The 47,286-nt window shown below is 71.4% G+C and carries 42 protein-coding genes and 1 pseudogene; 23 read left to right on the forward strand and 20 right to left on the reverse strand.

Going from position 1 to position 47,286, the window contains the following annotated elements; translation table 11 throughout:
* Positions 1–395 precede the first annotated feature (395 nt).
* Positions 396–2,066, forward strand: a complete 1,671-nt coding sequence (locus WD341_RS18615; RefSeq protein ID WP_368426991.1) for a Na/Pi cotransporter family protein — start codon at positions 396–398, stop codon at positions 2,064–2,066.
* Positions 2,067–2,130: 64 nt separating this feature from the next.
* Here WD341_RS18615 and WD341_RS18620 read toward each other — a convergent pair whose 3' ends face one another.
* From WD341_RS18620 to WD341_RS18660, 9 genes are all read right to left on the reverse strand, one after another.
* A complete protein-coding gene (locus WD341_RS18620; protein WP_368426992.1) occupies positions 2,131–3,450 on the reverse strand; it encodes an amidase family protein in 1,320 nt (439 codons plus the stop codon).
* A gap of 21 nt (positions 3,451–3,471) precedes the next feature.
* Complete coding sequence (locus WD341_RS18625; RefSeq protein ID WP_368426993.1) at positions 3,472–4,170, reverse strand: DUF2848 domain-containing protein; 699 nt, start codon at positions 4,168–4,170, stop codon at positions 3,472–3,474.
* Between the two features lie 28 nt (positions 4,171–4,198).
* Positions 4,199–5,476: a TRAP transporter large permease gene (locus WD341_RS18630; protein ID WP_368426994.1), complete on the reverse strand. Its 1,278-nt coding sequence runs from the start codon at positions 5,474–5,476 to the stop codon at positions 4,199–4,201.
* A complete protein-coding gene (locus WD341_RS18635) occupies positions 5,473–6,045 on the reverse strand; it encodes a TRAP transporter small permease subunit (RefSeq protein WP_368426995.1) in 573 nt (190 codons plus the stop codon). The genes WD341_RS18630 and WD341_RS18635 overlap by 4 nt, the downstream gene beginning before the upstream one ends.
* A gap of 38 nt (positions 6,046–6,083) precedes the next feature.
* Complete coding sequence (locus WD341_RS18640; RefSeq protein ID WP_368426996.1) at positions 6,084–7,142, reverse strand: TRAP transporter substrate-binding protein; 1,059 nt, start codon at positions 7,140–7,142, stop codon at positions 6,084–6,086.
* 49 nt (positions 7,143–7,191) lie between these two features.
* The gene (locus WD341_RS18645) at positions 7,192–8,037 is read right to left on the reverse strand and encodes a putative hydro-lyase (RefSeq protein WP_368426997.1); all 846 of its coding nucleotides are present in this window, start codon (positions 8,035–8,037) and stop codon (positions 7,192–7,194) included.
* A gap of 137 nt (positions 8,038–8,174) precedes the next feature.
* On the reverse strand, positions 8,175–9,068 hold the full coding sequence (locus WD341_RS18650; protein WP_368426998.1) for a LysR family transcriptional regulator: 894 nt from the start codon (positions 9,066–9,068) through the stop codon (positions 8,175–8,177).
* Between the two features lie 94 nt (positions 9,069–9,162).
* On the reverse strand, positions 9,163–9,819 hold the full coding sequence (locus WD341_RS18655) for an endonuclease (RefSeq protein ID WP_368426999.1): 657 nt from the start codon (positions 9,817–9,819) through the stop codon (positions 9,163–9,165).
* Between the two features lie 237 nt (positions 9,820–10,056).
* Positions 10,057–11,217 carry an acyl-CoA dehydrogenase family protein gene (locus WD341_RS18660; protein ID WP_368427000.1) on the reverse strand — a complete coding sequence of 387 codons (1,161 nt, stop codon included), beginning with the start codon at positions 11,215–11,217 and terminating at the stop codon, positions 10,057–10,059.
* A gap of 155 nt (positions 11,218–11,372) precedes the next feature.
* Between WD341_RS18660 and WD341_RS18665 the strand changes: the two genes are divergently transcribed.
* The gene (locus WD341_RS18665; protein WP_368427001.1) at positions 11,373–12,539 is read left to right on the forward strand and encodes a fumarylacetoacetate hydrolase family protein; all 1,167 of its coding nucleotides are present in this window, start codon (positions 11,373–11,375) and stop codon (positions 12,537–12,539) included.
* A gap of 174 nt (positions 12,540–12,713) precedes the next feature.
* On the opposite strand, the gene WD341_RS18670 is transcribed toward WD341_RS18665, so the two are convergent.
* Positions 12,714–12,851 carry a hypothetical protein gene (locus tag WD341_RS18670; RefSeq protein WP_368427002.1) on the reverse strand — a complete coding sequence of 46 codons (138 nt, stop codon included), beginning with the start codon at positions 12,849–12,851 and terminating at the stop codon, positions 12,714–12,716.
* Between the two features lie 193 nt (positions 12,852–13,044).
* Here WD341_RS18670 and WD341_RS18675 point away from each other — a divergent pair, with 193 nt between their 5' ends.
* The 4 genes from WD341_RS18675 to WD341_RS18690 all read left to right on the forward strand — a co-directional run bounded on the left by WD341_RS18675 (position 13,045) and on the right by WD341_RS18690 (position 18,412).
* Positions 13,045–15,477 (forward strand): Lon protease family protein, encoded by a 2,433-nt coding sequence (locus WD341_RS18675; RefSeq protein WP_368427003.1) that lies wholly within the window; start codon positions 13,045–13,047, stop codon positions 15,475–15,477.
* Complete coding sequence (locus WD341_RS18680) at positions 15,474–16,316, forward strand: hypothetical protein (protein ID WP_368427004.1); 843 nt, start codon at positions 15,474–15,476, stop codon at positions 16,314–16,316. Before WD341_RS18675 ends, WD341_RS18680 begins: the two co-directional genes overlap by 4 nt.
* 88 nt (positions 16,317–16,404) lie before the next feature.
* The gene (pncA, locus tag WD341_RS18685; RefSeq protein ID WP_368427005.1) at positions 16,405–17,043 is read left to right on the forward strand and encodes a bifunctional nicotinamidase/pyrazinamidase; all 639 of its coding nucleotides are present in this window, start codon (positions 16,405–16,407) and stop codon (positions 17,041–17,043) included.
* Positions 17,044–17,050: 7 nt separating this feature from the next.
* Positions 17,051–18,412, forward strand: a complete 1,362-nt coding sequence (locus tag WD341_RS18690; RefSeq protein ID WP_368427006.1) for a nicotinate phosphoribosyltransferase — start codon at positions 17,051–17,053, stop codon at positions 18,410–18,412.
* A 25-nt stretch (positions 18,413–18,437) separates the two neighbouring features.
* Here WD341_RS18690 and WD341_RS18695 read toward each other — a convergent pair whose 3' ends face one another.
* Positions 18,438–19,112: a dienelactone hydrolase family protein gene (locus WD341_RS18695; protein ID WP_368427007.1), complete on the reverse strand. Its 675-nt coding sequence runs from the start codon at positions 19,110–19,112 to the stop codon at positions 18,438–18,440.
* A gap of 36 nt (positions 19,113–19,148) precedes the next feature.
* On the opposite strand from WD341_RS18695, the gene WD341_RS18700 reads away from it, so the two are divergent.
* The gene (locus WD341_RS18700) at positions 19,149–20,249 is read left to right on the forward strand and encodes a hypothetical protein (protein ID WP_368427008.1); all 1,101 of its coding nucleotides are present in this window, start codon (positions 19,149–19,151) and stop codon (positions 20,247–20,249) included.
* Here WD341_RS18700 and WD341_RS18705 read toward each other — a convergent pair.
* Both WD341_RS18705 and WD341_RS18710 read right to left on the reverse strand, forming a co-directional pair.
* Positions 20,218–21,198 carry a ribose-phosphate diphosphokinase gene (locus WD341_RS18705; protein ID WP_368427009.1) on the reverse strand — a complete coding sequence of 327 codons (981 nt, stop codon included), beginning with the start codon at positions 21,196–21,198 and terminating at the stop codon, positions 20,218–20,220. The two genes, WD341_RS18700 and WD341_RS18705, sit on opposite strands and share 32 nt — an antisense overlap.
* The gene (locus WD341_RS18710; RefSeq protein WP_368427010.1) at positions 21,195–21,899 is read right to left on the reverse strand and encodes a phosphoribosyltransferase; all 705 of its coding nucleotides are present in this window, start codon (positions 21,897–21,899) and stop codon (positions 21,195–21,197) included. Before WD341_RS18710 ends, WD341_RS18705 begins: the two co-directional genes overlap by 4 nt.
* 188 nt (positions 21,900–22,087) lie before the next feature.
* Here WD341_RS18710 and WD341_RS18715 point away from each other — a divergent pair, with 188 nt between their 5' ends.
* The 3 genes from WD341_RS18715 (at position 22,088) to groL (ending at position 24,794) form a co-directional block, all read left to right on the forward strand.
* Complete coding sequence (locus WD341_RS18715) at positions 22,088–22,639, forward strand: Hsp20/alpha crystallin family protein (RefSeq protein WP_368427011.1); 552 nt, start codon at positions 22,088–22,090, stop codon at positions 22,637–22,639.
* Positions 22,640–22,791: 152 nt separating this feature from the next.
* Positions 22,792–23,121 (forward strand): hypothetical protein, encoded by a 330-nt coding sequence (locus WD341_RS18720; protein ID WP_368427012.1) that lies wholly within the window; start codon positions 22,792–22,794, stop codon positions 23,119–23,121.
* A gap of 50 nt (positions 23,122–23,171) precedes the next feature.
* The gene (gene groL / locus WD341_RS18725) at positions 23,172–24,794 is read left to right on the forward strand and encodes a chaperonin GroEL (RefSeq protein WP_368427013.1); all 1,623 of its coding nucleotides are present in this window, start codon (positions 23,172–23,174) and stop codon (positions 24,792–24,794) included.
* Between the two features lie 7 nt (positions 24,795–24,801).
* Here groL and WD341_RS18730 read toward each other — a convergent pair whose 3' ends face one another.
* Positions 24,802–26,031: an aminotransferase class V-fold PLP-dependent enzyme gene (locus WD341_RS18730; RefSeq protein ID WP_368427014.1), complete on the reverse strand. Its 1,230-nt coding sequence runs from the start codon at positions 26,029–26,031 to the stop codon at positions 24,802–24,804.
* A gap of 234 nt (positions 26,032–26,265) precedes the next feature.
* On the opposite strand from WD341_RS18730, the gene WD341_RS18735 reads away from it, so the two are divergent.
* The 8 genes from WD341_RS18735 (at position 26,266) to WD341_RS18770 (ending at position 35,863) form a co-directional block, all read left to right on the forward strand.
* Positions 26,266–26,925, forward strand: a complete 660-nt coding sequence (locus WD341_RS18735; protein WP_368427033.1) for an ABC transporter ATP-binding protein — start codon at positions 26,266–26,268, stop codon at positions 26,923–26,925.
* Positions 26,922–29,294 carry an ABC transporter permease gene (locus WD341_RS18740; protein WP_368427015.1) on the forward strand — a complete coding sequence of 791 codons (2,373 nt, stop codon included), beginning with the start codon at positions 26,922–26,924 and terminating at the stop codon, positions 29,292–29,294. Before WD341_RS18735 ends, WD341_RS18740 begins: the two co-directional genes overlap by 4 nt.
* A gap of 5 nt (positions 29,295–29,299) precedes the next feature.
* Positions 29,300–30,499 (forward strand): efflux RND transporter periplasmic adaptor subunit, encoded by a 1,200-nt coding sequence (locus WD341_RS18745; protein ID WP_368427016.1) that lies wholly within the window; start codon positions 29,300–29,302, stop codon positions 30,497–30,499.
* A gap of 121 nt (positions 30,500–30,620) precedes the next feature.
* On the forward strand, positions 30,621–32,381 hold the full coding sequence (gene acsA / locus WD341_RS18750) for an acetate--CoA ligase (RefSeq protein ID WP_368427017.1): 1,761 nt from the start codon (positions 30,621–30,623) through the stop codon (positions 32,379–32,381).
* On the forward strand, positions 32,378–33,373 hold the full coding sequence (pdhA, locus tag WD341_RS18755; protein ID WP_368427018.1) for a pyruvate dehydrogenase (acetyl-transferring) E1 component subunit alpha: 996 nt from the start codon (positions 32,378–32,380) through the stop codon (positions 33,371–33,373). Before acsA ends, pdhA begins: the two co-directional genes overlap by 4 nt.
* Positions 33,370–34,374 carry an alpha-ketoacid dehydrogenase subunit beta gene (locus tag WD341_RS18760; RefSeq protein ID WP_368427019.1) on the forward strand — a complete coding sequence of 335 codons (1,005 nt, stop codon included), beginning with the start codon at positions 33,370–33,372 and terminating at the stop codon, positions 34,372–34,374. Before pdhA ends, WD341_RS18760 begins: the two co-directional genes overlap by 4 nt.
* Positions 34,374–35,618: a dihydrolipoamide acetyltransferase family protein gene (locus tag WD341_RS18765; protein WP_368427020.1), complete on the forward strand. Its 1,245-nt coding sequence runs from the start codon at positions 34,374–34,376 to the stop codon at positions 35,616–35,618. Before WD341_RS18760 ends, WD341_RS18765 begins: the two co-directional genes overlap by 1 nt.
* Positions 35,615–35,863, forward strand: a complete 249-nt coding sequence (locus WD341_RS18770) for an acyl carrier protein (RefSeq protein WP_368427021.1) — start codon at positions 35,615–35,617, stop codon at positions 35,861–35,863. The genes WD341_RS18765 and WD341_RS18770 overlap by 4 nt, the downstream gene beginning before the upstream one ends.
* 33 nt (positions 35,864–35,896) lie before the next feature.
* On the opposite strand, the gene WD341_RS18775 is transcribed toward WD341_RS18770, so the two are convergent.
* Positions 35,897–36,346 (reverse strand): host attachment protein, encoded by a 450-nt coding sequence (locus WD341_RS18775; RefSeq protein WP_368427022.1) that lies wholly within the window; start codon positions 36,344–36,346, stop codon positions 35,897–35,899.
* Positions 36,347–36,372: 26 nt separating this feature from the next.
* Positions 36,373–38,283: an ATP-dependent zinc metalloprotease FtsH gene (gene ftsH / locus WD341_RS18780; RefSeq protein WP_368427023.1), complete on the reverse strand. Its 1,911-nt coding sequence runs from the start codon at positions 38,281–38,283 to the stop codon at positions 36,373–36,375.
* A gap of 284 nt (positions 38,284–38,567) precedes the next feature.
* On the opposite strand from ftsH, the gene WD341_RS18785 reads away from it, so the two are divergent.
* Together WD341_RS18785 and WD341_RS18790 are read left to right on the forward strand one after the other, a co-directional pair.
* The gene (locus WD341_RS18785) at positions 38,568–39,131 is read left to right on the forward strand and encodes an HPF/RaiA family ribosome-associated protein (protein ID WP_368427024.1); all 564 of its coding nucleotides are present in this window, start codon (positions 38,568–38,570) and stop codon (positions 39,129–39,131) included.
* Between the two features lie 488 nt (positions 39,132–39,619).
* Entirely contained in the window at positions 39,620–42,184 is a 2,565-nt protein-coding gene (locus WD341_RS18790) for an AMP-binding protein (protein ID WP_368427025.1), read from the forward strand.
* 79 nt (positions 42,185–42,263) lie between these two features.
* On the opposite strand, the gene WD341_RS18795 is transcribed toward WD341_RS18790, so the two are convergent.
* From WD341_RS18795 to WD341_RS18810, 4 genes are all read right to left on the reverse strand, one after another.
* Positions 42,264–42,431: a DUF3775 domain-containing protein gene (locus WD341_RS18795; protein WP_368427034.1), complete on the reverse strand. Its 168-nt coding sequence runs from the start codon at positions 42,429–42,431 to the stop codon at positions 42,264–42,266.
* 167 nt (positions 42,432–42,598) lie between these two features.
* Positions 42,599–43,027 carry a DUF2267 domain-containing protein gene (locus WD341_RS18800; protein ID WP_368427026.1) on the reverse strand — a complete coding sequence of 143 codons (429 nt, stop codon included), beginning with the start codon at positions 43,025–43,027 and terminating at the stop codon, positions 42,599–42,601.
* 217 nt (positions 43,028–43,244) lie between these two features.
* Positions 43,245–43,466: a hypothetical protein gene (locus WD341_RS18805; protein WP_368427027.1), complete on the reverse strand. Its 222-nt coding sequence runs from the start codon at positions 43,464–43,466 to the stop codon at positions 43,245–43,247.
* Positions 43,467–43,516: 50 nt separating this feature from the next.
* Positions 43,517–45,598: a glycogen-debranching protein gene (locus WD341_RS18810; protein ID WP_368427028.1), complete on the reverse strand. Its 2,082-nt coding sequence runs from the start codon at positions 45,596–45,598 to the stop codon at positions 43,517–43,519.
* 249 nt (positions 45,599–45,847) lie between these two features.
* On the opposite strand from WD341_RS18810, the gene WD341_RS18815 reads away from it, so the two are divergent.
* From WD341_RS18815 to WD341_RS18825, 3 genes and pseudogenes are all read left to right on the forward strand, one after another.
* Complete coding sequence (locus WD341_RS18815) at positions 45,848–46,447, forward strand: hypothetical protein (RefSeq protein ID WP_368427029.1); 600 nt, start codon at positions 45,848–45,850, stop codon at positions 46,445–46,447.
* A gap of 138 nt (positions 46,448–46,585) precedes the next feature.
* A pseudogene (locus WD341_RS18820) lies at positions 46,586–46,687 on the forward strand (IS5/IS1182 family transposase); the annotation flags it as partial.
* A 193-nt stretch (positions 46,688–46,880) separates the two neighbouring features.
* Positions 46,881–47,286, forward strand: a 406-nt coding sequence (locus WD341_RS18825) for a MarR family winged helix-turn-helix transcriptional regulator (protein ID WP_368427030.1), incomplete at its 3' end; no start/stop codon positions are given.

A 47,286-nucleotide genomic window follows, 5' to 3' on the forward strand; every position in this document is an offset into this window, starting at 1 on the left:
CCGCCAGGCGCGTCCACGCTTGCATGGTTCGACAGGCTCACCATGAAGCGACGGCAGGGGTGGGTGCGGGTGTCGACCCTGTCTCCCGAACGCCTCCCCCGCGCGTTTCCAGGCCGCAGCGACCCGCCAGGCGCGTCCACGCTTGCATGGTTCGACAGGCTCACCATGAAGCGACGGCGGGGATGGGCGCGGGTGTCGACCCTGTCTCCGAACGCTTCCCCCGCGCGTTTCCAAGCCGCCGACCCGCCAGGCGCTTCCGTCGCTTCATGGTGAGCTTGTCGAACCATGCAAGCGCGAAGGACGCCGCCGCAGGGAACCCGGCCAGCCTTGGTGCGCTGTCTCATTGGGGAGTATTGTCTTCCCGAGTCGCTTCACAAGGAACAGCGCGCCCCCTCATGGACTTCTCGATCGCCCTCGTGCATCTGGCCGGCACCGTGGCGCTGCTGCTCTGGGGCACGCACATGGTGCGCACCGGCGTGCAGCGCGCCTTCGGCGCCAGGCTGCGCTCGCTGCTCGGCAGCGCCCTGCGCAGCCGCTTCACGGCCGTGCTCGCCGGCACCGGCGTGACCGCCGCGCTGCAGAGCAGCACCGCCACCGGCCTGATGACCACCGGCTTCACCGCGAGCGGCCTGGTCCGCCTGACGCCGGCCCTGGCGGTCATGCTGGGCGCCGGGGTCGGCTCCACGCTGATCGTGCAGCTGCTGTCCTTCGACGTCGCGGTCTTCGCGCCGGCGCTGATCCTGCTCGGCGTCGTCCTGTTCCGGCGCGACAACGGCTCCCACGTCCACGATCTCGGCCGGGTCTTCATCGGCCTTGGCCTGATGCTGATGGCGCTGCACCAGCTGCTGGCGCTGATGGAGCCCTACGAGCGGGCGCCGGAGCTGCGCATGCTGCTCGGCGCCCTGGCCGCCGTGCCGATGCTGAACCTGATCCTCGGTGCGGCCGCGGCCTGGATCGCCCACTCCAGCGTCGCGGTCGTGCTGCTGGTCATGTCGCTGGCGCTCAACGGCGTGATCGAGCCGCTCGCCGCCTTCGCCTTCGTCATCGGCGCCAACCTCGGCACGGCGGTCAACCCGCTGCTCGAGGGCGGCGCCGGCGACGACCCCAAGGCCCGGCGCCTGCCGGTCGGCAACCTGCTGATGCGCGCGCTCGGCGCGGTGCTGGCCATGGCCGCCCTGCAGCCGCTGACCGAGCTGGTCCTGGCGCTCGACCCGCAGCGCGCCGTCGCCAATTTCCACACGCTGTTCAACCTGGCGCTGGTGCTGCTGTTCCTGCCGCTGCTCGACCCCTTCGCGCGGCTGCTGGAGCGGCTGCTGCCGGACCGCAGCGCGGCCAGCGACCCCTCGCGCCCGCTCTACCTCGACAAGGCGGCGAAGCGGACCCCGGTGGTGGCGCTCGGCGGCGCCGCGCGCGAGGCGCTGCGGCTCGCCGATGTCCTGGAGGAGATGCTGCACGGCGCGCGCGAGGCGCTGGCCACGGGCGACCGCCGGCTGATCGCCGAGACCAAGCGCCTCGACGACGTGCTCGACGGCCTGAACAACGCGATCAAGTCCTACCTGACCTCGATCGACCCCGAGGGCCTCAGCGAGGCCGACCACCGCCGGCTCACCGAGATCCTGACCTTCGCCATGAACCTCGAGCAGGCCGGCGACGTCGTCGAGCGCAACCTGCTGCCGCACGCCGCCAAGCGGCTGAAGCGCGGCCTCGCCTTCTCCAAGGACGGCCTGGCGGAGCTGACCGGCATGATGGACCAGCTGATCGCCAACCTGCGCACCGCCGCCTCGCTGCTGATGACCGGCGACCGGCGCGCCGCGCGGCTGCTGGCCGACGAGAAGGTCGCCTTCCGCAGCGCCGAGTCGGCGGCGACCGAGGCGCACTTCACGCGGCTGCGCGCCGGGCGGCTCGACACCGCCCAGACCAGCGCCCTGCACCTCGACCTGCTGCGCGACGTCAAGCTGGTCAACTCGCACATCGTCGCCGCCGCCGCCTACCCCGTGCTGGAGCGCACCGGCGAGCTGCTGCCCAGCCGCATCGCCGCCGGCGGCCGGAGCGGACGCCCGGGCTGAGCGGACGCCCGGGCTGAGCGGACGCCCCGGCTGAGCGGACGCGCAGGCAGAGTCCGGGCCGGCCTCAGGCCGGCGGCGAGACCAGCAGGGCGATGCGCGCGGCGACGTCGAGGCAGGCCCAGTCGGCGCCCTTGGCCGCGGCGACCATCAGGCCGGTCGGCAGGGCTCCCGGCGCCTGCATCGGCAGCGTCGCGGCGCAGCCGTCGGCGAAGTTGATCGCCGAGGGATTGCGCAGCATCAGCGCGTTCAGCCGGTCGAAGTCCTGGGCCACGTCGTGGATCAACGGCGCCACGGTCGGCACGGTCGGCAGCAGCAGCGCGTCGACCTCGGCGGCCAGGGCGGCCCAGCCGGCCTGCGCCTGCTCGCGCAGGCGGTAGGCCTCGGCGCGGTCCTCGGCGCTCACCGTCTCGGCGAAGCGGATGCGGCCGAGCACCCGCGGGTCGCCGCTCGTCTCCAGCGCCGAGAGCCGCCCGGCGTGGACGGCATGGGCCTCGGTCGCGACGACGATGCGGTTGCACCAGCCGGCCTTCTCCAGGAAGGGCGCGGCGACCGGCTGCAGCACCGCGCCGGCGCGGGCCAGGATGCCGAGCGCGCGCTCGAAGTCGGCGGCGACCTGGCCGTCGAGCTCGCCCTGCAGCGGGCCGCCGAGCACGCCCAGGCGCAGGCCGCGCACGCCGGCCTCGCGGTCGAGCCGGCCGGGGGTGCCGGACAGCACGGCGTGGACCTCGGCGCAGGTCTCCACGCTGCGCGCCAGGGGGCCGATCGAGTCGTAGCTGCCGGCCAGGGGAAAGGCGCCCTCCAGCGGCACCGCGGCCTGGGAGGGCTTGAAGCCGGCGAGGCCGTTGAGCGCAGCCGGAATGCGCACCGAGCCGCCGGTGTCGGAGCCGAGCGCGACGTCGCTCAGGCCCAGGCCGACACCTACGGCCCCGCCGGAGGTCGAGCCGCCGGGGATGCGCCGGGGGTCGCGGCTGTTGCCGCAGGTGCCGTAGTGCGGGTTGAGGCCGACGCCGGAATAGGCGAACTCGGTCATGGCGGTGCGCCCGAAGGGCACCGCCCCGGCCTGGCGGAGCCGGCGCACGGCCTCGGCGTCGGCCTCGGCCGGCGGACTCGACAGCAGCTCGAGCGAGCCGGCGCCGGTGACCTGCCCGGCCTCGTCGAAGAGGTCCTTGATCGAGACCGTCAGGCCGTGCAGCGGCAGCGTCTCGCCGGCGGCGCGGCGGGCGTCGGCGGCCTCGGCCGCCTCCAGGATGCGCTCCGCGTCGAAGCTCGCGAAGAGGCGGCCCAGGGTCAGGGGCTCGAGGGCCGCGGCCTGCTCCAGGGCCGTCTCGGCCCGGCGGCGGGCGCTGAGGCGCAGGCGCTGCGCGCGGGGTGGCGGAAGCGGCATGGCGGGGACCTTCTCGTGGTGTCAGGAGACGTTCGGCAGGACCTCGACCCTATAGCTGCAGGCGATGCTGCGGTCGAGCCGCGGGTCGCGCAGCTCCATGTGGAAGGCGAGCGCCGGGCGCACGCCGCCGGAGATGACCGGGAAGGTGCCGCAGAGCATCATCGCGCCCGCCGCCATCCGGCCGCCGCCGGCCGCCACCGGCGTCCCGGCCAGCAGCTCGGCGAAGGGCCGGATGCCGGCGATCGTGCCCTCCTGGTAGAGGACGCGCGCTGCGCCCTCGGCCTCCTCGATCCAGGAGCGCAGCTCGAGCTGCTCCAGGTGCCCCGCGACCTCCTCGAAGCGCCAGGCCTGGCGCGCCACCGGCTTGGCGCAGATCTGCTTGGACAGCGCCACGGAGTAGGTTTCCAGGCTGCGGTCGGTGTGGTCGGAGCCGAGGCCGAGGTAGAGCGCCTCGCCGCTGTCGAAGAGCAGCGGCTCGACCTCGCCGGAGCTGCCGTCGCCGACGACCTGGATCGCCGGCGCCTGGGTGAAGGCCTGGGCCGAGACCCGGTAGTAGAGCGGCACGCTCGAGGGCCGCGGCACGCCGATCGCCGCCAGCTCCTCGATGTGGTGCTCGATGGCCGCGGGATCGCGCCCGGTCCAGCCGGCGATCACGCCCTGGCGCCGCTCCAGGCGCAGCCTCCCCTCCCCCTCGACCTCGAACTGAAGCTCGTCCGCCATCTTCGCGTTTCTCCCGTGGTTTGTTCGATCAGCCGCCGCCCAGCCAGAGCGCGATGCCCGGGAAGACGATCAGCAGGGCCGCCATGACCAGCATGACGGCGACGTAGGGGATCGCGCCGACCATGACCTCGGCGAGGTTGCCGCCCTTGCGCGCGCCCTGGACGACGTAGAGGTTGAGCCCGACCGGCGGCGTGATCAGCGCCATCTCGATCAGCAGGATCAGCAGGATGCCGAACCAGACCGGATCGTAGCCGAGCGCCAGCACGATCGGCACGACGATCGGGATGGTCGCGACCATCAGCGACAGCGTCTCGATGAAGAAGCCGAGCACGAGATAGAGCAGCACGATCGCCAGCAGCGTCCCGGTCGGCCCAAGCCCCAGGCCGGCCATCAGCTCGCGCAGGGCCTGGCCCAGGCCGGCCGAGGCCAGGGTGTAGTTGAGGAAGTAGGCGCCGACGATCACGAACATGATCATCGCCGTGACCCGGATCGTGCCGAGCAGCGCCTCGCGCAGCGCCGCGACGCTGAGGCCGCGCCGGGCGGCGGCGATCAGCATCGCCATGGCCACGCCCAGCGCCGCCGATTCGGTCGGCGTCGCCCAGCCCAGGTAGATCGAGCCGATGACGACGGTGAAGAGCAGCAGGATCGGCAGCAGGTCGGCGAGGCTCGCGATCCGGGCGCGCCAGCCGTAGCGCTCGCCGCCGCCGCCGAGCGCCGGCCAGAGCCAGCACAGGACGGCCGAGACGGCCATGAAGCCGAGCGCCAGCAGGAGGCCCGGCACCAGGCCGGCCAGGAACAGCTGCGGGATCGAGGTCTCGGTCAGGAAGCCGTAGACGATCAGGTTGATCGAGGGCGGGATCATGATGCCGAGCGTGCCGCCGGCCGCGATCGCGCCGGAGAAGAGCCGCGGGTCGTAGCCGAGGCGCCGGGCCTGGGGCATGGCGACCGTGGCGACCGTCGCCGCGGTCGCCACCGAGGAGCCCGAGGTCGCCGAGAACAGCGTCGCCGTCGCGATGTTGGCGTGGATCAGGCCGCCGGGCAGCCAGGAGAACCAGGTATCGAGCGCCCGGTAGGTACGCTCGGCGATGCCGGCGCGAACCAGCACCTCGCCGAGCAGCACGAAGAAGGGGATCGCGATCAGCAGCGAGGAGTCGGTCGCCGACCAGACGACCTGGCCGAGACCTCGGATCAGCGGGAAGGGCGAGAAGAAGCTGTCGACGCCGAGGCCGAGGGCGAAGAGCACGACGCCGACCGGAAGCGACAGGCCCATCAGCACCAGCAGCCCGACCGAGAGGCCGCCGATCATGGCTCCGCCTCCTCCTGCTGCTGCGCGCCGCCGATCTCCTCGGCCAGCGCGAAACGGCCGCCGAGCAGGGCGACCAGCAGGCAGCCGGCGAGCAGCCAGGCGGTGACGGCGAACCAGGCCCAGCCGCCGAGCCAGATCGCCTGGGGGATCCACAGCGGCGTCTCGAGCGGCGTGTTGGCCAGGGAGCCGCGCGCCAGGCTGGTCGCCAGCACCGACCAGGCATGCAGCGTGACCAGCGCCGCCACGGCCGCGACGCCGAGCAGCGCCAGGGCGTCGAGGGTCGCGCGGCCGGCCGGCGCCAGCCGGCGCTGGAGCAGGTCGATGCGCACGTGGGCGCGCTCGGCGAGCGCCCAGCTCAGGCCCCAGGTCGCGATCCCCGCCATGACGTAGCCGGAGATCTCGTCGGTACCGCCGAGCACGCCGCCGAAGGTCCGGCGCAGCGCGATCTCGACCAGGATCAGCGCGCCGGTCGCCAGGAGGACCAGGCCGCAGGCGATGGCGATCCTCCTGTTGACCGCCCGCGTCGCGGCGGCGACGCGGGCGACCAGGTCGCTATGGCGATCCGGCACGCCTCAGGGCCTCTCGCGGCGGTCCTCGGCGACCGGCCTCAGTCGATCGTCACGCCGACGACCGCGCCGACGCTGTCGCTCCAGCGCTGCGCCCACTCGGCGCCGGCACGCTCCTTCCACTCGGGCAGCACGGTCTCGCGCAGCACCCGGTTGGCGGTCTCGGTGTCCGCCTCCGAGGGTTCGACCAGGGTCATGCCCGCGGACTCGCCGGCCGGGCACTCGCCCTTGCCGGTCAGGCAGGCGATGTCGACCTCCAGGTTGCCGGCGGCGGCGTCCCAGGCCGCGGCCTCGAAGTGCTCGGCGATCTGACTCTGGATCAGCTCCTGGGTCGCCGCGTTCAGCGACTCCCAGCGCTCCAGGTTCATCGCCGTGACGACGGCGTCCCAGCCGCCGAGCGGCAGGGTCATGAGGTAGTCAGCGCTCTCCCACCAGCCGGCCGAGTAGCCGGAGCCCGAGCCGGTGATCGCGCAGTCGATGACGCCGCGCTCCAGCGCCCCCGGCACCTCGGAGAAGTCGACGTTGACGCCCGAGGCGCCGAGCGCCTCCAGGAACTTCGTGGTCATCCGGCCGGAGCCGCGCACCTTCAGGCCCTCGAGGTCCTTCAGGCCGGCGATCTCGGGCTTGCAGAAGACGACCTGCGGCGGATAGGGCGCGATCGCCAGCAGCTTCGAGCCGAAGCGATCGCGCATGATGTCCTCGACCATCGGCCGCGCCGCCTCGACCATGGCGCGCGCGTCGGCCGGGTCGGTCGCGACCAGCGGCACGTCCAGCCCCTCGAGCTCCGGCGCGTCGGCGACGGTGTAGTCGGCGACGGTCATGCCGACGTCGAACACGCCCTCGTCGAGCAGCCGGTACACGTCGCCGCCCTTGACGCCCATCTGGTCGAAGGTCGTCAGATTGACCGTGATCTTGCCGCCGGAGGCCTGGGGCAAGGTCTCGGTCCAGAAGGGCCGCTCGAACTGCTTGTGCAGCGGCAGGCCGCTCCAGCTGCCGACGACCGACAGCTCGACCTCCTGGATGTCCTGGGCCGCGGCGGGCGCCGCCAGGCCGGCGGCGAGCAGGCTCGCGGCGGAGAGGGTGATGAGGGTCCTGTTCATGTCGCAGCTCCTTCTTCTTGGGAAACGCATCGTTCTGTCTAAAGCCGCCCTAGGCCTTGAGGTCGGCCGGCAGGTCGGTGATCAGCATGTGGCCGGGGTCGTGGGTGATGGCGAGCTCGGGGCGCGCCCGGCCGATCGCCATCTGCGGGGTCACGCCGCAGGCCCAGAACACCGGGATGTCGCCCTCTGCGACGACCGGCGGGTCGCCGAAGTCCGGGGCCGAGAGGTCGGCGATGCCGATCCGCGCCGGGTCGCCAATGTGTACCGGGGCGCCGTGGGCCAGGGGGTACTGGTCGGACAGCACGACGGCGCGGATCGCGTCGGCCGGCGCGAAGGAGCGCAGGGAGACCACGAGCGGGCCACCGAAGGGCCCCGCCGGCCGGGTCTCGATCGCGGTCACGTACATCGGCACGTTGCGGCCGGCGTCGATGTGGCGCACCGCGATGCCGGCGCGCTGCAGCGCGTCCTCGAAGGAGAAGGAGCAGCCGATGGCGAAGGCGACCAGGTCGTCGCGCCAAGCCGCGGAGACGTCCTGCGGCGTCTCGACATGCCGTCCGTCGCGGAACAGGCGGTAGCGCGAGAGGTCGCGGCGCACGTCGAGGTCGCGGCCGAGGCGCGGCAGCATCGGGTCGCCGGCGTCGCCGACGTCGAGCAGCGGACAGGGCTTCGGATTGCGCGTGCAGTAGAGCAGGAAGTCGCCGGCCAGCGCGGCCGGCAGGATCGCCAGGTTCGCCTGCAGGAAGCCGGCGGCCAGGCCGCTGGTCTGGCCGCTCAGCTCGCCGTCGCGGATCTGGCGCCGCAGCGCCTGGGCGATCTCGGGGCTGCGGGCCGCGAAGCCCGCCTCGACCGGCCCGCCTGCGCGCGCCGCGGCCGCTGCCCGAACTCCCGGAGCCATCGAGACAGGCCTCCCCGACCGGGTGAAGAAGCGGCAAGCGTCCCAGACATCTATGTTCCCGCCAAGCGATCGAATAAATAAGTGATTGATCTTTCAACGAGATCAATCATGCGGCTTTCGACGATCACCCGTCTCGGTCATGAATCGGCCGCGGCCGCCGCGCGCGCAGCCGACACCAGGACCTCGGCCAGCCGGTCGTTGCGCCCCGGCAGGTAGGCGGCGACGAAGTCGAGCGCCTCGAGCCGCGCCGCCTCGACGACCCGCAGCTCCCGCAGAGCGCCGCTGGCCAGGTCGGCCTGGACCATGCGGCGGGGCAGCGTGCCGATGCCGAAGCCGTCGCGCACCAGGTGCGCGATGGTCGACAGCGAGGCGCAGCCGTGCAGCAGCGGTACCGGCAGGCCGGGATCCGAGAGCAGCCGCTCGATTTCCCGGTAGGGCGGCGTGCTCTTCGGGAAGGTCACGATCGGCCGCTGCGCCAGGTCCGCCGGCGCGAGCGGGCCCTCGGGGAGCGCCAGGCCCGGCGCCGCCACCCAGCAGATCTCGATGCCGCCGATGTCGAACTGCCGGGCCTCGGCGGGGACCAGCGGCCGCATCAGGATCGCGAAGTCGAGCTCGTCGCCGGCGAGCTTGCGGCGCAGCTCCGCCGAGGTGTCGACCGCGAGCTCGAAGCGCATCCGCGGCAGCGCGTCCCGTAGCTGGGTCAGCATCGCCGGCAGCCAGGTATGGACGACGGTCTCGGCGACGCCGATACGCAGCGTGCCGACCAGATCGGCGGTCGCCGCCAGCTCGTCGACGATGCGGTCGCGCGCCGCGATCAGGCGCTCGGCCTGTTCCAGGAAACGGCGGCCGGCGGCGGTCAGGCGCACGCCGCGCCCGGCGCGCTCGAACAGCTTGATGCCGAGCCGCTTCTCCAGGGCCGCCAGACGCGCCGATATCGCGGACTGGGCGAGCCCGAGACGCCGTGCCGCCGCCCGGAAGCCGCCGGCGCGCACCACCTCCCCGACCATCTCGACGTCGCGTATGCCGAACATGCCCCCGCCTTCCTCCGCCGCTGCAGGTTACCTGCCAGAGCCGCAGGCGGAGGTCGAGCAGGCTTTGTCCCGCGGGGCGGCAGCCCTCCGCCGCTCAGGAGACCTCCTGCAGCACCGCCTCGGTCTCGCCGGCAAGGTCGAGGCGGACCAGCGCGGCGAGCAGGCGCGGCAGGTCCCGGCGGCCGCCGGCGAGCCGGGCGAGGGCTTCGGCGTTCGCCTCGAGGCCGAGCTTGCCGGCGGCCTCGAGCGCCCGGCGGTCGGCGAAGGGGTAGAGCTCGTCCCAGGCGACCTGGACCTCGCGGAAGAAGACGTCGGCGCCGACCTCGCCGATACCCTTGAAGGCCTTCAGCAGATCCCGCTCGCGCCGTGGATCGCGCTCGGCCGCCTCGCGCAGCCGACGCAGGTCGCCGCCGTAGCGCTCGCGCAGCAGGCCGGTGGTATCGCCGATGTAGCGGGCGGTGCTCTCGTCGTAGCGCGCATAGCCGGCTCGATTCAGCACCCGGACCCGCTGCTCCCAGCTGGTCGCGGCCATCCGCTCCGGCGTCCGCCAGCCCTGCTCGAACAGTGCGGCGGCCGCCGCCTGCGCCTGGGCGGCGCCGATCCGCGCGCTGAACAGCAGGGACGCCAAGAGCCATTGATAGAGCGGCGCCGGCGTGTTCCTGGCGACCTGGATCTTCAGCTCCTCGGCATGACTCCTCGGGTAGCGCTCCAGCGCCGCCCGCACGACGTCGCGACCGCTTGGCTTGGCCATAGGATAGGCCTCCGTCCGATGCCCTCTGCCCGCCAACGGACGGGGCGGGGCAATGGTTTCCCTCTTGCGGGCAACTCTTGAAGGCGTCCGAATCTGCGCTTCGTGCCGAGCCTGTCGAGGTGCGTGAAGGCACCGGCGGGGACGTGGCACCGACGGGGTTTCCACGTCCCTTGACCAAGCTCGGGACGAAGCAGGGGAAGGTGCCGGGGTCCCCCTCGTCGGCGCGCGGCCTGCGCCTCAGTAGGAGCGCGGCAGGCCCAGCACGTGTTCGGCGAGGTAGGAGAGGATCAGGTTGGTCGAGATCGGCGCCACCTGATAGAGCCGGGTTTCGCGGAACTTGCGCTCGACATCGTACTCCTCGGCGAAGCCGAAGCCGCCGTGGGTCTGCAGGCAGGCGTTGGCGGCCTCGAAGGAGGCGTCGGCGGCGAGCAGCTTGGCCATATTGGCCTCGGCGCCGGGATTGCCACCGGCCTCGTAGAGCCGCAAGGCCTCGCGCACCATCAGCTCGGCGGCCCGCATGTTGGCGTAGGCCCGCGCGATCGGGAACTGCACGCCCTGGTTCTGGCCGATCGGCCGGCCGAAGACCTCGCGCTCGCGGGCGTAGGCACCGGCCTTCTCGATGAACCACTTGGCGTCGCCGACACACTCGGCGGCGATCAGGATGCGCTCGGCGTTCATGCCCGAGAGGATGTAGCGGAACCCCCGCCCCTCCTCGCCGACCAGGTTCTCGGCCGGCACCTCCATGTCCTCGAAGAAGACCTCGCAGGTGTTGTGGTTCATCATCGTGCGGATCGGCCGGATCGTCAGGCCCTTGCCGAGCACGCTGCGCATGTCGACGATGAAGGTCGAGAGGCCCTCGGTCCGCTTCGCCGCCTGGTCGCGCGGCGTCGTGCGCGCCAGCAGCAGCATCAGGTCCGAGTGCTCGGCACGGCTGGTCCAGATCTTCTGGCCGTTGACGACGTAGCGGTCGCCCTCGCGCCGGGCCGTGGTGCGCAGCGCCGTGGTATCGGTGCCGCTGCCCGGCTCGGTGACGCCGAAGGCCTGCAGGCGCAGCTCGCCGCTGGCGATCTTCGGCAGGTAGGCCTGCTTCTGCGCCTCGCTGCCGTGCCGCAGAACCGTGCCCATGACGTACATCTGCGCGTGGCAGGCGGCGCCGTTGCAGCCCTGGCGCTGGATCTCCTCGAGGATCGCGGCGGCCGCCGAGAGCGGCAGGCCGGCGCCGCCGTAGCTCTCGGGGATCAGCGCGGCCAGCCAGCCGCCCTCGGTCAGGGCGCGCACGAACTCGGTCGGATAGGCCCGCTCCGCGTCGAGGCGGCGCCAGTAGTCGCCCGGGAAGTCCGCGCAGAGTCGGGCGACGGCTTCGCGGATCTCGGGGTAGGTCTCGGGCGAATCGGTCATCTCGGTACGCTTGCTCCTGATCGGTCCCGCTGGCGACGCAGCCCAGGCTCCAGGTCTTGCGGCCTGTCGCTCCGGCCCGCGCATTGCTAACGTCGCGGTGCGCGCCCGGCAACGCCCGCGGCCTCGATCACGACCTCAAGGGGGGACAGACGCCGATGCTCGAGATCACCAGCTTGCTCCCCGAGGACGCCGCCGAGGCGGCGCTCTGCGGCCGCGTCTGGCGACCCAGCCTGGATGGTCCCTCGCTGGTCGCGATCCGGCCCGAGGGCGTCTTCGACGTCACCGCGGCCTGGCCGACCGCCAGCGCCCTGGCGGCCGAGAGCGACCCGGCGGCGGCCCTGCGCGCCTGCGCCGGCGAGCGCATCGGCGAGCTGGCGCCGATCGCCGCCAACACGCCGCCGGACGGTCGGGATCCGCAGCGGGACTGGCTGCTGGCCCCGATCGACCTGCAGGCCATCAAGGCGAGCGGCGTCACCTTCGTCGTCTCGCTGCTCGAGCGGGTCATCGAGGAGCGGGCGCGCGGCAACCCCAAGGACGCCGCGGCGATCCGCGACCAGGTCGAGAGCCTGGTCGGCGGCGACTTGGCGAGGCTGGCGCCGGGCTCGCCCGAGGCCATGGCGCTCAAGGAGACGCTGGTCGCCCAGGGCCTGTGGAGCCAGTACCTGGAGGTCGGCATCGGTCCGGACGCCGAGATCTTCACCAAGGCGCAGCCGCTCTCGGCGGTCGGCAGCGGCATGGACGCCGGCCTGCACCCCGCCTCGACCTGGAACAACCCCGAACCGGAGGCGGTCCTGGTGATCGCGCCCGACGGCCGGCCGGTCGGCGCGACCCTGGGCAACGACGTCAACCTCCGCGACTTCGAGGGCCGCTCGGCGCTGCTGCTCGGCCTTGCCAAGGACAACAATGCCTCCTGCGCGATCGGCCCCTTCCTGCGCTTCTTCGACGCCGACTTCTCGCTCGACAGCGTACGCCGGATGGACGTCGCGCTCGAGGTCGAGGGCGAGGACGGCTTCCACCTGGAGGCCGTCTCCTCGCTGTCGAAGATCAGCCGCGACCCCGCCGACCTGGTGCGCCAGGCGATCGGCCCGAACCACCGCTACCCCGACGGCCTGGTGCTGTTCCTCGGCACCATGTTCGCCCCGGTCCAGGACCGCGACACGCCGGGCGGCGGCTTCACCCACAAGAGCGGCGACCGGGTGACGATCTCGGCGCCGCAGCTCGGCGCCCTGGTCAACCGCATGCGCCCGGCCCCCGAGTGCGAGCCCTGGCGCTTCGGCGCCGGCGCCCTGATGCGCAGCCTCGCTCGGCGCGGGGTGATCTGAGCGATCCGCGGGACCCGGGGGGTCCTGCGGGCGGCAACGCGCGCGACGGGCGAGGAGAGGCCTGTCTTCCGCGGAGACGAAAAAGCCGCCCTCACGGGAGGGACGGCTTGAAGCGGAGCGAGACGGACCGGAGGCCGCCGCGAGGAAAGGCGCCCTGGGATGCGAGCCGAAGGTTCAGAAGATCAGGGCGAAGAAGCCGATCACGACCAGAAGGCCGATCAGGAAGATGATTCCGATGGTGCCGCCGAGAAATTTCAGCATTCGTCGCTCCGTTTGCGGTTCGGCGGCCGTCTCCGGAAGGAAGCCGGCCACCCTGGAGAATCGGCCGCCCGCGGTTTCCGGTGGCTGCGGGCGCCCTATCGCCAGAACGCCGTCACCAAGACGGCCGTTCCCGCCCGCAGGCTATCTTGATCTGGCGCAAGGCCGCCGGCGTCCGCTTGGCTGAGACTTCAGTGGCGGCCTTTGGCCTCGAGACGACATAGCCAATTCGAATCAGGGAGAGAAGATGGCGAAGTCCGCCGCCGAGCCTGCGCTCGTCCCGCTGCCGGCCGCGCGCCTGCGACGACGCTGCGATCCTGCCGCGTTCGGTTTCGAGACGACGAACGAGCTCGAGCCGCTCGACGGCTTCCTGGGTCAGGAGCGAGCGCTCGAAGCCCTCGACTTCGGCACCTCGATAGAACGGGCCGGCTTCAACCTCTTCGTGCTCGGCCGGCCGGCGACGGGTCGGCACACCAGGGTCCGGCGCTACCTCGTCGAGCTTGCGGCCCGCCGGCCGGCACCGGCCGACTGGGTTTATGTCAACGACTTCGACTTGCCGCAGCGGCCCAAGGCGATGAGCCTGCCGAGCGGGCGCGCCGCGGCCCTTCGCGAGGGCATGGCGGAGGCCATCGAGGATCTTTCCACCGCCCTGCCGGCCGTCTTCGACAGTGACGAGTATCGCCGCCGGCGCCGGGGCATCGACGAGGAATCCGAGGAGGCGCAGGAACAGGCAGTCGAAGGCCTGCGGAAGGAGGCGGGGCGGCGCGGGGTTGCCCTGCTGCATACGCCTCTGGGCTTCGCCCTGGCACCGCTGCGCGACGGGCAGGTCGTCAAGCCGGAGGTCTTCAACGCCTGGCCGGAGGCGGAGCAGCGCGAGGTGCATCGCGTCATCACCGAGCTCCAGGAGACGCTGCGCGGCGTCCTGGAGCGAATGCCAAGACTGGACAAAGAGCGCCGGAAGAAGCTGCGCGAACTCGACCGGGAGTTCGCGGCGGTCGCCGTCGACCACGGTCTGGCCGATCTCGTGCAGGCCTTCGCCGACCTGCCGGCGGTCGGCCGACATCTTGAGGCCGTGCGCGAGGACCTTGTCGAGAATGCCGGGCTGTTCACCGCCCCGGGTGTCGAGGAGGCCCTGCAGGCCGGACATGCCGCGGAGCAGGGGGAGCTGCGTCGCTATGAGATCAACGTCCTGGTCAGCAACGGCCATGACGGCGGCGCACCGGTCGTGCAGGAAGACCACCCGACGCTGCCCAACCTGCTGGGTCGGATCGAGCACCTGCAGCAGATGGGCACCCTGGTCACCAACTTCACGCTGATCAAGGCCGGCGCCCTGCACCGGGCCAACGGCGGCTACCTGCTGCTCGATGCACACCGGCTGCTCGTCGAGCCCCTCGCCTGGCCCGCCTTGAAGCGGGCGCTTCGCAACGGCCGCATCGTCGTCGAGTCCCTCGGCGAGTATCTCAGCCTGGTCTCGACCGTCTCGCTCGAGCCGGAGCCGATCCCCTTCGCGGCCAAGGTCGTCCTGTTCGGCGAGCGGCTGGTCTATTATCTGCTCTCCGAGCTGGACCCCGACTTCCCGGAGATCTTCAAGGTCGCCGTCGACTTCGGCGACGAGGTCGCGCACAACGAAGACACCCTCACCGCCTACGCGCGCCTGATTGCGGCGATGGTCAAGCGCGAGCAGCTGCTGCCTTTCGACCGGACCGGCGTGGCCCGCCTGCTGGAGCACAGCGGCCGGCTCGCGGAAGATGCCGAGCGCCTGTCCGTGCGGCTCGGCCCGATCGCCGATCTGGCCCGCGAGGCCGACCACCTGGCCCGGCAGGAGGCGGCACCGGCGATCGCCGCAGCCCACGTCGCGCGCGCTGAGCGCGCTGCTCGCCGGCGCCTCGACCGGCTGCGCGAAAAGCACCAGGAGGCGATGGTGCGCGACATCCTGCTGATCGACAGCGACGGGGAGAAGGTCGGACAAGTCAACGGCTTGAGCGTCGTGTCGCTCGGCAGCAACGCCTTCGGCCAGCCCAGCCGGATCTCGGCCAGAGTTCGTCTCGGAGCCGGACGGGTGGTCGACATCGAGCGAGAGACCGAGCTCGGCGGGCCGCTGCACTCCAAGGGCGTGCTGATCCTCTCGGGGCTGCTGGCCGCGCGCTACGCCCTCGACTGGCCAGTCTCCCTCGCCGCCAGCCTGGTGTTTGAACAGTCCTACGGTGGCGTCGAGGGCGACAGCGCCTCGGCGGCGGAGGGCTGCGCGCTGCTCTCGGCGATCGCCGAGCTGCCGCTGCGCCAGGACCTGGCGATCACCGGCTCGATCAACCAGTTCGGCGAGATCCAGGCGATCGGCGGGGTCAACGAAAAGACCGAGGGCTTCTTCGAGCTCTGCACCGCACGCGGCCTGACCGGACGTCAGGGGGTGATCGTACCCGCGGCCAATGTCCAGCACCTGATGCTGCGCGACGAGGTGGTGGCGGCCTGCGCCGAAGGCCGCTTCGCGGTCTATGCGGTTGCCCATCTCGACCAGGCGGTGTCGCTGCTGACCGGGCGGGCGGCCGGAGAGCGCGGTGCCGACGGGCTGTTCCCACCGGAAACCGTCAACCGACTGGTCGAGGACCGTCTGATCGGCCTGGCGCAGCGGCGCCTGGAGCTTGCCCGACGGGCCGAGGAAGCGAAGGGTGCCGAGGAATGAACGGCAAGGCGGGCGGCTGGCAACCGAGGCGCGTCGTGATGAGCCTGCTGGCCGACGCAGACGGTCGCGCGGCCTTGGCGCAAGCGGCGCAGCTGGCGCGGTCGCTTGGCTCCGAGCTCGCCTGCGTCTTCGTCGAGGAGAGTGATCTCATGGCTTTGGCGGCCCTGCCGAACAGCGCCGAGATCGGCAGGGTCAGCGGCCGTCTGCGGCCGATCGACAGCCGCACGCTGAACGCCGAGCTGGCGCGCAACCTGGCCGCCGTCCGGCGGGACTTCTCGGCACTCGCCGGGACCCTCGTCGGGGCGGGCGAACGCGAGGTCGAGGTCCTGCGCGGCCACGCGCTCGACCCCTTCCGCCGGGCGCTGCCCGACGACCTGCTGTTTTATGCCGGATCCCTGCGGCGTCTGGCCGGGCGGGATCTGATGGAAACGTTGCAGGAGGCGGCGCTGCGCACCGCCGGCATCCTGCTGCCCCAGGCGCAGCCGACGGCGGCCGCCGGGCCCGTGGTGGCGGTCGTGGGCTCGGCGGCCGGCGCCGAGCGGATCCTGCCGGTGCTGCAGCGGCTCGCCGGAGGCCCGGGCAGTGCCATCGAGATCTTCCTGGCCGGGGCGCCGGCACGACTGCCGCCGGGGCTCGCGGCCGGTGCGCCGGGCGTTCGGCTGCGAGGGGTCGAAGGCTCGGCCGCGCTGCACAGCGTGGCGGCGATCGCAGCGCGCAGCGGGGCGCGCCTGCTGGTCAGCGAGACCGGCGCGGCACTCCTGAGCCAGGGCGCCGAGCTGCGTGCCGTCCTGCGCCAGCTTCGCTGCCCGCTGCTGCTGATGAACCAGGAGGGAGGATGACCGCCGAAGGGGAGTGGTCGCCCCTCAGGCGCTTGCCGGCTACCATCGCGGATCGGTCGAGCCAGACAACGGTCACGGGAGAGGCAGCATGACCAGGTTCCGACCGACGGCCGCCGACTGCCTGGTGGTCGTCGACCTCCAGAACGACTTCATGCCGCAAGGGGCGCTGGCCGTGCCCGAGGGCGACGCGGTGGTGCCGCTGGTCAACCACCTGATGGAGGGATTCGAGCACGTCGTCGCGACCCAGGACTGGCACCCGCGCGACCACTTCTCCTTCGCCTCCACCCGGCCGGGCCGTGCGCCCTTCGAGACCATCGAGGCGCCCTACGGTCGGCAGACGCTGTGGCCGGACCACTGCGTGCAGGGCACGCCCGGCGCCGCCTTTCACCCCGACTTCGCCGCCGACCGCGCCCAGCTGATCCTGCGCAAGGGCTTCCGGCGCGACATCGACTCCTATTCCGCCTTCTGCGAGAACGATCGCCGCACGCCCACCGGCCTGACCGGCTACCTCCGCGAACGCGGCTTCCGGCGCCTGTTCTTCGCCGGGCTGGCGACCGACTTCTGCGTGCGCTGGTCGGTCGAGGACGCAAGGCGCGAAGGCTTCGAGGCCGTCATCGTGGAAGACGCCTGCCGCGCCATCGACCTGGAGGGATCCCTGGCCGCCGCGCAGACGGCGATGCAGAGCGCCGGCGCCGTCCGCCTCCGTGCCGCCGATCTCGCCGGCTGATCGCCAGATGACCACTGCCCTGCCCGACATCGACTACGGCCGCAGCCTGCTGCTGACCGACCTCTATCAGCTCAACATGCTGGAGGCCTATGCCTCCGCCGGCATGCGGGGCACGGCGGTCTTCGAGTTCTTCGTGCGTCGCCTGCCGGCAAGCCGCGGCTTCCTGATGGCGGCCGGCCTGGAGCAGGTCGTCGGCTTCCTGCTCGAGGCACGGGTCAGCGAGCGGGAGATCGCCTGGCTGCGCGAGTCCGGCCGCTTCTCGGAGGAGCTGATCGCCTACCTCGCCGGCTTCCACTTCACCGGCGACCTGGAGGCCCTGCCCGAGGGCACGCTGGTGTTCGCCGACGAGCCGCTGATCAGGATCACCGCGCCGATCGCCGAGGCGCAGCTGGTCGAGACGCGCCTAGTCAACTTCCTGCAGTACCAGACGCTGGTCGCCTCCAAGGCGGCGCGCATGGTGTTGGCGGCACCGGGCAGGAGCCTGGTTGACTTCGGCCTGCGCCGCGCCCACAGCGGCGAGGCCGGCCTCCTCGCGGCCCGCGCCGCCTACCTCGCCGGTTTCGCCGGCACAGCGAGCGTGCCCGCCGGGCAGCACTTCGGCATCCCGCTCTACGGCACCATGGCCCACTCCTACATTCAGGCCTTCGAGAGCGAAGCCGAGGCCTTCCTGGCCTTCGCCCGGGCGCGCCCCGACCAGACGGTCTTCCTACTCGACACCTACGACACCGAGCGGGCGGCCGCGACGGTCGCCAGGATCGCGCCGACGCTTGCCGCCGAGGGCATCGTGACCCGCGGCGTGCGTCTAGACAGCGGCGACCTTGGGGCGCACGCCCGCAAGGTGCGCGCGATTCTCGACGGCGCCGGCCTGGGCGAGGTCCAGATCGTCGCCAGCGGCGGCCTGGACGAGGATGAGTTGGCCGCCCTGACGGCTCGGGACGCGCCGATCGACGTCTACGGCATCGGCACCAGCCTGGTCACCTCGGAAGACCTGCCGGGCCTCGATTGCGCCTACAAGCTCAAGGCCTATGACGGCAGCCCGCGCCGCAAGCGCTCCGAGAAGAAGGCCTACTGGCCCGGCCCGACCCAGGTTCATCGTCGTCTCGACGCCGCCGGCCGCCTGGCCGGGGACCGGCTGACCCGTGCCGAGGAGACCGCCGAGGGCGAGGCGCTGCTGCGGCCGGTGATGCGGGCCGGCAGCCTGATCGCGCCCTTGCCCAGCCTGGGCGAGGTTCGCGAGCACTCTGCCCAGGAGCTTAGCCGTCTGCCCGAGTCCCTGACCCGGCTCGAGGGCCCGTCGCGCTACGAGGCGGTGGTGTCGGAGGCGCTGCGCGACCTCGCCGCGGCCGTCGATCGGGCCGTCGGCAGGTGACTCTCGCTGCTCCTGGCTGCCGCCATCATTGCGGTTCGGGCGGCTCCTCGTCCCGCACGCCGCCCGTCGCCCTGCCGAGGTGCCGCCGGAACCAGTCGGTCGCCAGGGCGACGACCCGGTCGAGCGTGCCCGGCTCCTCGAAGAGGTGCGTGGCGCCCGGCACGATCTCCAGCCGCGTCTCGCAGACCAGCCGTTCCGCGGCGGCGCGATTGAGGTCGAGGACGGCCGGATCGGCACCGCCGACGATCAGCAGCGTCGGGCAGCGCACCCGCGGCAGGGCAGCACCGGCGAGATCCGGCCGACCACCGCGCGAAACCACCGCGGCGATCCGCTCTGGCAGGGCGGAGGCCGCCACCAGGGCCGCCGCGGCGCCGGTGCTGGCACCGAACACACCGACTGGCAGGCCGGCCACCGCCGGCTCGCCGGCCAGCCACTCGACCGCCTCGGAGACGCGCGTGCCGAGCAGGGCGATGTCGAAGACCCTGGCACGGTCGGCCGCCTCGGCCTCCGTCAGCAGGTCGAACAGCAGCGTCGCCAAGCCCGCCCGGTTCAGCCGCTCGGCGACATACCCGTTGCGCGGACTGAAGCGGCCCGAGCCGGAGCCGTGGGCGAAAACGACCAGGCCGCTGGCCGCCGCCGGCCTCGTCAGAAAACCCTCGAGCCGCCTGTCACCCACAAGGAGGGTCTGCGCTATGCTCATCGCCGCGCGATCCTGCAGCAGAAGCGAAGCGCCATTGTGACGCAGCCGACGGGCAAGTCCCTAATCCAGACCGATCCGAACGACCGGCTCCCTGCCGAGCGGCCGGGCGCGGCGGGGGCGACCGCCGAAAAGGTCGCCTTCCTGCGCCGGCTCGCGGCCTCGGAAGCGGGCGGCGAGCTGCGCGAGACCCACATGTCCTGGGTCTGCATCGGCAGCGAGCGCGTGCTCAAGCTCAAGAAGCCGGTGCGCTATCCCTATCTCGACTTCTCGACTCTGGCGGCGCGCGAGGCGAACTGCCGTGCCGAGCTGCGCCTGAACCGCCGGCTCGCTCCGGAGGTCTACCTCGGCGTGCGCCCCCTGGTTCGCGGCTCCGACGGCAGGCTCGCGCTCGGCGAGCCGGAGCGAGCCGCCGGCGAGGTGGTGGATTGGCTGGTCGAGATGCGCCGGCTGCCGGAGGCGGCGATGCTCGACGCCGCGCTCGCCGGCGGCCGGGTATCGCGGGCGCAGATCGAGGCGGTCGGAAACCGCCTCGCCGACTTCTATCAGCAGGCAGAACGTCCCGAGGTGGCGCCCGAGGCTCATCTCGCCGAGCTGCGTCGGCAGCAGGCCCTCAACCGGGCGATCATCACCGCGCGCGACTTCATGCTCGACCACGGCCGCGGGGAGCGCCTGCTCCAGGCTGTCGAGGCGGCGCTGGAAGAGCAGGCCGACGCCCTGCGCGCCCGCGCGGCAGGCGGGAGGATCGTCGAGGGGCATGGCGACCTGCGGCCGGAGCACGTCTGCCTGACCGACCCGCCGGTGATCATCGACTGCCTGGAGTTCAACCGGACGCTCCGCCTGGTCGACCCTTACGACGAGCTGGCCTTCCTGGACATGGAGTGCCGGCGGCTCGGCGCCGACTGGATCGGGCCGCTGCTGGTCGAGACGGTCGCCGCGCGAATCGGCGGACGGCCGTCGCCGGGCCTGTACGCCTTCTACCTCGCCTTCCGGGCGCTGGTGCGGGCGCGCCTCACCCTGGTCCACCTGCTCGAGCCCTCGCCGCGCGAGCCGGAGAAATGGCAGCCGCTGGCGCGGCGCTACCTCGACCTCGCAGAGGCCGCCCTGCTCAGGCCTCCGGAAGCGCCAGCAGGTCGCTGATCGAGCCGTTGTCGTGCAGGCGGCGCAGCGCCTCGGCGAAGAGCGGGGCCGCGCTCACCACCTCGACACGCCGCTCCAGCAGCTCGGGTGCGAGGCGGAAGGGCGGCACGCTGTCGCTGACGAAGCTGCGGTCGAGGGCGGGATCGGCCATGGCCTGCGAAGCCTCGCCGACGAACAGGCCGTGCGCCGCCAGGGCATGGACCCGCCGCGCACCGAGCGCACGACACGCCCGGGCCGCCCGCGCCATGGTGCCGCCGGTGCTGATCAGGTCATCGATCACCAGCACGGTGCGGCCCTCCACCTCGCCGACCACCCGCTCGCCGGTGACCACGCCGCCGGTGCGGCGCTTCTCCAGGAAGGCTCCCTCGAGCGGCCGGCCGAGATCGGCTTCGAGGTACTCGCGGAACAGCTGGGCGCGCTTGACCCCGCCCGGATCCGGCGAGGCGACGACCAGTTCCCCCTCGCCAGCCAGAGTCCGCGCGACCCGTGCGAAGATCGGCCGGGTGTCGAGGTGAACGGTCTCGCATCGGAAGGCGTTCTCGAAGGCCGCGATGTTGTGGACCTCGAGGGTGACGATGCGGTCGATGCCGGCCGCCTCGAACAGCTGGGCGACGTAACGCGTGGTGATCGGATCCCGCGCCTTGGTGCGGCGGTCCTTCCGGCCGTAGGCGAGATAGGGCACGACCGCGGTGAGCCGGCCGGCGCCCTGGTCGCGCAGCGCGGCCAGGAAGAACAGCAGGCGGACCAGCTTGTCGTGGACGCTTTGCTCGGGGCCGCCGTGCAGGCTCTGCACCACATAGACGTCGGCGCCGCGCACGCCTTCCAGTGGCCGCGCCTTGTGCTCGCCGTCCTCGAACTCCCGCTCCTCGTGGGCGGCGAGCGGCAGACCGAGCGCGTCGGCCACGGCCTCGCCGAAGGAGCGGCTGGCGTCGAGCGCGAAGAGTTTCATCGCGCCGCCCCCCCGTCGCTCTGCCGCGGCCCCCCCGCCGGACTCGTCGCCGGACCCGAGACCGGAAAGGCTGCCAGATAGCGCTGCACCTCCGCGTCGTCCAGCTGGCCGAAATCGCGGTAGAACTCGCCGATCGCATGGAAGGGATCCGGGGCCTCCAGGCAGACGATCTCGTCGGCCTCCGGCGCCAGGGCGGCCAGCGTGTCGGGCGGCGCAACCGGCACGGCCAGCACCAGCTTCGCCGGCCGCTGGCGGCGCAGCGCCTTGAGCGCCGCCCGCGCCGTGGCGCCGGTCGCCAAGCCGTCGTCGACGACGATCGCGGTTGCGCCGGCGATGCGAGCGCGTGGCCGGTCCTTCAGGTAGAGCCGCCGCCGCCGCTCGATCTCGCGCAGCTCTCGCGCCTCGATCCCGGCGAAGGTCTCCGGATGCGCTTCGACTAGGTTTCTCGTCGCCTCGTTGACGACGAACTCGGGCCGCTCGCCGTCGACGACGGCGCCGACAGCCAGTTCCGGCTGCCAGGGCAGACCGACCTTGCGCACCAGTACGAGGTCGAGCGGCGCCCCAAGCGCCCGGGCGACCTCCGCCGCGACCGGCAGGCCGCCGCGCGGCAGCGCCAGGACCACCGGATCGGCATAGCGCTTATCCAGCAAGCGCTGCGCCAGCGCCTGCCCCGCCGCCGTGCGATTCGCAAAGACCCGCATCGCTGGCTCCCCGAGTGCATGGGGCCGGCAGCCGGCCCACTCCCGCAAGGCTACCACGGCCGCCCTCGTTCGGACCCGATGGGCCGCTTCCAAATCCTGCGCCCGCTTTTGATCCTCATCAATGCCGGCCGTCGCGACCACGACCAGACTGCCCTGATCGGCACAGCATCGTCCAGGGAGAGTCTGCCATGAAAAAGGATGCCCCCGTTTCGAGTGGACCGGCCAAGCCCACGACGCGAGCCGCCGAACAGCCGTCGGCGCCGACCATCTGGCAGCCGCTCGAGAGCCTGCGGGAGGAGATCGACCAGCTGTTCGACGACGTCGGCCGGGGCGCTTGGCGGCTGCCGTTCGGACGATCCCTCGCCGCAGCCAGGCCGCTGGCGCAGCCGGTCGCCGGATGGTCGGCGACGGTGCCGGCCATCGACGTCGCGGAAACGGACGACCGCTACGAACTGACCGCCGAACTGCCGGGCATCGAGGAGAAGGACGTCGAGGTCAAGCTTACCAACGGCAGCCTGCTGATCCGCGGCGAGAAGCGGGAAGAAAAGGAAGAGAAGCGCAAGGACTATCACCTCTCGGAGCGGCGCTACGGCTCCTTCGAACGGCGTTTCCGCCTGCCCGACGGCGTCGAGGCGGACAAGATCGAGGCGCGGTTCAAGAGCGGTGTCCTGACCGTCATGCTGCCGAAGACGGCAGCGGCGAAGACGGCGGAAAAGAAGATCAAGGTCAGGTCCGCCTGAGACCTCTGGCCGCGCCGTCGGGTCCGAACCGCGGCCGGCCGCGCCGGCGGAGGGCGATCGAGGCCTCACAGGGAGATCGCCCCATGACGAAGAATGCAGCCAGGAACCAGTCGCCAGCAAACGACGCTGCGGCCTTCGCAGGGATTCCGACGGTGCCGCTCGAGCTCTCGATTGCCGAAGCGGTCGCGCGGTCTGGCGAGATCTGGGCGCAGGCCTGCCTGGCCTGGCAGGCGGAGCTGGGGCGCTTCGCCGCCGCGCGCCGGCAGGCGGACGCCGAGATCCAGGCATCGCTCGCCCAGTGCCGTGACGCCGCCGAGGTGATGAGGCTGCAGCGGGACTGGTTCGCCGCTGCGGTCCGGGACTACGCCTTGGAGGCGGACCAGTTGATGCGCATCGCGAGCCGCGCCGCCGGTGAGGGCATGACCTGCTGGCCGCCCGTCACGGGCCAGGAGGTCGTGGAAAGCGCCCAGTTGATCGACTAGAGGCCCCATCGTGCGGCCGCTTGGTCCGACCGCCGGAAAAGGAGCGTATCATGGCGCACAAGCAGGTGCTCTTCAGCTCGACCGCCCGCGAAAAGCTGCTGCGCGGTGCGACGCAGCTGGCCGACGCGATCCGCGTCACGCTGGGGCCGCGCTCCAAGTCGGTGCTGATCCAGAAGCGCTGGGGCGCGCCGATCGTCTGCAACGACGGCGTCACCATCGCCAAGGAGTTCGAGATCAAGGACGCCGAGGAGAACCTCGGCGCGCAGATGCTGCGGCAGGCGGCGGAGAAGACCGGCGAGCTCGTCGGCGACGGGACGAGCACAGCGACGATCCTCGCCCATGCCATCCTCGCCGAGGGCATCCGCAACGTCGTCGCGGGGGCCAGCGCGATCGATCTGAAGCGCGGCCTGGACCGCGCCGTGCGGACCACCACCGAGGCGCTGCAGGGGATGTCCCGGCCGGTTCGGACCGCCAAGGAGAAGGCCCAGGTCGCGACGATTTCCGCACACAACGACCCGACGATCGGCCAGCTGGTCGCCGAGGCGATGGAGAAGGTCGGCAGCGACGGTGTGATCACGGTCGAGGAATCCAGGACCACCGAGACGGCCCTGGAGGTGGTCGAGGGCATGCAGTTCGACCGCGGCTTCCTGTCGCCCTATTTCGTCACCGACCCCGAGAAGATGGAGGCGGTCCTGGAGGACCCCTACCTCCTGCTCTCGGGCCACAAGATCGGCCTGCTCACGGACCTGCTGCCGCTGCTGGACCAGGTGGCGAAGTCGGGCCGGCCGCTCCTGATCGTCGCCGAGGAGGTCGAGGGCGAGGCGCTCGCGACCCTGATCGTCAACCAGATCCGCGGCGTGCTGCGCAGCTGCGCGGTCAAGGCGCCGGGCTTTGGCGACAGGCGCAAGGCGATGCTGCAGGACATGGCGGTTCTGACCGGCGCCACGGTGGTATCGGAAGAGCTCGGCACGCGGCTGGAGAGCGTGACCCTGGCGCAGCTCGGCCGGGCGAAGCGCGTCGCCATCGACAAGGACAACACCACCATCATCGGCGGCGCCGGCGGCCGGCCGGAGATCGAGGGCCGCATCCAGCAGATCCGCCGGGAGATCGAGACCACGACCAGCGACTATGACCGGGAGAAGCTGCAGGAGCGGCTCGCCAAGCTTGCCGGCGGCGTCGCGGTGATCCGGGTCGGGGCACCGACCGAGGCCGAGATGAAGTCGAAGAAGGAGGCGCTGGACGATGCGATCGCCGCCACCAAGGCGGCCGTCGCCGAGGGCGTCGTGCCGGGCGGCGGCCTCGCGTTGCTGCGCTGCATCCCGGCCGTCGAGCAGGAAGAAGCCAGGTCCGAGGGCGACGAAAGGACCGGCGTGCAGATCCTGAAGCACGCGCTCGAGTCGCCGACGCGGCAGATCGCCGAGAACTCTTCGGTCGACGGCGGGGTCGTGGTCGCGCGCATGAAGGAGAGCAAGGGCAACCTCGGCTTCGACGCGGCGAGCAAGCGCTACCTGGACCTAGTCGAGGCCGGCATCATCGACCCGACCAAGGTCGTGCGCATCGCCTTGGAGAACGCCGTCTCGGTCGCCAGCGTGCTGCTGCTGACTGAGGCGACCATGACCGAGCTGCCGGAAGCCAGGAAGGAGGCTGGCGCGGAACCGGGGCTGTCCATGTAGCCTACGATCACGACCGCAGCTCGTGCAGGGCCCTGTCGACGCCGAGCAGCAAGGCGTCCACCTCGTCCTCGTCGTTGTAGAGCGCGAAGCTGGCCCGTGCGCTGCCGGCGACGCCCAGCGCGGCGTGCAGCGGCTGGGCGCAGTGATGTCCGGCGCGCAGCGCCAGTCCGTCCTCGTCAAGGCGCAGGCAGAGCGCCAAGCTGTCGACGCCCTCGGCGACGAAGCTGACCACCGGTCCGCGCCGCTCCAGGTCGTGCGGACCGAGCACGCGCACCCCCGGCAGCGCCTGTAACCCCGCGATGGCGTGGCCGGTCAGGCGGCGCTCGTGCGCCTGCACCGCGCTCCAATCGAGCTTCCCCAGCCAGCGCGCCGCTGCGCCCAGCCCGACGGCGCCGGCCAAGGGCGGCGTCCCGGCCTCGAACCGGCCCGGCGGGTCGGCAAAGGTCGCCGATTCCATCGTGACGGAGCGGACCATCTGCCCCCCGACCGTGAAGGGTGGCAGTTCGGCCAGGGCCTCGCTGCGCCCCCACAGCACGCCGATGCCGGTCGGCCCGTACATCTTGTGGCCGGACAGGGCATAGAAGTCGACGCCGAGCGCCGGCAGGTCGAGCGGGCCGTGGGGCGCGCGCTGAGCCCCGTCGAGCAACACCCGCGCGCCCACGGCGCGAGCCACCTCGAGGATCCGTGCGACCTCGGTCTCCGCCCCCGTGACGTTGGAGCAGTGGGTCACGGCGATCAGGCGGGTGTCCGCTCGCACGACCTCGTCCAGGCGGTCGAGGTCGAGCCGCCCCTCCGGGGTGATCGGGATCGCCGACAGGCGGACGCCCCGCCGCCGCGCCAGCTTCTGCCAGGGCAGCAGGTTGCTATGATGCTCGAGCCGGGACACCACCACCCGGTCCGCCGGACCCAGGCGCTCGGCCAGCGCACCGGCCAGGAGGTTAATCCCAAAGGTCGTGCCGTAGGTGAAGACGACCTCCTGCGGCGGAACCCCCAGGTAGCCCGCGATCTCGGCGCGGGCGCCGTCGTAGGCGGCCTGGGCAGCCCGCGAGCGTCGGTGCGGCGTGCCGTGGACGTTGCCCCGCGCCTCGATCTCGAAGCCACGAAGGGCGGCGAGCACGGCCTCGGGCACTTGGGCCGTCGCGGCGTTGTCGAGGTAGCGCAGATCGGGCGCCGAGAGCCCGGGGAACTGCCGTTTCACGACACGCGGGTCGAAGCCCCTGCTGACAGGCTGGTCCATCCGGACGCCTCCGCCGTTAAGCTCTCCCGCGAAGCCTGCCCGCAGGGCGCCCCCGGCGCCTTGACCTGCCTCAAGGCCGCAGGGCGCCTCCAAGGGTACTGAGGCAAGGGGATCTGGCGGTCCGCGCCGCCCAGGAGAAGGAGGTGATCCGTGTCGAGCCTGCCCGCACAGCCTCCAGACGGCGGGCGGCCCCCGGTTGCCCTCAGGGCCTGCGGCCTGACCAAGATCTACCGGATGGGCGCGGTCGAGGTGGCGGCGCTGCGCGGGGTCGACGTCGAGCTCCGCCAGGGCGAGTTGGTGGTCCTGCTCGGACCCTCCGGCAGCGGCAAGTCGACACTGCTCAACATCCTCGGCGGCCTCGACGCGCCGACGGCCGGCCAGGTGTTCTTCCACGACCAGGAACTGACCGGCGGCGGCGAGCGCGCGCTCAACCTCTATCGCCGCTGGCACGTCGGCTTCGTCTTCCAGTTCTACAACCTGATCCCGAGCCTGACGGCCCGGGAGAACGTGGCTCTCGTGACCGAGATCGCGCGCGACCCCATGGCGCCGCACGAAGCCCTGGAGCTGGTCGGCCTCGGCGCGCGGCTCGACCACTTCCCGGCGCAGCTCTCGGGCGGCGAGCAGCAGCGCGTCGCCATCGCCCGCGCGATCGCCAAGCGGCCGGCGCTGCTGCTCTGCGACGAGCCGACCGGTGCCCTGGACAGCGCGACCGGCATCCTGGTGCTCGAGGCGATCCACCGCGTCAATCGCGAGCTGGGCACGACGACCGCGCTGATCACCCATAACGCCGTGATCGCCGAGGTCGCCGACAGGGTGCTCCGCTTCGCCGATGGTCGGATCGTCGAGACGCGGGTCAACGAAACGCGGCGCGCGCCCAAGGAACTGGCCTGGTGAGCGCGATCAGCAGCCTGGACCGCAAGCTGCTGCGCGAGCTCTGGCGCCTGAAGGCCCAGGTCCTGGCCATCGCGCTGGTGATCGCCTCGGGCGCCGCGCTGCTGATCATGGCGCTGACGACGATCGAGGCGCTCGAGGAGACGACCGCCGCCTACTACGAGCGCTCCCGCTTCGCCGAGGTCTTCGCCTCGGTCAAGCGGGCACCGGAGCCGCTGGCCCGCGAGATCGCGGCGATCCCCGGCGTCCGACTGGTCGAGACGCGCATCGTCGAGGGCGCCATCCTGGACCTGCCCGGTTTCGGCGAGCCGGTGATCGGGCAGCTGATTTCCCTGCCCGACCACGGGCCGCAGCTGATGAACAGCCTGGTCATGCGCTCCGGCCGACCGGTCGAGCCGAACCGGCCGGACGAGGTGGTCGTGGCAGAGCCCTTCGCCGAGGCCCACGGACTGGGGCCCGGCGACAGCTTCGATGCGATCCTGCGCGGGCGCAAACGCACCCTGCGGATCGTCGGCACCGCGCTCAGCCCGGAGTTCGTCTATGCGATCGCGCCGGGCGGCCTGATGCCCGACGACCAGCGCTTCGGCATCCTCTGGATGGGCCGCGACGCCCTGGCGGCCGCTTTCGACCTGAAGGAGTCCTTCAATAGCGTCACCCTCGCCCTGTTGCGCGGCGCCGACGCCCAGGACGTCGTTCAGCGGCTCGATTTCCTGCTCGCGCGCTTCGGCGGCACCGGCGCCTATGCCCGGGCCGACCAAGCCTCCAACTGGTTCCTGCAGAACGAGATCACCCAGCAGAGGAACATGGCGCGCCTGATGCCGGCCATCTTCCTGGTCGTGGCGGCCTTCCTGACCAACATGGTGATGGCGCGCCTGATCGCGACCGAGCGTCGGGAAATCGGTCTCCTGAAGGCCTTCGGATACAGCGACTGGGCGATCGGCTGGCACTACGCGAAGATGATCCTGGTGATCGGCGGCATCGGGGTCGTGATCGGGGCGCTGCTCGGGGCCTGGCTGGGCCACTGGCACACCCGGCTCTACGCCGAGTTCTACCGCTTTCCCTTTCTGCTCTACCGGCCGGGGCCGACCAGCTTCGCCATCGCCGGTGCCGTGAGCCTGAGCGCCGCCCTGGCCGGCAGCCTGGTCGCGGTGCGCCGGGCCGTCGCCCTGCCGCCGGCGGAGGCCATGCAGCCGCCGACGCCACCGAGCTATCGCCGGGGCTGGCTGTCGGACACGGCCCTGGCGCGGATCCTGGACGAACCCTCGCGCATGATCCTGCGACGGCTGCTGCGCTGGCCGCTGCGCGCCTTCCTGGCCAGCGCCGGCCTCGCCATGTCGGTCGCGGTGATGATCATGGCCCTGCAGTGGCTCGACGCCATCGACCACCTGGTCGAGAGCGCCTTCGTGCACGGCCAGCGCCAGGACGCCACCATCGCCTTCAACGACCTGCAACCGCTGATCACGGCCGGGAGCTTCCAGCGCCTGCCCGGTGTGCTGGCGGCGGAGCCCTATCGCGCCGTGGCGGCGCGCCTGCGCCACGGCCACCTGAGCGTACGCGAGGGCATCACCGGGGTGCCGGCGGGGGCGATCCTGGGCGCGGTCCACGACGCCGAGCGCGGCCGGATCGAGGTGCCGCCGGACGGGCTGCTGCTCTCGCGCAAGCTGGCCGAGCTGCTCGCCGTCGAGGTCGGCGACGTGCTCGCCGTCGAGGTTCTAGAGGGGCGCCGCCCGAGCCTCAGCCTGCCGGTCGTGCGGATCTTCGACACCTACCTCGGCAGGCCGGCCTACATGGAGCTGGGCGCCCTCAACCGGCTGATGCGCGACGGCCGTGTGGTGAGCGGGCTGCAGGTCGCGGTCGACGCCGCTGAGCGCCCGGCCTTCCTGGCCAGGCTGAAGGAGATTCCCAACGTCACGGGCGCGCTGTTCCGTCAGGCCGCGATCGACAAGGTCTACGAGACCCTGGGCACGACCATGTACATCTTCGTCGGCTTCTTCATCGCCTTCGCTGCGACGCTGTTGGTCGGAGTGACCTACAATTCGATCCGTATCGCCCTCTCCGAGCGGGCACGCGAGCTGGCGACCCTGCGCGTGCTTGGCTTCAGCCGCTGGGAGATTTCCTACATCCTGCTCGGGGAGATCGGCATCCTCACATGGTTCGCGATCCCGCTCGGCTGTGTCATCGGCTATAGCCTCGCCTGGCACATGGCGAGCGCCTTCGAGACGGAACTGTTCCGCGTGCCTCTGGTGATCCTCGACGCGACCTACGGCAAGGCCGCGCTGATCGCGCTGGCGACGACGGTCGCCTGCGCGGCCTTCGTGCGCCGGCGGCTCGACCGCCTGGACCTGGTCGCAGTCCTCAAGACAAGGGAGTAGGCGGCGTGGGCGTGAAGGGGCGCAGGCTGGTCATCTGGGGCGCGCTGCTGGCGCTGCTGGCTGCCGCCATCGGCTATGCCCTGCGGCCACAGCCGGTACCGGTCGACCTCGCCGTTGCCGAGGTCGGCCTGCTGCGGGTCTCCGTCGACGACGAAGGCGAGGCCCGCGTGCGCGACGTCTATACCCTTCACGCGCCGGTCGGCGGGCAGCTGCTGCGGATCGACGCCGAAGCCGGCGACCCCGTCGAAGCCGGCGTGACGGAGCTCGCCGTGATCGAGCCCGCAGCACCCGCCTTTCTGGACGTGCGCAGCGAGGCCGAGCGGCGGGCCGCCGTCGAGGCGGCCCGGGCGGCGCGCGACCTCGCGGCCTCCGAGGGCGAGGGCGCCGAGGCCGACCTGGCCTTCGCCGCCGCCGAGCTCGATCGCGCCCGCCGCCTGGTCCGCCGGGAAACCATCGCGCAGCGGACGCTGGACGATGCGGAACGGGCCAACCGGGTCGCCAAGGCCAACCTCGCGACGGCCAAGGCGGCGCTCGACATGCGGGAGAACGAGCTGGTCCAGGCGCGCTCGTACCTGCTGTCGCGCCTGGAGATCGAACAGCGCAGCGGCGACTGCGAATGCGTGCGCGTGACCGCTCCGGTCAGCGGACTGGTGCTGCGCGTCATCCGGGAGAGCGAAGGAGTCGTCGCATCGGGCACGCCGCTGCTCGAGATCGGCGATCCCGGGGACCTCGAAGTCGTGGTCGACCTGCTGTCCGAGGACGCGGTACGGATCGAGCCCGGGCAGCCGGCGCTGATCACCCGCTGGGGCGGCTCCGACCTCGCTGCCGTCGTCCGGCGGATCGAGCCCTTCGGACAGACCAAGGTTTCGGCGCTCGGCATCGAGGAGCAGCGGGTCGACGTGGTGCTCGACCTCACCGATCCGCCGACATCCTGGGGCCGCCTCGGCCACGGCTACCGGGTCGACGTCGGGGTGATCCTGTTCCAGGCGGAGGTCCTCAAGCTGCCGCTCGGCGCGCTATTCCGCGAGGGCGACGGCTGGGCGGTGTTCCTGGCCGAGGACGGGCGGGCACGGCTTCGGCCCGTCGAGATCGGCGAGCGCAACAGCCTGGCGGTCGAGATCCGCGGCGGCCTCTCGGCCGGCCAACGGGTCGTGCTCTATCCGAGCGACCGCGTCCATGACGGCGTCGCGCTCGTAGAGCGCTGAGTGGAAGCCGCCGGCGGCGCCCTGGAGTCTTGATCCAGGTCAAGGCGCCCGGCGGCCGCCGTGGCGAAGCTGTTTCAAGCTGAACCTGTCCGCCCCACCCAAGCCGCGAGGACGTCGCGCGATGCCGTGGGATACCATCGAGAAACCCAAGAGCGGCTTTGCCGTTCCCCCCAACCTGCGCGACTACGGCGAGGCTCGCGCCAGCTTCTCGTGGCAGGCGGCGCGGCAGGAGCTGGACGGCCTGCCGGGCGGCGGCCTCAATATCGCCCATGAGGCGGTCGACCGCCATCTTGCCCATGGACGCGGCCAGCGGCCGGCCCTGCGCTGGCTCGGCAGGGACGGCACCGGCCGCGACTTCACCTATGAGGACCTGGCGCGGCTGACCAGCCGCTTCGCCAATGTCCTCACCGAGCTGGGCGTCGGCCGAGGCGACCGAGTCTTCGGGTTCGCCGGCCGTATTCCGGCGCTCTACATAGCGGCCCTCGGAACGCTGAAGAACGGCAGCGTCTTCTCGCCGCTCTTCTCCGCCTTCGGGCCGGAGCCGTTGCGCTCGCGCATGGAGTTGGGCGACGCGCGCGTGCTGGTCACGACCGAGGCGCTCTACCGGAAGAAGGTCATGGCCTGGCGGGACGAGTTGCCGGGCCTCCAGCACGTCCTGCTGGCCGACGCCAGCGAGGACGCCTTGCCGCCTGGCACGGCCTCGCTCGCCGCCGCCATGGAGCGGGCATCGGAAAGCTTCGAGGTGGCGCCGACCCGGCCGGACGAGATGGCGCTGCTCCACTTCACGAGCGGCACGACCGGACGGCCCAAGGGTGCCGTGCATGTGCACGAGGCGGTCGTGGCACACCACGTCACGGGCCGGTTGGCGCTCGACATCCACTCAGACGACCGGGTCTGGTGCACCGCCGACCCGGGCTGGGTCACCGGCATGTCCTACGGCATCGTCGCCCCCCTGACCAACGGCGCTACGCTGGTCGTCGACGAGGCGGAGTTCGACGCCGAGCGCTGGTACCGCACCTTGCAGGACGAGCAGGTGACGGTGTGGTACACGGCGCCGACCGCGATCCGCATGATGATGAAGCTCGGCAGCGAGGTCCTGCGCAGGTACGACCTGAGCCACCTGCGTTTCCTCGCCAGCGTCGGCGAGCCGCTCAACCCCGAGGCCGTGGTCTGGGGAGCGGAGGCCTTCGGCCGGCCGTTCCACGACAACTGGTGGCAGACCGAGACCGGCGGCATCATGATCGCCAACTATCCGACCATGGCGATCAAGCCCGGCTCGATGGGCCGGCCGGTCCCCGGCGTCGAGGCGGCGATCGTCGAGCGCGCCGGGCAGGAGGTGCGCGTCCTCGACGAGCCGATGACGACGGGCGAGCTGGCGCTGCGCCCCGGCTGGCCCTCGATGTTCCGCGGCTACCTGAACGAGGAGGAGCGCTACCGCAAGTGCTTCGTCGGCGGCTGGTACCTGACCGGCGACCTCGCCATGCAGGACGCCGACGGCTATTTCTGGTTCGTCGGCCGGGCCGACGACATGATCAAGTCAGCCGGCCACCTGATCGGTCCCTTCGAGGTCGAGAGCGCCCTGATGGAGCACCCCGCCGTTGCCGAGGCCGGGGTGATCGGCAAGCCCGACCCGATTGCCGGGGAGACGGTCAAGGCCTTCGTCGCGTTGAAGACCGGCTACGAGCCCGGCGAGGCCCTGCGCAAGGAGCTGCTGGGCCACGCCCGCAAGCGCCTCGGCCCGGCGGTCGCGCCGAAGGAGATCGACTTCCGGCAGAACCTGCCGAAGACGCGCAGCGGCAAGATCATGCGCCGCCTGCTGAAGACCCGCGAGCTGGGTCTGCCGGAGGGTGACCTCTCGACGCTCGAAAGCGACGAGCGATGACCGGCGCGACCGCCAAGAAGCCCCAGCTGACCCGGCCGCACCTGGCGACCCTGTTGCGTCAGATGCTGCGCATCCGCCGCTTCGAGGAGAGATGCGCCGAGCTTTACCAACAGGAGAAGATCCGCGGCTTCCTCCACCTCTACATCGGCCAGGAGGCGGTGGCGGTCGGCGTCATGCAGGCGCTGGCGCCGGACGACGCCGTCGTCGCCACCTACCGCGAGCACGGCCACGCCATCGCGCGCGGCCTCGCCATGCCGGCGGTCATGGCCGAGATGTACGGCAAGCAGGAGGGCTGCAGCCGCGGCCGCGGCGGCTCGATGCACATCTTCGACGCCGCGACCCGCTTCTACGGCGGCAATGCCATCGTCGGCGGCGGCCTGCCGCTCGCGGTCGGGCTCGCCCTGGCGGACAAGATGCAGGGCCGCCCCGGCGTCACCGCCTGCTTCTTCGGCGAGGGCGCGGTGGCCGAGGGCGAGTTCCACGAAAGCCTGAACCTCGCGGCGCTCTGGCAGCTGCCGGTGCTGTTCGTCTGCGAGAACAACCTCTACGCCATGGGCACGGCGCTTCGGCTTTCCGAATCCGAGACCGACATCCACCGCAAGGCCGAGGGCTACCGGATGCCCTCGGAGGTCGTGGACGGCATGGACGTCGTCGCCGTCGAAGCGACGGCGCAGCGCGCCGCGGCGGCGATCCGCGCTGGCCAGGGGCCGCAATTCCTGGAATGCCGCACCTACCGCTTCCGCGCCCACTCCCTGTTCGACCCGGAGCTCTATCGCGACAAGGCCGAAGTCGAGGCGTGGAAGCAGCACGGCCCGATCCTGCGCTTCGGCAACTGGCTCACGGAGAACGAGTTGCTGCACGAGGCGGAGGTCCGCGCCATCGAGGACGAGGTCGCCGCCGAGGTCGAGGCCGCCGTCGCCTTCGCCGAGGCGGGCAGCTGGGAGCCGGTCGAGGACCTGACGAAGCACGTCCTGCTCGAGAGCGGGGCATGAGCGGCGCCCCGGCGGCCCCGAGGAACGCCACGACGACCTACCGCGAGGCGGTGCGCGTGGCGATCCGCGAGGCGCTGCTCGCCGACGAGCGGACCTTCCTGATGGGCGAGGACGTCGGCCACTACGGCGGCTGCTATGCGGTAAGCAAGGGGCTGCTCGCTGAGTTCGGGCCCGAGCGCATCCGCGATACGCCGCTGTCGGAATCAGCCTTCGTCGGCGCCGGCATCGGCGCAGCGCTCGGCGGCATGCGGCCGATCGTCGAGATCATGACGGTCAACTTCAGCCTCCTGGCGCTCGACCAGATCGTCAACACGGCGGCCACGCTGCTGCACATGTCCGGCGGTCAGTTCAACGTGCCCCTGGTCATCCGCATGGCGACCGGCGCCGGACGCCAGCTCGCGGCGCAGCACTCGCACAGCCTCGAAGGCTGGTACGCGCACGTTCCGGGCCTCAAGGTCCTGGCGCCGGCGACGCTAGAGGATGCGCGCGGCATGCTGGCGACCGCGCTCGCCGACCCCAACCCCGTGCTGATCTTCGAGCACGTCATGCTCTACAACATGGAAGGCGAGCTGCCCGCCGACGCCGGCGCCGTCGAGATCGGCAAGGCCGCCATCCGCCGCCCGGGCCGCGACGTCACGCTGATCGCCTACGGCGGCACGCTGCACAAGACCTTGGCCGCGGCCGAGACGCTCGCCGCCGAAGGCGTCGAGGCCGAGGTGATCGACCTGCGCAGCCTGCGGCCGCTCGACACCGCGACGATCGCCGCCTCCGTCGGCCGCACGCGCCGCGCCGTCGTCGTCGACGAGGGCTGGAGGACAGGCAGCCTGGCCGCCGAGGTCTCGGCGCAGATCATGGAGCAGGCCTTCTGGAGCCTCGACGCACCGGTCGGACGCGTCTGCTCGGCCGAGGTGCCGATCCCCTACCCCAGCCACCTGGAGCAGGCGGCCCTGCCGCAACCGGAGGCGATCGCCGCGGCCGCGCGAGCGACGCTCGCGGGCTGATGGCCGAGTTCCGCATGCCCTCTCTTGGCGCCGACATGAAGGCCGGCACCCTCGTCGAGTGGCTGAAGCAGCCCGGAGACGAGGTGCGGCGGGGCGACATCGTCGCGGTCGTCGAGACCCAGAAGGGCGCCATCGAGGTCGAGATCTTCGAGACCGGCATCCTCGACCGCCTGCTGGTCGAGCCCGGCACCGAGGTGCCGGTCGGCACACCGCTGGCCCTTGTCCGCACGTCCGAGGAGCCGCAAGCGCCCACTGCTCCGGCCCCTGCTCCGGCGCCTCCCGCGCCGCCACCTCCGGCCCCGCCGAGTCCACCCCCGCCGAGCCCACCCCCGCCGAGCCCACCCCCGCCGAGCCCACCCCCTGCCGCCGCGCCGGCACCGACGCGGGTCCCAATGCCGCCGACACCCGTAGGCCCCGTGCGCGTCTCTCCGGCGGCGCGCAGGCTCGCCGCCGAAAGGGGCCTGTCGCTGGCGGGGCTCCAGGGCACGGGGCCGGGCGGCGCCGTTGTCAGCGCCGACCTCGAGCGCGCCGCCCCGACCGCGGCGCCGGAGGGGGCGCCGCCGCAGCGGCATGGGCTCGATTTGGCGGAGATGCGCAAGGCGATCGCCGCGGCCATGGCGCGCTCCAAGCGCGAGATCCCCCACTACTACCTCACCCATACCATCGAGGTGAGCACGCCGCTCGCCTGGCTGGCCCGGATCAACGCGGAGCGCGAACCGCCGGAACGGCTGCTGCCTGCGGTCCTGCTGCTCAAGGCCGTGGCGCTGGCCCTGAAGGCCTTTCCCGAGTTCAACGGCTTCTACAGCGACGGGTCGTTCCGCCCCGGCGAGGGCATTCACCTCGGCGTCGCCGTCGCGATCCGCGGCGGCGGGCTGATCGCGCCGGCGATCCGCGATGCCGATGGAAGATCCCTCGAGGCGCTGATGGCCGCGCTGCGCGACCTCGTCGCGCGCGTGCGCGCCGGGCGGCTGCGCAGCTCGGAGCTGTTCGAGCCGACCGTCACCGTCTCGAGCCTGGGCGAGCGCGGGGTCGAGAGCCTGTTCGGCGTCATCTACCCGCCGCAGGTCGCGATCGTCGGGTTCGGAACAGTCGCGACCCGACCCTGGGTCGTCGAGGATCGGGTCGAGCCACGCCCCACCATCACGGCGACGCTGGCGGCCGACCACCGAGTCAGCGACGGCCATCGCGGCGCCCTGCTGCTGCTCGAGGTCGAGCGGCTGCTTCAGCACCCGGAGGCGCTATGACCCGCGAAGAGATCCGCCAGACCGTGATCGGGGCGCTGAGCGACATCGCCCCCGAAACCGACCCGGGCACGACCGACCCGAGAGCCGACCTGCGCGAGGCGCTCGACATCGATTCGATGGACTTTCTGAATTTCGTGATCGCCCTGCACAAGCGCCTGCAGGTCGAGATTCCCGAAGCCGACTACCCGAAGCTGCTGACGGTCGCAGGCGCCACCGATTACCTCGCCGTCAAGCTCGGCGCCTGAGGCGGGCGCCGCTGCCTCGGGCTCGATGCGCCTTCAGGTCTTCCCATGCGCGGCGAGATGTGCCGCGAGCGAACCGACCGTGTGCTTGGTCAGGTCCTGGGCGAGCTCGTCCGTCACCTTGCCGGCGAGTCGTTCCGGCAGCAGCTTGCGCAGCTCGCCGAGCGCCCGCGGCGGCGCGACCAGCAGCAGCCGATCGAAGGCGCCCCGCTGACCTGCCTGGTCGACAGCCTCGACGACCTCCTGCAGGAAGTGGATCGCCCGCTCGCGGCGGGGATCACTGCGCGGCTCGACGGCGTGGCGCAGGATGCCGCTGCTCTCGAAGCTGCGCCCCGGCCGGTCCGACAGGATGTCTCGCCCTGCAGGCAGGTGGGCCGCCGCGTCCAGCCCCTCCACGAGCCGCAATTCGCCGTCAGGGCCGGTCTTTTCGTAGACGCTCGCCCGCTGATGATCGGCGACCAGGATCCAGGTCACGCCCTTCGTCATGTCGTCCTCCCGTAGTGAGCCGTGAATCAGAGGTCGCCGGCCTGCTCCAGGCCGGGCAAAGGCGGCGCGGGCTTCCGACGCGCCGCCACCTCCTTCGGTCCGAGGCAGGCCGCCACCGCCGCACGGTCCAGCGTCTCCCGCTTCTCCAGCTCGGCGATCAGGCGTCGGACCTGCGGCCGGTGAGCCTCGAGCAGCTCGCCGGCCCGCCTTTCGGCCTCAGCCAGGCAGGCTCGAATCGCCTTGTCGGCCGACGCCGCCGTCGCCTCCGAGAAATGGCGCGGCTGGGCGATCTCGCGGCCGAGGAAGGGATGCTCCTCGCTGTCACGCACGTCGACCGGCCCGACCTCCTCGGACATGCCCCAGCGGCCGACCATCCAGCGCGCGAGCTGCGTCGCCATGCGGATGTCCTCGTCTGCGCCGGAGCTCCTGCTGTCGAGAAAGAGCTGCTCCGCCGCACGCCCCGCCAGCATCACGGCCAGCCGGTCGCGCAGGAAGTCCTCCGGCAGGGTATGGCGCTCGATCTCGGGCAGCTGGTGCGTGCTGCCGAGCGAGCGCCCGCGCGGGATGATCGTCACCTTGTGGATCGGGTCGGCGGTCGGCAGGTAGTAGGCGACGGCGGTGTGGCCGGACTCGTGCACGGCCAGGCGGTGCCGCTCGTCCTCATGGATCGCCAGGGTGCGCAGCGCGCCCATCATGATGCGGTCGCGCATCTCGTCGAAGTGGCGCGCGCTCACGCGCTCCAGGTTCTCCCGCGCGGCCGCCATCGCCGCCTCGTTGACCAGGTTCTTGAGGTCCGCGCCGGAGAAGCCGGGCGTGCCCGCCGCGATCCGCTCGAGATCGACGTCTGCCTCGAGCGGCACGTCCCGGCCGTGCACCTCGAGCAGGGCGACCCGCGCCTTCATGTCGGGCAGCTCGAGGGTGACGTGCCGGTCGAAGCGGCCGGGCCGGAGCAAGGCCGGATCGAGGACATCCGGCCGGTTGGTCGCCGCCAGCACTACCACGGCCTCGTGGCCCTCGAAGCCGTCCATCTCTGCGAGGATCTGGTTGAGCGTCTGCTCGCGCTCGTCGTGGCCGCCGCCGAAACCCGCGCCGCGCACGCGGCCGACGCTGTCGAGCTCGTCGATGAAGATGATGCTGGGTGCGTGCTGCTTGGCGTCCTGGAACAGCTTGCGGACCCGCGATGCGCCGACGCCGACGAAGACCTCGATGAACTCGGAGGCCGAGATGTGGAAGAAGGGCACCTGGGCCTCGCCCGCCAGCGCCTTGGCGAGGAGCGTCTTGCCGGTCCCCGGCGGGCCTTCGAGCAGAATGCCGTGCGGCACCTGCGCACCGAGGCGCCGGTAGCGCCCGGGATCGCGCAGGAACTCCAGCAGCTCCGCGACTTCGGCCTTGGCGTTGTCCTGGCCGGCGACGTCGGCGAAGCGAACCTTCGGTGCCGAGGCCGGCTCCACCTTGCGGGTCCGCTCGCCCAGGAAATCGCCGAGCCCGCCGCGGCCGAGACCGCCCGAGAGGCCGGACATCCGCCGCAGCAGGAAGTACCAGACGCCGAGGATCAGGACCCACGGCAGCAGCCCGACCAGCCAGGCTGCCGAGCCGCCGCCCGCCTCCTCTGCCGCAACCTCGACGCCGCGCTCGTCGAGCAAATCGAGCAGCCCTCTGTCCTCGAGCGGCGGCTTCCGGGTCGTGAAGCTGGTCGAACGTTGACCGGGCCGGCCCTCGTAGGCGCTCGAGAAGCTGCCCGAGATCCGGTCGCCTTGGAACACGACCGCCTCGACCTGTCCCCGCTCGACCAGGCCCTTGAACTCGGAATAGGTCAGGTCGAGCGCCGTGGCACGTTCGTCGGGGCCGCGGAACAGCCCGAAGGCGATCGCGAGCATGAGGCCGACGAGGGCCCAGCTCAAGATCCTGGCTGCGAGCTTCTTCGAGGGATCCTGCATCCAGCCCCGTCCCGTGGCCCAGGCTTGCCGATGACAAGCGATCTGACACCAGCCTAGGGGCGGGCGCGGACCCCGCCCTTGATCCTGGTCAAACGAGCTCGGGATTTATCGGCAGTCGCGCGCGCTCACCCGGATTCGCATCGTGCCGGGCCTCCGAACGGCTTCGGCAGCGGCCAGCCTTGACGCAGGTCAAGGCGGCGGCCCGCCGGCCGGCCCTACATGGAGCCAGGCTCGGCGGCGATCGGCGGCATAGTGTGCGCCACGCGCCGAGGGAGGAATCCACGATGCAAACGCTTCTGCAGATCGCCTTTCACGGCATGGACCCGTCGCCCGCCGTCGAGGCGCGGATTCGCGAGCGGGTAGCCCGCCTCGAGCGCCTGTTCGACCGGCTTGTCAGTTGCCGCGTCGTCGTCGAGGCGCCCCATCGCCACGGTCGACAGGGCAAGCTCTATCGGGTGAAGGTGCTGATCGGCGTTCCCGGCCACGATATCGAGGTCGCCCACAACAAGCCTCTCGACCATGCGCACGAGGACGTCTACGTCGCCATCCGGGACGCCTTCGACGCCGCCGGACGGCGCCTCGAGGACTACGCGCGCCGGATCCGCGGCGACGTCAAGACCCACGAGCCGCCGCTGCTTGCCGGCGTCGCGCGGCTGTTCCCCGACCACGGCTTCGCCGTCGACGGCGAGGGCAATGAGATCTACTTCCACCGCAACTCGGTCGTCGGCGACTTCGGGCAGCTCGCGCCGGGCGACGAGGTGCGGCTCGTCGTCGCGTACGGCGAAAGCGCCGCCGGGCCACAGGCGACGACCGTCGATCCGACCGGCCGCCGCCGCGCCGCAAGCTGAGCCCACGTCAGAAACGCCGCGCCTCGCCCGTACGGCACTCGTCGGGCCGCACAGCGAAGGCGGACGCCAGGCTGCGGCTTTACGAGGAGATCGAGGCTCTGCACGGCAGGCAGGACAGCCTGCGCAAGCAGCTCGAAGGGTTGCGCAAGGCCGGCAGTGATGCCTGGGAAGGACCTCAAGGCCGATGCCGAGCACGCCTGGAGCGAGCTCAGCGAGGCCCTGAAGCGGGTGGCCATGCGGCTCGAGGACGGAGCCGGTCGCGTCGGCCGAGGCTGCACCGAGCGCTTGCTGGCCGCTGCCGCGCGGCCCTCCGCGAGATGCTCCTCGACCTTGCAGGTGTTGTGCGAGACGTCATAGAGCAGAGGCAGCCCCCTATGGTTTATCTTAAGCCGCCTTTGGATCCAGGCTATTGACGCACATCAAGGCGCGCCTCCACGCGCGGCAGTCGGCTTTCACGCCCATGAACAGCTCGCAAGAGTCGGTCGAGGATGGTCGAGGCAACGACGCTGCAGAGCCTGATCGAGGGCTGGGCCGGGCATGGCGACCGGCCGGCGATCGTCGCCCTCCGCCAGCCGGAGCCGGAGATCTGGAGCTATGCACGCCTTGCCGGGACCGCATGCGGCCTGGCCGCCGGCCTGCTGCGGGCGGGGCTGGCACCAGCGGAGCCGGTCGCCCTGGTCGGGCCGGCTTCGCCGGAATGGCTCGCCTGCTGCTTCGGCATCGTCGCGGCGGGCGGCGTCGCGGTGCCGCTCGACGCGCAGCTGCCCGACGAGGAGCTGGCCGGGCTGCTGCTCGACAGCCGGTGCCGGCGCATCTTCGCGACGCGCGCGCGCGCCGATCGCCTCGGCCAATCGGATTCGCTCGCCGGCCTGCGGACGTCTTTGCTGGACGAGAGCGACGGAGCGCAGTCGTGGGCCGCCTTGCTGGACCGGGAACCGGCGCCGCTGCCGGCGGTCGCCCCCGAGGATCCGGCGCTGCTGCTCTACACCTCCGGTACGACGGGGGTGCCGAAAGGTGTGCCGCTCAGCCACGCCAACCTCCTGGCCAATGTGACGGCTCTGCGGCAGGAAAGGCTGGTCAATGTGGACGACCGGGTGCTGCTGCCTCTGCCGCTGCACCATGGCTATCCCCTGACCGTCGGCGTACTCGGAACGTTGGCCAGCGGCAGCGGGCTCCTGCTGCCTGCCGGCACCTCGGGGCCGGCGCTGGCAGAGGCACTGCGCGAAGCGACGGTACTGATCGGCGTGCCGCGGCTCTACACGGCCCTGCTCGGCGCCTTCGCCGGCCACATGAGTCCTCGGCAACGCCGGCTGCTCGACCTCTGTGTCCGCGCGCAACGGCTCGGCCTGCCGCTCGGCCGCTGGTTGCTGGCGCCGCTGCGGCACGCCCTCGCCCCGCGCCTGCGCCTGGCGGCGAGCGGCGGGGCCGCGCTGGACGAGACGGTCGAACAGACCCTGCTCGCCATCGGCTGGCAGGTCCTGACCGGCTACGGCCTGACCGAGACGGCGCCGATGCTGACCTTGAACCTGCCGGGCCGGGCCCGAGCCGGCAGTGCCGGCCGCCCCCTGCCCGGCGTCAGCCTCAGCATCGCCGATCCCGACGAGACCGGGGTCGGAGAGATCCTGGCGAGGGGCCCGAACGTCTTCCACGGCTACTGGCAGAGGCCCGACCTCACCGCGGCCGCCTTCACCGCCGACGGCTGGTTCCGCACCAGGGACCTCGGTCGTCTCGACGCCGAGGGCTACCTCCACATCGCGAGCCGCACGAGCGAGCGGATCACGCTGCCGAACGGCGAGACGGTGCTACCGGAAGAGATCGAGCGCACCTACCAGGAAAGCGGGATCATCGAGGAGATCGCGGTCCTGGAGCAGGCCGGCACGCTGGTCGGGCTGATCGTGCCGAACGAAAGCACGCTGCGCGCCCGCGGGACGGTGCAGGTCGAAAACCAGCTGCGCGACGAGCTGGAGCGCCTCGGCGGCCGGCTGAGGCCGTTCCAGCGCGTCGCGCGGATCACCCTGACCCGCGAGCACCTGCCGCGCACTCCGATCGGCAAGCTGCAGCGCTTCCGGCTGCCCTCCTTGTGGCAGCAGGCCGTGGCGCATCGCCAGGCCGCGCAGCCCTACGAGCCGACCGAGGCCGACCGGGAACTGCTTGCCGAACCGACGGCCGCCGCTTTGTGGAGCTGGCTGCAGACACGCTTTCCCGAGGGCGCGCACGACCTCGATGCCAGCCCGCAGCTCGATCTCGGCATCGACTCCCTCGCCTGGGTCGGACTCACGATCGAGATCGAGCAGCGCTTCGGCCGCAGCCTGGACGAAGCGGCGGTCGGCCGCATCTTCACGCTGCGCGACTTGCTGCGCGAGACGGTCGCGGCGCCGCTGGCTACACAGCCGGCAGCACAGCCGGCCCCAGCAGCGACTCCAGCCGGGCTGCCGCTCGCCGGATGGGCGCTGCACCTGCTCGGCCGGACGCTCATGGCCCTGCTCTTCCGCCTTCGGGTCGAGGGTCGTGAGAACCTGCCGGCCGCGGGGCCGCTGCTGCTCGTGCCCAACCACGCGAGCTATCTCGATCCACTGGCGCTTGCCGCCGCCCTGCCGCTCCGCCGGCTGCCCGGAGTCCACTGGGCGGGCTGGGCCGGCCTGCTGTTCGCCTCAGGCTCGATGCGCCTGGTCAGCCACGCCTGCAACGTCTTCGCCCTCGATCCCAGGCGCGGCGGCCTGGCCGGCATCGCCGTGGCCGAGGCGCTGCTACGCCAAGGACGGAGCGTGGTCTGGTTCCCCGAGGGTCGGCGCTCGCCGGACGGCAGGCTGCAGCCCTTCACGCCCGGCATCGGCCTGCTGATCGCCCGGACCGGGGCGACCGCGATCCCGGTGCGCATCCGAGGCAGCTTCCAGGCTTGGCCACGCAGCCGCCGGCTGCCCCGGCCCCACCCCATCGGCGTCGTCTTCGGCCGCCCGCTCGCCGGTTGCGAGCTGGTGGCCTCCGGCGCGGGCGACGAGAGCCACCGGAAGATCACCGAACGCCTGCGCGAGGCCGTGGAAGCGCTCGAGTGACCGCTCAGAGCCGCCCCATCTCGTAGTCCTCGCCAGGGCAGGCCGAGCGCGGCGAAGCTCCCTCGAGCAGGTCACCCAGCTACGGCATGCCGACTAGGTAGTCGGGGAAGTTCTCGCCCCGGACCTCGGCGGCCACGCTGCGCGCCTCGTTCCACCCTTCACCGGAATAGTCGCCGCGGCCGATCCAGGCCAGCGCCACCAGAATCAGCATCTCGTCCTCGTACAGCGCCTCGATCGCGCCCGTCAGCTCCTAGTAGCTGGGGTCGAGGCACCGAAGGTGATCGAAGCCGAGCCGGTCGACGGTGATGAGAGCACGCCGACAGCCCGGCGCAGGCCCGTGGAAGGCGTCCCGCGCGACGACAAGGCGCCGCCGGCCGGCCTTCGAGGAAGAGGCGGCCGCCTCCACCCTGCCGGTCATGCCGGCCAGAGGCCACGCAACGGCTCCGGCAGCGTCGCCTTCACCTTTGCGATCTCCCCGGCGTCGAGCTCCTGCGTCAGCAGGTCGAACACTGCCTGGGTCGTCGTCAAGGCGTCGCGCGGGAAGGTCGGCGGCAACTGGGCCGCGACGCGGTCGGCAAAGTCCTGCACCTGCCGATAGGCGGCCGGAGTGCCGGCCGGATGCCAGCCCTCGTAGTAGATGCCGCGGACCAGGGTCGGCAGCTGCGCGGCGAGGTGCGCGGCCTGCTCCACCGTCAGCCGATCGCGCAGCGCGTGCAGGACGGCGCGCAGCGCGCTGTATGCATGGTGGCGATCGCGGAAATGGTGCTCCTCCACGAGCTTCTTAAGCCAAAGGTTCGTCTGCTGGACCGCATGCTCCAGCACGGGCAGCTGCAACTCGGTCATGGCCACCTCCGATCGTTGCGCGGTGACATGGGACAATTATTATTGGTGCACGAAAGCCGCCCCTCGGACTTGACGAGGATCAACCAGCCTCAAAGAAACACTTTCTCGCTGCGCGCCCGGCCGAGCGGGCCGGATCATCTGCGGCTGCGCCGGAGGAACAGCGCCAAGTGCCGCAGCCCGCCGCCCGGCTCGCTCGAGGGCTCCCGTGCGGGCGGTATCAGGTCGAGGAGCCTCCCTCCTCGACCGCGCAGCGGTCCGCATGCAGCCTCCAGTCCGACAGCTCCTTCAGGCGACAGAACTCCGCCTGTGCCCGTTCGAGAGCGGTCTGCTCGTCGACCGCGGTCACCTCGAGCACACGCTCCTCGATCTCCTTGTCATGACCGTAATCGGTCGTGATCGTCTTGTAGAAGGTCACGACGTAGCGCCTCTCGGTAGCCATGGCTCTCCTCCTCTGCTTCGGAACGCCTGACCGACATGCCTGTCCGGTACCTATTGGGTCCGCATCGCCGGAGGGCCCAGGAGGACCACGAGCGAGCGGGCCGCGACGGGACGCTCCGGCTCGGCGAGCGGCGGCTCACGCCCCGGCTCGGCGATGTCGAACGGCGCCGGCCCCGCAGTATCGATGGCGACCCGCCAAGCCGTGTCGGGCGCCTGGATCCGGAAAAGAAGGTCGCGCGCGCTGCCGTTGATCATCACGTAGAGATCGCAATCGCCCTGCTCGGCGCCGCGCAGGCGATAGGCCAGCTCCTGCGATCGTGGATCGGCTGGGCCCGTCGGGCCGAACCAGGTAACGTCGTCGCGCCAGAAGCGGCTGCGGGCGATGCTGGGGTGCGCCCTGCGGAAGGCGATCATCGCCCGGGTGAAGCGGAAGGCCTCGCGATTGGCCTCCAGTCGATCCCAGTCCAGCCAGGTCGTCTCATTGTCCTGGTTGTAGGGATTGTTGTTGCCGCCCTGGGTCTGCAGGAACTCGTCGCCGGCGACCAGCATCGGCGTGCCATTGGCGAGCATCAGCAGGGCGATGAGGTTCTTGGCCTGGCGGCGGCGCAGCGCCAGCACCTCGCGCCGCGCCCCCTCGTCGCCCTCCCAGCCATGGTTCCAGGAGCAGTTCGCATCGCTGCCGTCGCGATTGCCGTGACCGTTCGCCTCGTTGTGCTTGCGGTCGTAGGCGAGCAGGTCCCAGAGACAGAAGCCGTCGTGGGAGGTGACGAAGTTCACGCTCTGAAAGGCATGGAAGGCATCCTCCAGCGTGTCGGGGAAGAGGTCGGAGCTGCCGTAGAGCCGCGCCATGAGCTGGCCGGCCTGCGCGGGGCCGCCCCTCGCGAAGCTGCGCACCTGGTCGCGGAACTTACCGTTCCATTGCAGCCAGCTGATGCCGGGGAAGGTTCGCCCGAGCTGATAGCTCGACAGGTCCCAGGCCTCGGCGATCAGGCGGCGGTTCGAGAGCAAGGGATCCGACTGGATCGCGGCGATGATCGGCGGATCCTCCAGGTTTATCGAGCCGTCCGCCCGGCGCGTGAAGAGCGAGGCGAGATCGAAGCGGAAGCCGTCGACGCCCATCTCGCCCGCCCAGTAGCGCAGGCTGTCCAGGATCAGGGCGGCGACGTAGCGGTTCGCCGTATGCACGACGTTGCCTGTGCCGCTGTCGTTGCGGTAGCGGGCGTGATCCTCCTCCAGCAGATAGTAGGTCGTGTTGTCGATACCGCGCAGGCTGTAGGTCGGCCCGCGCGCGTCGCCCTCGGCGGTATGGTTGTAGACGACGTCCAGGATGACCTCGATGCCGGCCTCGTGCAGGGCCTGCACCATCGCCTTGAACTCGGCGAGCTGCTCGCCGCACTCGCAACGACAGCCGTAGGCGCCGTGCAGGGCGAAGAAGCTGAGCGGCATGTAACCCCAGTAATTGCCCTCCTGGGGATCGAACTGGAAGACCGGCAGCAACTCGACGATCGTGACGCCGAGCTCCTTCAGGTAGGGGATCTTCTCGACCAGCCCTGCGAAGGTGCCGCGCCGCTCCGGCGCCACGCCAGAGTTCGCCCGCTGCGTGAAGCCCCGCACATGCAGCTCGTAGATGACCGCCTCGTGGCCGTGCCTGAGCCGCGGAGCCGGATCGCCGTCGGGCGGAGCCGGCTCCGGCCGCAGGACGCCCAGTGGCGCCTGGCCGGGGTTGGCGCCGGGATGCCTCGCCGCCGAGCGGCTGAAGCCGGGCGGGAAATGCACCGCGCGCGCATAGGGATCGAGCAGTATCTTGTCCGGATCGAAACGGTGCCCCTCCGCAGGGTCGCGTGGTCCGTCGATCCGGTAGCCATAGTAGCGGGCCCGCTCGGCGAGCATCGCCGGAATCCGGCAGTGCCAGATGCGCCCCGACTTGTTGTGGCTCCAGTGCAGCTCCTTGACGTGAAGCGGGGTCGTGCAGTCGTCGGCGGCGTAGAGCAGGAGACGCACGCCCGTCGCGTGCTTGGAGTAGAGCGCGAAGTTGAACTGGCCGTCGTCGGGGCAGAACGACACGCCGAGCGGCGATGGCGCGCCCTCTCGCGCCTCCCATTTCGCGCTCCCGCTGCCGATTGTGCCTTGCAAGCTCCGCCTCCTGCCAGGTCGTCTCCCGCCAGGCCAGGGACACCCGGCCGACCGGGCGTGCGAGGATGGGGTCCTGCCCACGGCCCATCGCGCCGGCCTTGGCCGGACGCAGCACGGACCTGGCCGTCTCGGCGATTGCTATTGATGATATCCGTTGGTCGCGCTGCTGAAGTTGATGCAGGTCAAGGCGTTCCACGTCGTGGCAGGGCAATGAAACCAAAGCAGCCGCGCGCAGAGGGAAGACGGGCCATGGACATCGAGCAGACCGGCGGAGACGTCCGCGAGGCGGTCGGCATCTTTAGCGATGCGGACACCTTCGAGGAGGCAATAGACGATCTCCTGAGCTCGGGTTTCGATCGGGCCGAGCTGAGTCTGCTTGCGAGCGAACGGGCGGTGGAAGAGAAGCTCGGCCACCGCTACGAGAGGGTCGCGGAGGCGGAAGACGACGCCGCGATCCCCCGGACCTTCTATGTCTCCCCGGAGTCGATCGGCGATGCCGAGGGTGGCCTCATCGGCGGGCTCCTCTACGTCGGCGCGGTTGCTGCCGCGGGAGCGGTGGTGGCCTCTGGCGGCGCGCTCGCCGCGGTTCTCGCCGCCGCGACCTTGGCGGGCGGAGCAGGCGGTCTGGTCGGGGCGCTGCTAGCCAGGTGGGTGGACCGCCGCCATGCGCAGTTCCTTCAGGAGCAGCTCGACCACGGCGGCCTGCTGTTGTGGGTGAACGCAAGGGACGCCGAGCATGAGAAGCGCGCGGTCGATATCCTCTCGAAGCACTCGGGCAGGGACGTCCACGTCCACTCGATCCCGAGCGTAGGCTTCGCGAGTGCATCAGCCGCGGGGAAGCAAGCTTGATGGCCGTACCGCCGTAAGGCTTCCGCTTGCTCCGAGTTTCGCAGCCGCCGCAGACAGCAGAAAGGCCCTGAACCCGGGTTGGGTTTCAGGGCCTTATGTTTGGTTGCGTCGGCTCGCAACCTCCGAGAGGTGACCTGCAGGCTCAAGGATTGGCGCCGCGTCGCCACCCGATGCGACCGCCTCGCCACCAACTACGAGGCAGTCGTCATCATCGCCGCTATCGTCTGCTATTGGATATGAGTCCGGACCCTAGTGGCGGCCTGCCTGCACCCCGCCGGCCCTCCCTGTTTGCGGGCGCAGCCGATACGCCCTAGTACTCGTTTTGAGTTTGTGGCGTTCTTACTTATGAGTGCATAATTTCTGAAGAAATACCCGCATTATTACTTGCCCTTTGGAGGTGATCTATTTGAGAATTTATGCGATACTTCCGGCTATGATCGGAGCCGATTTTCCTGCAGGTTGCGGCGAGAGCGCGGCGAAGCGTCTGTATCTTCAGGCGATCACTGGCCTGCAACAGCTTCACCGGCAGCTGCTCGAGCTGGTCAAGGTCGAGCTCGGCAACCTCGGGGTCAATGACGTCAACAACGTGCAGGCGTTGCTGCTCTACAACATCGGCGGCGACGAGATCAGCGTCGGCGAGCTGAACTACCGCGCCAACTACCTTGACGCCAACATCACCCATAAGCTGAAGAAGCTGGTCGAGGCCGGCTACGTCGAGCAACGTCGTGCCGCGCACGACCGCCGCTCGGTGCAGGTGCGCCTGACGCCGAAGGGCTTGGCCTTCTACCGCGCGCTCGATGCCGCGTTCGACCGCCAGGCGCGCGCGCTCGAGCGGCAGG

It is taken from the genome of Tistlia sp., from assembly GCF_040905785.1.
Classification (GTDB): Bacteria; Pseudomonadota; Alphaproteobacteria; order Kiloniellales; family DSM-21159; genus Tistlia.

What these genes read in the sequence shown, in the direction of transcription:
- WD341_RS18615 (WP_368426991.1), top strand. Translation starts at nt 396, where the DNA reads ATGGACTTCTCGATCGCCCTCGTGCATCTGGCCGGCACCGTGGCGCTG.
- WD341_RS18620 (WP_368426992.1), bottom strand. Translation starts at nt 3,450, where the DNA reads ATGCCGCTTCCGCCACCCCGCGCGCAGCGCCTGCGCCTCAGCGCCCGC.
- WD341_RS18625 (WP_368426993.1), bottom strand. Translation starts at nt 4,170, where the DNA reads ATGGCGGACGAGCTTCAGTTCGAGGTCGAGGGGGAGGGGAGGCTGCGC.
- WD341_RS18630 (WP_368426994.1), bottom strand. Translation starts at nt 5,476, where the DNA reads ATGATCGGCGGCCTCTCGGTCGGGCTGCTGGTGCTGATGGGCCTGTCG.
- WD341_RS18640 (WP_368426996.1), bottom strand. Translation starts at nt 7,142, where the DNA reads ATGAACAGGACCCTCATCACCCTCTCCGCCGCGAGCCTGCTCGCCGCC.
- WD341_RS18645 (WP_368426997.1), bottom strand. Translation starts at nt 8,037, where the DNA reads ATGGCTCCGGGAGTTCGGGCAGCGGCCGCGGCGCGCGCAGGCGGGCCG.
- WD341_RS18650 (WP_368426998.1), bottom strand. Translation starts at nt 9,068, where the DNA reads ATGTTCGGCATACGCGACGTCGAGATGGTCGGGGAGGTGGTGCGCGCC.
- WD341_RS18655 (WP_368426999.1), bottom strand. Translation starts at nt 9,819, where the DNA reads ATGGCCAAGCCAAGCGGTCGCGACGTCGTGCGGGCGGCGCTGGAGCGC.
- WD341_RS18660 (WP_368427000.1), bottom strand. Translation starts at nt 11,217, where the DNA reads ATGACCGATTCGCCCGAGACCTACCCCGAGATCCGCGAAGCCGTCGCC.
- WD341_RS18665 (WP_368427001.1), top strand. Translation starts at nt 11,373, where the DNA reads ATGCTCGAGATCACCAGCTTGCTCCCCGAGGACGCCGCCGAGGCGGCG.
- WD341_RS18675 (WP_368427003.1), top strand. Translation starts at nt 13,045, where the DNA reads ATGGCGAAGTCCGCCGCCGAGCCTGCGCTCGTCCCGCTGCCGGCCGCG.
- WD341_RS18680 (WP_368427004.1), top strand. Translation starts at nt 15,474, where the DNA reads ATGAACGGCAAGGCGGGCGGCTGGCAACCGAGGCGCGTCGTGATGAGC.
- pncA (WP_368427005.1), top strand. Translation starts at nt 16,405, where the DNA reads ATGACCAGGTTCCGACCGACGGCCGCCGACTGCCTGGTGGTCGTCGAC.
- WD341_RS18690 (WP_368427006.1), top strand. Translation starts at nt 17,051, where the DNA reads ATGACCACTGCCCTGCCCGACATCGACTACGGCCGCAGCCTGCTGCTG.
- WD341_RS18695 (WP_368427007.1), bottom strand. Translation starts at nt 19,112, where the DNA reads ATGAGCATAGCGCAGACCCTCCTTGTGGGTGACAGGCGGCTCGAGGGT.
- WD341_RS18705 (WP_368427009.1), bottom strand. Translation starts at nt 21,198, where the DNA reads ATGAAACTCTTCGCGCTCGACGCCAGCCGCTCCTTCGGCGAGGCCGTG.
- WD341_RS18710 (WP_368427010.1), bottom strand. Translation starts at nt 21,899, where the DNA reads ATGCGGGTCTTTGCGAATCGCACGGCGGCGGGGCAGGCGCTGGCGCAG.
- WD341_RS18715 (WP_368427011.1), top strand. Translation starts at nt 22,088, where the DNA reads ATGAAAAAGGATGCCCCCGTTTCGAGTGGACCGGCCAAGCCCACGACG.
- groL (WP_368427013.1), top strand. Translation starts at nt 23,172, where the DNA reads ATGGCGCACAAGCAGGTGCTCTTCAGCTCGACCGCCCGCGAAAAGCTG.
- WD341_RS18730 (WP_368427014.1), bottom strand. Translation starts at nt 26,031, where the DNA reads ATGGACCAGCCTGTCAGCAGGGGCTTCGACCCGCGTGTCGTGAAACGG.
- WD341_RS18735 (WP_368427033.1), top strand. Translation starts at nt 26,266, where the DNA reads ATGGGCGCGGTCGAGGTGGCGGCGCTGCGCGGGGTCGACGTCGAGCTC.
- acsA (WP_368427017.1), top strand. Translation starts at nt 30,621, where the DNA reads ATGCCGTGGGATACCATCGAGAAACCCAAGAGCGGCTTTGCCGTTCCC.
- pdhA (WP_368427018.1), top strand. Translation starts at nt 32,378, where the DNA reads ATGACCGGCGCGACCGCCAAGAAGCCCCAGCTGACCCGGCCGCACCTG.
- WD341_RS18760 (WP_368427019.1), top strand. Translation starts at nt 33,370, where the DNA reads ATGAGCGGCGCCCCGGCGGCCCCGAGGAACGCCACGACGACCTACCGC.
- WD341_RS18765 (WP_368427020.1), top strand. Translation starts at nt 34,374, where the DNA reads ATGGCCGAGTTCCGCATGCCCTCTCTTGGCGCCGACATGAAGGCCGGC.
- WD341_RS18770 (WP_368427021.1), top strand. Translation starts at nt 35,615, where the DNA reads ATGACCCGCGAAGAGATCCGCCAGACCGTGATCGGGGCGCTGAGCGAC.
- WD341_RS18775 (WP_368427022.1), bottom strand. Translation starts at nt 36,346, where the DNA reads ATGACGAAGGGCGTGACCTGGATCCTGGTCGCCGATCATCAGCGGGCG.
- ftsH (WP_368427023.1), bottom strand. Translation starts at nt 38,283, where the DNA reads ATGCAGGATCCCTCGAAGAAGCTCGCAGCCAGGATCTTGAGCTGGGCC.
- WD341_RS18785 (WP_368427024.1), top strand. Translation starts at nt 38,568, where the DNA reads ATGCAAACGCTTCTGCAGATCGCCTTTCACGGCATGGACCCGTCGCCC.
- WD341_RS18790 (WP_368427025.1), top strand. Translation starts at nt 39,620, where the DNA reads ATGGTCGAGGCAACGACGCTGCAGAGCCTGATCGAGGGCTGGGCCGGG.
- WD341_RS18800 (WP_368427026.1), bottom strand. Translation starts at nt 43,027, where the DNA reads ATGACCGAGTTGCAGCTGCCCGTGCTGGAGCATGCGGTCCAGCAGACG.
- WD341_RS18805 (WP_368427027.1), bottom strand. Translation starts at nt 43,466, where the DNA reads ATGGCTACCGAGAGGCGCTACGTCGTGACCTTCTACAAGACGATCACG.
- WD341_RS18815 (WP_368427029.1), top strand. Translation starts at nt 45,848, where the DNA reads ATGGACATCGAGCAGACCGGCGGAGACGTCCGCGAGGCGGTCGGCATC.